51 protein-coding genes (1 of these 51 cut by a window edge) are annotated in these 56,178 nt (G+C 63.2%); 15 read left to right on the top strand and 36 right to left on the bottom strand.

What is annotated here, in order from left to right; genetic code table 11:
• Positions 1-327 precede the first annotated feature (327 nt).
• The 10 genes from OZ911_RS09305 to OZ911_RS09260 all read right to left on the bottom strand — a co-directional run bounded on the left by OZ911_RS09305 (position 328) and on the right by OZ911_RS09260 (position 14,212).
• Positions 328-522, bottom strand: coding sequence for a hypothetical protein (locus OZ911_RS09305; RefSeq protein WP_016485823.1), 195 nt, complete (start codon positions 520-522; stop codon positions 328-330).
• Between the two features lie 178 nt (positions 523-700).
• On the bottom strand, positions 701-1,105 hold the full coding sequence (locus tag OZ911_RS09300) for a TraR/DksA family transcriptional regulator (protein ID WP_016485822.1): 405 nt from the start codon (positions 1,103-1,105) through the stop codon (positions 701-703).
• Positions 1,106-1,940: 835 nt separating this feature from the next.
• Complete coding sequence (locus tag OZ911_RS09295; protein WP_003250095.1) at positions 1,941-2,714, bottom strand: enoyl-CoA hydratase; 774 nt, start codon at positions 2,712-2,714, stop codon at positions 1,941-1,943.
• A gap of 13 nt (positions 2,715-2,727) precedes the next feature.
• Positions 2,728-3,855, bottom strand: a complete 1,128-nt coding sequence (locus OZ911_RS09290; RefSeq protein ID WP_016485821.1) for an acyl-CoA dehydrogenase — start codon at positions 3,853-3,855, stop codon at positions 2,728-2,730.
• An 8-nt stretch (positions 3,856-3,863) separates the two neighbouring features.
• Complete coding sequence (locus OZ911_RS09285; RefSeq protein ID WP_016485820.1) at positions 3,864-5,057, bottom strand: acetyl-CoA C-acyltransferase; 1,194 nt, start codon at positions 5,055-5,057, stop codon at positions 3,864-3,866.
• An 11-nt stretch (positions 5,058-5,068) separates the two neighbouring features.
• A complete protein-coding gene (locus OZ911_RS09280; protein WP_023048913.1) occupies positions 5,069-5,836 on the bottom strand; it encodes an SDR family NAD(P)-dependent oxidoreductase in 768 nt (255 codons plus the stop codon).
• 13 nt (positions 5,837-5,849) lie between these two features.
• Positions 5,850-7,496, bottom strand: a complete 1,647-nt coding sequence (locus tag OZ911_RS09275; protein ID WP_023048912.1) for an acyl-CoA synthetase — start codon at positions 7,494-7,496, stop codon at positions 5,850-5,852.
• 123 nt (positions 7,497-7,619) lie between these two features.
• Positions 7,620-12,113 carry an NEL-type E3 ubiquitin ligase domain-containing protein gene (locus OZ911_RS09270; protein WP_070086433.1) on the bottom strand — a complete coding sequence of 1,498 codons (4,494 nt, stop codon included), beginning with the start codon at positions 12,111-12,113 and terminating at the stop codon, positions 7,620-7,622.
• Between the two features lie 142 nt (positions 12,114-12,255).
• The gene (locus OZ911_RS09265) at positions 12,256-13,311 is read right to left on the bottom strand and encodes an AraC family transcriptional regulator (RefSeq protein WP_023048909.1); all 1,056 of its coding nucleotides are present in this window, start codon (positions 13,309-13,311) and stop codon (positions 12,256-12,258) included.
• A gap of 37 nt (positions 13,312-13,348) precedes the next feature.
• A complete protein-coding gene (locus OZ911_RS09260) occupies positions 13,349-14,212 on the bottom strand; it encodes a LysR substrate-binding domain-containing protein (RefSeq protein ID WP_016485815.1) in 864 nt (287 codons plus the stop codon).
• 112 nt (positions 14,213-14,324) lie between these two features.
• On the opposite strand from OZ911_RS09260, the gene OZ911_RS09255 reads away from it, so the two are divergent.
• The 3 genes from OZ911_RS09255 (at position 14,325) to panB (ending at position 17,369) form a co-directional block, all read left to right on the top strand.
• Entirely contained in the window at positions 14,325-15,431 is a 1,107-nt protein-coding gene (locus OZ911_RS09255; RefSeq protein WP_023048908.1) for a 2-aminoethylphosphonate--pyruvate transaminase, read from the top strand.
• A gap of 34 nt (positions 15,432-15,465) precedes the next feature.
• Positions 15,466-16,293 carry a phosphonoacetaldehyde hydrolase gene (gene phnX, locus OZ911_RS09250; RefSeq protein WP_016485813.1) on the top strand — a complete coding sequence of 276 codons (828 nt, stop codon included), beginning with the start codon at positions 15,466-15,468 and terminating at the stop codon, positions 16,291-16,293.
• A gap of 260 nt (positions 16,294-16,553) precedes the next feature.
• Positions 16,554-17,369 (top strand): 3-methyl-2-oxobutanoate hydroxymethyltransferase, encoded by an 816-nt coding sequence (gene panB, locus OZ911_RS09245; RefSeq protein ID WP_070086434.1) that lies wholly within the window; start codon positions 16,554-16,556, stop codon positions 17,367-17,369.
• Here panB and OZ911_RS09240 read toward each other — a convergent pair.
• Both OZ911_RS09240 and OZ911_RS09235 read right to left on the bottom strand, forming a co-directional pair.
• Positions 17,357-18,709, bottom strand: coding sequence for an aminotransferase-like domain-containing protein (locus OZ911_RS09240; RefSeq protein WP_219735841.1), 1,353 nt, complete (start codon positions 18,707-18,709; stop codon positions 17,357-17,359). The genes panB and OZ911_RS09240 overlap by 13 nt on opposite strands.
• 107 nt (positions 18,710-18,816) lie before the next feature.
• Positions 18,817-19,881 (bottom strand): AI-2E family transporter, encoded by a 1,065-nt coding sequence (locus OZ911_RS09235; RefSeq protein WP_016485810.1) that lies wholly within the window; start codon positions 19,879-19,881, stop codon positions 18,817-18,819.
• A gap of 133 nt (positions 19,882-20,014) precedes the next feature.
• On the opposite strand from OZ911_RS09235, the gene trhP reads away from it, so the two are divergent.
• The 6 genes from trhP to OZ911_RS09205 all read left to right on the top strand — a co-directional run bounded on the left by trhP (position 20,015) and on the right by OZ911_RS09205 (position 25,938).
• Positions 20,015-21,349: a prephenate-dependent tRNA uridine(34) hydroxylase TrhP gene (gene trhP / locus OZ911_RS09230; protein WP_070086435.1), complete on the top strand. Its 1,335-nt coding sequence runs from the start codon at positions 20,015-20,017 to the stop codon at positions 21,347-21,349.
• Positions 21,350-21,427: 78 nt separating this feature from the next.
• On the top strand, positions 21,428-23,128 hold the full coding sequence (locus tag OZ911_RS09225; RefSeq protein ID WP_023047131.1) for a copper resistance system multicopper oxidase: 1,701 nt from the start codon (positions 21,428-21,430) through the stop codon (positions 23,126-23,128).
• A complete protein-coding gene (locus tag OZ911_RS09220) occupies positions 23,121-23,984 on the top strand; it encodes a copper resistance protein B (RefSeq protein ID WP_023047132.1) in 864 nt (287 codons plus the stop codon). The genes OZ911_RS09225 and OZ911_RS09220 overlap by 8 nt, the downstream gene beginning before the upstream one ends.
• Before the next feature lie 14 nt (positions 23,985-23,998).
• Positions 23,999-24,427, top strand: coding sequence for a DUF411 domain-containing protein (locus OZ911_RS09215; RefSeq protein WP_023047133.1), 429 nt, complete (start codon positions 23,999-24,001; stop codon positions 24,425-24,427).
• On the top strand, positions 24,427-24,864 hold the full coding sequence (locus OZ911_RS09210) for a YqaA family protein (protein ID WP_016485805.1): 438 nt from the start codon (positions 24,427-24,429) through the stop codon (positions 24,862-24,864). Before OZ911_RS09215 ends, OZ911_RS09210 begins: the two co-directional genes overlap by 1 nt.
• 75 nt (positions 24,865-24,939) lie before the next feature.
• A complete protein-coding gene (locus OZ911_RS09205; protein ID WP_023047134.1) occupies positions 24,940-25,938 on the top strand; it encodes an alpha/beta fold hydrolase in 999 nt (332 codons plus the stop codon).
• 134 nt (positions 25,939-26,072) lie between these two features.
• On the opposite strand, the gene zapE is transcribed toward OZ911_RS09205, so the two are convergent.
• The 5 genes from zapE to OZ911_RS09180 all read right to left on the bottom strand — a co-directional run bounded on the left by zapE (position 26,073) and on the right by OZ911_RS09180 (position 31,115).
• Positions 26,073-27,179 (bottom strand): cell division protein ZapE, encoded by a 1,107-nt coding sequence (gene zapE / locus OZ911_RS09200; RefSeq protein WP_023047135.1) that lies wholly within the window; start codon positions 27,177-27,179, stop codon positions 26,073-26,075.
• Positions 27,180-27,325: 146 nt separating this feature from the next.
• Entirely contained in the window at positions 27,326-28,471 is a 1,146-nt protein-coding gene (locus tag OZ911_RS09195) for a PQQ-dependent sugar dehydrogenase (protein WP_016485802.1), read from the bottom strand.
• 22 nt (positions 28,472-28,493) lie between these two features.
• Positions 28,494-28,811: a hypothetical protein gene (locus tag OZ911_RS09190; protein WP_023047136.1), complete on the bottom strand. Its 318-nt coding sequence runs from the start codon at positions 28,809-28,811 to the stop codon at positions 28,494-28,496.
• 233 nt (positions 28,812-29,044) lie between these two features.
• Positions 29,045-30,010 (bottom strand): agmatinase, encoded by a 966-nt coding sequence (speB, locus tag OZ911_RS09185; RefSeq protein ID WP_023047137.1) that lies wholly within the window; start codon positions 30,008-30,010, stop codon positions 29,045-29,047.
• A gap of 25 nt (positions 30,011-30,035) precedes the next feature.
• Positions 30,036-31,115, bottom strand: a complete 1,080-nt coding sequence (locus OZ911_RS09180) for a polyamine ABC transporter substrate-binding protein (protein WP_016485799.1) — start codon at positions 31,113-31,115, stop codon at positions 30,036-30,038.
• Positions 31,116-31,217: 102 nt separating this feature from the next.
• Between OZ911_RS09180 and OZ911_RS09175 the strand changes: the two genes are divergently transcribed.
• Positions 31,218-32,108 carry a LysR family transcriptional regulator gene (locus OZ911_RS09175; RefSeq protein WP_023047139.1) on the top strand — a complete coding sequence of 297 codons (891 nt, stop codon included), beginning with the start codon at positions 31,218-31,220 and terminating at the stop codon, positions 32,106-32,108.
• Positions 32,109-32,271: 163 nt separating this feature from the next.
• On the opposite strand, the gene OZ911_RS09170 is transcribed toward OZ911_RS09175, so the two are convergent.
• Positions 32,272-34,698 (bottom strand): TonB-dependent receptor, encoded by a 2,427-nt coding sequence (locus tag OZ911_RS09170; protein WP_016485797.1) that lies wholly within the window; start codon positions 34,696-34,698, stop codon positions 32,272-32,274.
• Between the two features lie 147 nt (positions 34,699-34,845).
• Complete coding sequence (locus OZ911_RS09165; protein ID WP_070086437.1) at positions 34,846-35,970, bottom strand: sigma-70 family RNA polymerase sigma factor; 1,125 nt, start codon at positions 35,968-35,970, stop codon at positions 34,846-34,848.
• A 135-nt stretch (positions 35,971-36,105) separates the two neighbouring features.
• Between OZ911_RS09165 and OZ911_RS09160 the strand changes: the two genes are divergently transcribed.
• Positions 36,106-36,588: an LEA/WHy family protein gene (locus OZ911_RS09160; RefSeq protein ID WP_016485795.1), complete on the top strand. Its 483-nt coding sequence runs from the start codon at positions 36,106-36,108 to the stop codon at positions 36,586-36,588.
• Between the two features lie 18 nt (positions 36,589-36,606).
• Here the strand turns inward: OZ911_RS09160 and OZ911_RS09155 are convergent, their stop codons facing one another.
• Positions 36,607-36,870: a hypothetical protein gene (locus OZ911_RS09155; protein ID WP_023047141.1), complete on the bottom strand. Its 264-nt coding sequence runs from the start codon at positions 36,868-36,870 to the stop codon at positions 36,607-36,609.
• Positions 36,871-36,998: 128 nt separating this feature from the next.
• Between OZ911_RS09155 and OZ911_RS09150 the strand changes: the two genes are divergently transcribed.
• A complete protein-coding gene (locus OZ911_RS09150; RefSeq protein ID WP_016485793.1) occupies positions 36,999-37,319 on the top strand; it encodes an ElaB/YgaM/YqjD family protein in 321 nt (106 codons plus the stop codon).
• A 22-nt stretch (positions 37,320-37,341) separates the two neighbouring features.
• Here OZ911_RS09150 and OZ911_RS09145 read toward each other — a convergent pair whose 3' ends face one another.
• Positions 37,342-37,959, bottom strand: a complete 618-nt coding sequence (locus OZ911_RS09145; protein ID WP_016485792.1) for a MiaE family protein — start codon at positions 37,957-37,959, stop codon at positions 37,342-37,344.
• Between the two features lie 157 nt (positions 37,960-38,116).
• Between OZ911_RS09145 and OZ911_RS09140 the strand changes: the two genes are divergently transcribed.
• On the top strand, positions 38,117-38,980 hold the full coding sequence (locus OZ911_RS09140) for a universal stress protein (protein ID WP_016485791.1): 864 nt from the start codon (positions 38,117-38,119) through the stop codon (positions 38,978-38,980).
• 83 nt (positions 38,981-39,063) lie between these two features.
• Here the strand turns inward: OZ911_RS09140 and OZ911_RS09135 are convergent, their stop codons facing one another.
• From OZ911_RS09135 to OZ911_RS09095, 9 genes are all read right to left on the bottom strand, one after another.
• Positions 39,064-39,267, bottom strand: coding sequence for a formate dehydrogenase subunit delta (locus tag OZ911_RS09135; protein ID WP_016485790.1), 204 nt, complete (start codon positions 39,265-39,267; stop codon positions 39,064-39,066).
• A complete protein-coding gene (gene fdhF, locus OZ911_RS09130) occupies positions 39,264-42,146 on the bottom strand; it encodes a formate dehydrogenase subunit alpha (protein ID WP_070086438.1) in 2,883 nt (960 codons plus the stop codon). The genes OZ911_RS09135 and fdhF overlap by 4 nt, the downstream gene beginning before the upstream one ends.
• The gene (locus OZ911_RS09125) at positions 42,143-43,702 is read right to left on the bottom strand and encodes a formate dehydrogenase beta subunit (protein ID WP_060518338.1); all 1,560 of its coding nucleotides are present in this window, start codon (positions 43,700-43,702) and stop codon (positions 42,143-42,145) included. The genes fdhF and OZ911_RS09125 overlap by 4 nt, the downstream gene beginning before the upstream one ends.
• Positions 43,696-44,178 (bottom strand): formate dehydrogenase subunit gamma, encoded by a 483-nt coding sequence (locus OZ911_RS09120; RefSeq protein ID WP_016485787.1) that lies wholly within the window; start codon positions 44,176-44,178, stop codon positions 43,696-43,698. Before OZ911_RS09120 ends, OZ911_RS09125 begins: the two co-directional genes overlap by 7 nt.
• 378 nt (positions 44,179-44,556) lie before the next feature.
• Entirely contained in the window at positions 44,557-45,651 is a 1,095-nt protein-coding gene (gene sfnG, locus OZ911_RS09115) for a dimethylsulfone monooxygenase SfnG (RefSeq protein ID WP_016485786.1), read from the bottom strand.
• 176 nt (positions 45,652-45,827) lie between these two features.
• Positions 45,828-46,115, bottom strand: coding sequence for a DUF3077 domain-containing protein (locus tag OZ911_RS09110; RefSeq protein ID WP_024717324.1), 288 nt, complete (start codon positions 46,113-46,115; stop codon positions 45,828-45,830).
• A gap of 125 nt (positions 46,116-46,240) precedes the next feature.
• Positions 46,241-46,498, bottom strand: a complete 258-nt coding sequence (locus OZ911_RS09105; protein WP_016485784.1) for a hypothetical protein — start codon at positions 46,496-46,498, stop codon at positions 46,241-46,243.
• A 423-nt stretch (positions 46,499-46,921) separates the two neighbouring features.
• Positions 46,922-47,554: a hypothetical protein gene (locus OZ911_RS09100; RefSeq protein ID WP_024717325.1), complete on the bottom strand. Its 633-nt coding sequence runs from the start codon at positions 47,552-47,554 to the stop codon at positions 46,922-46,924.
• Between the two features lie 11 nt (positions 47,555-47,565).
• Complete coding sequence (locus OZ911_RS09095; protein ID WP_016485782.1) at positions 47,566-47,856, bottom strand: hypothetical protein; 291 nt, start codon at positions 47,854-47,856, stop codon at positions 47,566-47,568.
• Between the two features lie 414 nt (positions 47,857-48,270).
• On the opposite strand from OZ911_RS09095, the gene OZ911_RS09090 reads away from it, so the two are divergent.
• On the top strand, positions 48,271-50,331 hold the full coding sequence (locus tag OZ911_RS09090; RefSeq protein WP_268968687.1) for a TonB-dependent siderophore receptor: 2,061 nt from the start codon (positions 48,271-48,273) through the stop codon (positions 50,329-50,331).
• Between the two features lie 105 nt (positions 50,332-50,436).
• The gene (locus OZ911_RS09085; RefSeq protein ID WP_016485779.1) at positions 50,437-50,997 is read left to right on the top strand and encodes a nucleotidyltransferase family protein; all 561 of its coding nucleotides are present in this window, start codon (positions 50,437-50,439) and stop codon (positions 50,995-50,997) included.
• A gap of 14 nt (positions 50,998-51,011) precedes the next feature.
• Here OZ911_RS09085 and OZ911_RS09080 read toward each other — a convergent pair whose 3' ends face one another.
• The 6 genes from OZ911_RS09080 to OZ911_RS09055 all read right to left on the bottom strand — a co-directional run.
• Positions 51,012-51,569 carry a GNAT family N-acetyltransferase gene (locus OZ911_RS09080; RefSeq protein ID WP_023047143.1) on the bottom strand — a complete coding sequence of 186 codons (558 nt, stop codon included), beginning with the start codon at positions 51,567-51,569 and terminating at the stop codon, positions 51,012-51,014.
• A 108-nt stretch (positions 51,570-51,677) separates the two neighbouring features.
• The gene (locus tag OZ911_RS09075; protein ID WP_016485777.1) at positions 51,678-52,232 is read right to left on the bottom strand and encodes a helix-turn-helix domain-containing protein; all 555 of its coding nucleotides are present in this window, start codon (positions 52,230-52,232) and stop codon (positions 51,678-51,680) included.
• A gap of 178 nt (positions 52,233-52,410) precedes the next feature.
• A complete protein-coding gene (locus OZ911_RS09070; RefSeq protein WP_016485776.1) occupies positions 52,411-53,769 on the bottom strand; it encodes an aspartate aminotransferase family protein in 1,359 nt (452 codons plus the stop codon).
• Between the two features lie 69 nt (positions 53,770-53,838).
• On the bottom strand, positions 53,839-54,612 hold the full coding sequence (locus OZ911_RS09065) for a gamma-glutamyl-gamma-aminobutyrate hydrolase family protein (RefSeq protein WP_016485775.1): 774 nt from the start codon (positions 54,610-54,612) through the stop codon (positions 53,839-53,841).
• Positions 54,613-54,687: 75 nt separating this feature from the next.
• On the bottom strand, positions 54,688-56,034 hold the full coding sequence (locus tag OZ911_RS09060) for a glutamine synthetase family protein (protein ID WP_016485774.1): 1,347 nt from the start codon (positions 56,032-56,034) through the stop codon (positions 54,688-54,690).
• A gap of 27 nt (positions 56,035-56,061) precedes the next feature.
• Positions 56,062-56,178, bottom strand: partial view of a helix-turn-helix domain-containing protein gene (locus OZ911_RS09055; protein WP_016485773.1) — the 3' end only. 438 nt of this gene lie beyond the right edge of the window; the window shows 117 of its 555 coding nt (coding positions 439-555); its start codon lies beyond the right edge, outside the window; the stop codon is at positions 56,062-56,064.

The raw sequence follows: 56,178 nt of genomic DNA, 5'->3' as shown, positions 1-56,178 counted from the left end.
GTTACAACCCGCCCTCCCCCAAGCTCGGGGAGGCACGGCCATTTCTTATCGATAGGCGAAAAGAGTAATAAAGCGATATGCGAAATGTCTGTGCACGCTGACGATGCAGCGTGCAGGAATCTTTACTCTGGTTTGCCAGATTCGCCCTCAACCGAAGGCGTTTGGCTCATTCCCGGTTTGGGAAGCGTGATGCCTGAGACCACTCACCAGAAAACGCAACCATGGGGGTGAGCCTGCAAGAAGACAAGCCCTGGCATCCATGTGCGCATTACTGTGGGACAAATATGCCCGAAAACACCGAAACCCGTCGAGAGGCAATAAACAATTTCAGGCAGCCAGGCCTTTCTCAAGTTGCTGCTGCCAGGCAGCCTGACACTCTATTGCCTCTTCACGCGTAGCGAAAGCGGTGCCCCGGCGCTCGCCATTGACCAGCACCACCCAGCAGATGCGTTTGCCCAGCGCCTGCAAGGTGGCTGGCACACCCGAACCTATCATCACGGCTACATCGACCCGGCTATTCATCCTGCCCTCCGGCATTTAGTTAGCACCCTAACGATAAAGCCATGATACGCCTGCCCGCCTGGAGAAAACAGCGCTTCGCGGTACAGCAGTGTTACGCGCTGGGCAACAAAACCGGTACCTGCAAGAAACGCGAAAAGCCCCAGGGATCGCTCCGTGGGGCCTGGCACCGCGCGCGGGGTTATACCTGGCGCTGGTGACGGTCGAGCTGCTCGTGGCGCTCCTGGGCTTCGATGCAGTACTTGGTGGTCGGGCTGATCAGCAGGCGCTTCAGGCCAATGGGCTCACCGCTGTCATCGCACCAGCCGAAGCTCTCGTCGGAGATACGATCCAGGGCCATTTCCAGCTGGGGCAACAAGCGCTGGTCGCGGTCGATGGCATTGACCAGCCAGCTACGCTCTTCTTCGACCGAAGCCACATCGGCGGGGTCCGAAGGAGTGTCCAGGCCTTCGATGGTGGCACGGCTGAGCTCGATGCGTTCATGGGTTTCGACTTTCATCGACTGCAGCAGGCCAGTGAAGAAAGCCAGCTGGTCAGCGTTCATGTAGTCATCGGCCGACATGGCCAGCAACTGTTCCTTGGTCATCGATTTCTCTATGAAAAAATGTGCATTGGGGCGATTCGGGTGCCGTCGACGCCTTGGCATCGGCAGCGGAAATTTTCAAGCGCCAACCGGCACTCTTTTACAGGGGGCGGCAGTCTAAGGCGCCACGTCGCGTGGAGCAACTGCAATCGGGTGCAAATTTGCTTCCAGTGCTTACAATCCGCCGGTCGGCACCCCAGGTCTGCTGCATAGCCAGTAGTAAACAGTATTTCTGGCTGCGGCCGTGTCGCCGGCTTTCGATCTTGCTCTTGATCTTGCTCTTCGCGACTTCAGGAGGCCGGAGTGAGGGAACCCCGGAGCGCAGCGCAGGGGCCGGATGATGGGAGCGCAGCGTTTTTTTACTTTTTGTCGCGTCTGACAAAAAGTGACTCGCCGTAAGGGCGAAAAGGTGAGTCAGCGTCACCATCGCAAACGGACTGTTCGATGCACCAAAACAGCCATATCCGCTTTTTAGCTTCTTGCGATGCGGGCCTTAACACAGTGCAGACATTCGTTCGCGCAGGTGGCGCTGAGTCACCTTTCCGCCCTTCCGGCGGGTTACTTTGGTCTTGGCCAAAGTAACCAAAGCCGTCCGCTCCCATCATCCGGCCCCTGCGCTTCGCTCCGGGGTCCCCTCGCTCCGGGCTTGCTCCCGGGAGGACCGCGCTGCAGGCCCCATCCTGGGGCCCAGCGCTTGACGGGCATCCATGCCCGTCACCTCCCTACGCAAGCCCTGCGCTCGGCCTCCTGAAGTCGCAATCTGCGTCGCCTGAACTACCGCGCGCTTAGAAGCAAAAACAACGGCAACGGCAACGGCAACGGCACGAACCGAGTCTAATCAACGATCCTTGAACTGCGCCTCGCGCTTGGCGATGAATGCGGCCATGCCTTCTTTCTGGTCTTCGGTAGAGAAGGCCGCATGGAACACCCGACGCTCAAAGCGCACACCCTCGCTGAGGGTAACTTCGAACGCGCGATTGACGCTCTCCTTGACCATCATGCTCACCGGAATCGACTTGCTGGCAATGGTCGCCGCCACTTTCAGCGCCTCTTCGACCAACTCCGCCTGCGGCACAATGCGCGCCACCAGGCCAGCACGCTCGGCCTCCTCAGCCCCCATCAGGCGCCCGGTCAGGCACAGTTCCATGGCCTTGGCCTTGCCCACCGCACGGGTGAGCCGCTGGGTCCCGCCCATGCCGGGCAGCACCCCTAGGTTGATTTCCGGTTGACCAAATTTGGCGTTGTCCGCCGCGAGGATAAAGTCACACATCATGGCCAACTCGCAGCCGCCGCCCAGGGCAAAGCCGGACACTGCTGCAATGATCGGCTTGCGTCGGTTGGCAATGCGGTCGGCATCGCTGAATAGGTCATCGACGTAGATCTGCGGGTATTGCAGTTCAGCCATTTCCTTGATGTCGGCGCCAGCGGCAAAGGCCTTGGCCGAGCCTGTCAGCACCACGCAACCGATGTTCGGGTCACGCTCAAGCTGGTCCAGAGCCTGGTTGATCTCACCAACAATCTGCGCGTTCAGCGCGTTCAGCGCCTGCGGGCGGTTGAGGGTAATCAGGCCGACCTTGCCGTGAATGTCCAACAGGATGGTTTCGAATGCCATGCAGTCTGCTCCTTCAAAGATTGCGCGCAATGACCATGCGCTGAATGTCGCTGGTGCCTTCGTAGATCTGGCAAACCCGAACGTCGCGGTAGATCCGCTCCAGCGGGAAGTCACTCAGATAGCCATAACCGCCCAGGGTCTGCAAGGCATCCGAACAGACCTTTTCGGCCATTTCCGAGGCAAACAGCTTGGCCATCGACGCTTCCACCAGCGCCGGGCGCCCGGCGTCACGCAGGGCGGCGGCGTGCAGCACCATCTGCCGGGCCACGGCAATTTTCGTCGCCATGTCGGCCAGGCGGAAGGCCACGGCCTGGTGCTCGATCAGCGCCTTGCCAAAGCTTTGCCGCTCCTTGGCGTAGTCACGCGCCACTTCGAACGCGGCACGGGCCATGCCCACGGCCTGCGAGGCAATACCGATGCGCCCGCCTTCAAGGTTGGCCAGGGCAATCTTGTAGCCCTCGCCTTCTGCGCCCAGGCGGTTGGCCACCGGCACCTGCACGTTGTCGAAGACAATCTGGCAGGTGTCGGACGCGTGCTGGCCGAGCTTGTCCTCGACCCGTGCTACCTGGTAGCCCGGTGAATCGGTGGGCACGATGAATGCGCTGATCCCACGCTTGCCAGCCTCCGGATCCGTCACGGCAAACACGATCACAACCCCGGCGTTCTGCCCGGAGGTGATGAACTGCTTGCTGCCATTGAGCACATAGTGGTCACCGTCCAGACGCGCACGGGCCTTCAGGCTGCTGGCATCGGAGCCAGCCTGCGGTTCGGTGAGGGCAAAGGCACCCAGCATCGCGCCAGTTGCCAGGGGGGTGAGGAACTGCGCCTTCTGCTGCTCGCTGCCAAACCGCAGGATGGGTACACAGCCCACCGAATTGTGCACGCTCATGATGGTCGAGCAGGCACCATCGCCAGCGGCGATTTCTTCCAGGGCCATGGCGTAGGCCACGTAACCGGTGTCACTGCCGCCCCACTGCTCCGGGACCAGCATGCCGAAAAGGCCCAGCTCCGCCATCTCTTCGATGGCCTCCTTGGGGAAGCGGTGTTCCTTGTCCCACTGCTCGGCAAAAGGTTTCAGCCGTTCCTGGGCAAAGGCGCGTACCGCGTCGGCGATCTGTTGTTGCTCGTCAGTTACCAGCATGGTTCACCTCAGTACAGGCATTCGACAGCCATGGCCGTGGCCTCGCCGCCGCCAATGCAAATGGCCGCCACGCCGCGGCGCAGGTTGTTCTGGCGAAGGGCCGACAGCAAGGTCACCAGGATGCGTGCGCCGGAGGCGCCGATGGGGTGGCCAAGGGCGCAGGCGCCGCCATGGATGTTGACCTTGTCATGGGGCAGGTCAAGGTGTTTCATGGCCGCCAAGGTGACCACGGCGAAGGCCTCGTTAATCTCGAACAGGTCGACGTCGGCCAGGTTCCAGCCGGTGCGTTTCATCAGTTTGTCGATAGCCCCGATCGGCGCGGTCGGGAACAGCGCCGGGGTGTCGGCGAAGGCCGCGTGGCCATGGATCACTGCCAATGGCTTGAGGCCGCGCTTGTCAGCTTCGGAGCGCCGCATCAGCACCAGCGCCGCGGCACCGTCGGAAATCGAACTGGCGTTGGCTGCGGTCACCGTACCCCCTTCACGGAAGGCAGGCTTGAGCTGCGGGATCTTGTCCAGGCGCGCCTTGGGCGGCTGCTCGTCGTCCTTGATGACGCGCTTTTCCTTGCCCTCGGTGACTTCCACCGGCACGATTTCGGCGGCAAAGCGGCCACTGCTGATCGCGTCCTGGGCACGGGTAAGCGAGGCGATGGCGAACTGGTCCTGGGCTTCGCGGCTGAAGCCGTTGGCCTGGGCGCAATCTTCGGCGAAGGTGCCCATCAGGCGGCCTTTGTCATAAGCGTCTTCCAGGCCGTCCATGAACATGTGGTCGATGACCCTGCCATGGCCCATGCGGTAGCCGCCACGGGCTTTGTCCAGCAGGTACGGGGCGTTGGTCATGCTTTCCATGCCACCTGCCACCACCACGTCTGCGGTGCCGGCCAGCAGCAGGTCATGGGCCATGATCGCGGCCTGCATGCCCGAACCGCACATCTTGTTCAGGGTGGTACAGGTGGTGTGCTTGTCCAGCCCGGCACCCAGTGCAGCCTGGCGTGCCGGCGCCTGGCCAAGGCCAGCCGGCAGCACGCAGCCGAACAGCACTTGCTCGACACTGGCAGCATCGATGCCGGCACGTTCCACGGCACCACGAATGGCCGCACTGCCCAGTTGTGGCGCAGTCAGGCTTTTCAGGTCGCCCTGCAGGCCGCCCATGGGCGTGCGCACGGCGCTGACGATAACAATCGGATCATTGGCGAGGGTCATGTTCGCTCTCCTTACTTGGCAGCCATGCGCAGTGCACCGTCGAGGCGGATCACCTCGCCGTTGAGCATGCTGTTCTCGATGATGTGACGGGCCAGCGCAGCGTATTCCTGAGGGCGCCCCAAGCGTGGCGGGAACGGCACGCCGGCAGCCAGCGAAGCACGCACTTCCTCGGTCATGCCAGCCATCATCGGCGTTTCGAAGATGCCCGGAGCGATGGTCATCACGCGGATGCCGAAACGTGCCAGTTCGCGCGCAGTCGGCAAGGTAAGGCTGGCAATGGCACCCTTGGAGGCAGCGTAGGCCGCCTGACCGATCTGGCCGTCATAGGCAGCGATGGAGGCGGTATTGATGATCACGCCACGCTCGCCGGCCTCATCGGCAGCCCCTTCAGCCATGGCTGCAGCAGCCAGGCGCAGCAAATTGAAGCTGCCGATCAGGTTGACGTTGATGACCTTGGCGAAGCTGGCCAGGCCATGTGGCCCCTGTTTGCCCAGCACCTTCTCGGCACCGACGATGCCGGCACAATTGACAAGGCCATGCAAGCTGCCGAAGGCACTGACGGCTGCGTCGACGGCCGCCTGCGCAGCCTGCTCGTCGCTGATGTCGGCCACGGCGAAGCGGGCGTTGTCACCCAGCTCACGGGCCTTGGCCTCGACGGCCTGGGCATTGAGGTCGACCAGCATGACCTTGGCGCCGGCCTCGACCAGCATCTGCGCAGTGGCAGCACCCAACCCGGAGGCGGCGCCGCTGACAATGAAGTGTTTATTGGCTATCTGCATGATCGGTTTCCTTTCAGGCGCTGGCAGGGGTGGCCTGTTGCGCTTGTTGTTTGGCGACTTCCTGGTTGCGCAGGATGAAGCGTTGCAGCTTGCCGCTCGGGGTCTTGGGCAGCTCGCTGACGAATTCGATTTCGCGGGGGTAAGCATGGGCATACAGGCGCTGGCGTACATGCTGACGCAGCGCTTCTTCCAGCTCGGCACAACCGCCGACGCCTTCAGTCAGCACCACGAAAGCCTTGATCAGCTCGGTACGTTCCGGGTCCGGCTTGCCGATGACGGCGGCCTCCACCACCGCGGGGTGCTCGATCAACGCGCTTTCGACGTCGAACGGCCCGACGCGGTAACCGGAAGTGGTAATCACATCATCGCTGCGGCCAACGAAACTGATGCTGCCATCCGCGTTGAGCTCTACAGTGTCGCCACTGAGGTAGTACTTGCCGATGAACGCCTTGGTCGGCAAACCGTGGTAGCCACCGAACCAGCAAAGTGGCGATTGCTCGCGGTCGACGGCAAGGATGCCCGGTTGACCGGCCGGCAGTTCGTTAGCTTGCTCGTCCAGCACCACAATGCGATGGCCGGGGATAGCGAAGCCTGCAGACCCCAGGTGCACAGGGTGTGACAGACCGTGATGGTTGCACAGCACCATACCCAGTTCGGTCTGGCCATAATGGTCGTGGATGGTCACGCCCAGCTCATTGGCGAACCAGCGGATCACCTCTGGATTGAGCGGCTCACCTGCACTGCTGACCACGCGCAGGCGGCCCTTGACCGGCGCCGAGAAAGCACTGCCGGCTGCAATCAACATGCGGTAGGCGGTGGGCGAGCCTGCCAGGTTGGTGATACCCAGCTTGTCGATCACCCGCGCGCAGCTTTCGACGCTGAACGGGCCATCGTAGAACGTGGTTGCATGGCCCAGCGACAATGGGCCTGTGACCGCGTAATAAAGGCCGTAGGCCCAGCCCGGGTCTGCCAGGTTCCAGAAGTTGTCTTCGCTGCGCAGGCCGATGGCGTCGCGCATGTAACCCTTAAACGCTACGATGGCCCGCAGCGGCACCTCCAACGGTTTCGCCGGGCCGGTGGTGCCTGACGTGAACATCAGCAAGAACGGGTCGCTACCCGCGCGCATTACCGGATCACAGTCGTTCGCGGCACGCTCCAGACACTGCTGGAAGTCCAGCTCGCCGACGCGGGCATTGACTGTGATGATGGTCGGGCAGGCATGCACATCGTCCAGCTTGCTACGGTTGAGGCTGTCGGTAACGACTACGCGGGCATGCGACTGCTCAAGGCGGTGCTCGATAGCCTTGGGGCCGAAGGCAGTGAACAAAGGCTGGTACACCGCGCCCAGGCGCCAGGTGGCGAGGATGGTGACAAGAAGCTCGGGAGTGCGCGGCATCAAACCAGCCACCCGGTCACCTGGACCCACGCCTTGGGTTTTGAGCACATTGGCAAATCGGGCAGACTGCGCCTTGAGCTGGTCAAAACTGTACCGTGCTGTGTTGCCAGTGCGGTCTTCGTAGATTAGCGCCAGCTTGCCGTCACCGGCATGGCGATCACAGCATTCAACACAGGCATTGAGGGCTTCGAGGTCGCCATGCAGCGCCGCACTGGCAGCCTGAGCGTGGTCGAACGCACGAGCAGCCTCGGTGTAATCGCGCATCGTCGGACTCCTGGTTTCTTGTTTTTGGTGTTAACCATCGGTCCGACGATGTTCGCGCCGCTCAAGCCCCGCGGCAATGGCCAAAGCTGTCAATCTGGATGACTGGTTTGGCCGCCTTGCAGGTCAGCTGGCACCCCGGCCCAGGCTGTGCAGGTAAGACTCGGTCAGCCCTGTCAGCAATCGCTGTGTATCGCGCAGTTCCTGCTCATCCAGATCAGCAAGCTGAGAACGCAGTTGTTCGGCCGCAATGGGTGGCTGCACAATGCGCAAGTCCGCCCTGCGCTGCAGATAGTCGGCTCTGAGTGCCTCGAACAGCGCCCGGTGCTGCTCACGAAGGCAGGTTTGCCAGAACAGGCGACTCGCCAGGCTTTGAGTCAGCGCCTCGAAGTCTTCACTGGCGAGGACAGCTGCGGCAACACTATTGACGTGCTGGTCGCTCAACCCGGCAGAGTCCGGGTAGCGCATCGCCCGCGGCTGACCGGGCAAACCCAGACGTTCGCGCAGGCGTACACGGTATGCCAGTGACAAGGCCGAGCGCCCCACCTGTTCACCCGCGCCGCCCTGGCGCAATATCGCTCGGCTGGCCTCCTGCCAAACCTGATCAAGCCGAAACAGCTGCCGGCCGAATGCCATCAACTGTCCCCGTTTCGTCAGGTCTAGCGCATCGGTTTCAGCCTGGGCCAGCAAGACCCGAATATTCACGTGACTGAAACGATCGATGACCATGTCCGAGCAGGAAACAGGCTGATTGCACTCTTCAAAAACCCGTATCCGCAACCCCGGACTGCCCTCCATGGCCCGCAGCGCGGCCCATACTTCACGCGCAAGTGCTTCCCGGCCGCCTCCGGTGGCTGCCGGGTCATAATCAGCCGTATGCTCCAGCCACGCTAAAATACGGAAAAAGCCTACGCTGTCCGGGTCGGCCAACAGGCCGTCCCACAGCGCTGCGCACGCCATTCGGTCGTTATCGGCGACATGCTGCAGCCACAAGGCGCGTGCATGAAGCAAGTCGACACGGGCCATCGACTCTGGCAAATGTCCGTGTTCCTCGATGGGATCCAGCGCGAACAACCGTTGCAACTGGACCCCTGTCAGGGGGTTACGGTCGACGACAAGCGCCCGGCGCCAGGCATGAGGCATGGCCAACACCGCCTCCGGTAGTTCCCGTAGCTGATTGTCGCTCAGGTCACAGCGCACCAAAAGGCCGCACAGCTCGATGTGGTCGGGCCAGGTCGCCAGCCGGCAGTGCCGCAGGTTCAAGTGAGTCATTGCCGAAAAATGGTTGAGGTTCAGGTAGAGGTGTTCCAGCCGGTTGTAGCTCAAGTCAAGATGGGACAAGCCAGGCAGTGCCTGCAAGACCTCGACCGCCTGCGCGTCGAGACGGATCTGGTTATGCGCCAGGCGCAAGCGCTGGAGTTGCGGCAGGTGAGCGATCCCGAGCGGAATGTTGCGCAGCCGGTTGAAACTCATGTCCAACTCGCTCAGCGTGGTAAACGGGCGCAAGAAGTTCACTGGCACCACATCGACCGCCGACTCGTACAACCGCAGGCTGGTTACACGGTGGAAGTCAATGACAGGCGGCAGCTCCGGCAAACTGCTGAGCTGCAGGCCACTCAGCGACAGGCGCTGACCTGTCGGTGTGCCCGCATCGTTGTATATCCAGTGTCCCTGCAAGCGCCAAGCCCGCAGAATGGCGCCGACGACCTGCCGGCGAAGTATCTGGCGCCCCTCGTTCAGTTCTGCGCTGCACCAGCGGTTGAGGTGGCGAATCAACTGGTCATGGTCATCTTCCAGCTCTACGAGGCGCTCATAGACCGGCCGCGGCCCATTGGCAAGAAGCGCCTGCTCCTGGTCCAGCTGCACCTCATCCAACCCTGGATAAAGCTGGCGCAAACGCTCCCGAACCCGCGCAGCAAATGAACGGCTGTCGGCCCCGGTGCGGCCATTGAGCAGATAGCCAACCCGGCCATCTGGCAAGCGTCGTCCAGGGTTCAACCATTGCACCTGTGTCGGCCATTGCAAGAGTTCGGCAACCCCCTGGTGCGTAGCAGGAAGCCGGGCAAGCAGACGCTGGCGTAGCTGTGACCCAACATCGCCGTGAGCCATGCCAAGCGCCGCGCAATGCTCAGGCGCCAACACCGCTGCAAGCGTTTCGTAAAGGCTTGCCGGGTCACCTGCGCCGAACGGCAGCCCACGCCCCAGGCCATCATAAAGATGGAAGCATCCGTCTTTATGCACCACTATCCTGCGCACAAGGGGGTCGACAGCGGTGCCTATGGCCTTTAGCAAACGCCCGTCCGGTGCACTGTCGCGCAGCTCCAGGCTGAGCGTTTCGGGAGGCACACCTGCGCGGCTTGCCAGCTCGCCCTGAAGCAGGGCGAAAGCCAGTTGACCGGTTTCGTTGCAGTAGCTGCCGGGCAGGTAAAGCCCCTCCAGCGTACGGTTCAGTCTGGCCAGGCGAAGCAGGGAGCGGGCCTTTTCCGCGAGGCCCAGCGTCACACGCCCGCTTGACGTCGTCAGCAACCGGTCGCCTTCACTGGCCTGCGCGACCAGCGCCTGTGCGTAGGCTTCCGGCAAACCGGCGAAATCACGTTTTACCAAGGTCAGCAGCCTGTCGTCGGCAGCGGGTGGCGTGCTCAGGTGCTCCAGAAGAGGCCCCTGCAGGGCAGCTCGCTGACGCAGCAGGGTATCGCTGTCGGTACTGGCAGACTGGGCCTGACACCACTCCAGCAACGCACTGTCCTGTGTGGCCAGCGAGTAGCTGGCCAGACGAGTAAAGAACGACTCGATACGCGCATGGGCTTCGAAGCGCCGCAAAGTCTCACGCAGGTTTACTGGCGCCGGCCGGTTTTCTACCAGCACGCCCCGCAACTCCTCGGTATCCACACCGGCAACCCGCAGCACTTGCGCCGCCTGCTGTGCATCAATGGCGGGATGCTGCGGCCACAGGCTATCGAGCATGCTGCGCACGTCGTTCCAGCGTTGCGGTTGATCGCGCAGCAGGCGCCAGCCGCGTTCGCCGTTGTGCAAAACCAGCGGCCCGTAACCGTTGCTTGCACCAGGGTGACGCAGGCGGTACGGGGCTTCAGGCTCACTGCGCTGAACTTCATAATAACGCTGACCCCGGCGCATCCAGCGCCTGCTCTCGTCACCATAAAGCCCATCATCACGCAGGGCGATGGTGCCTGGGTTGGACTCATAGGCTGTGATGTCATCGGAGCACAGCAGGCCGCGCCGCCCCCCCACGTTCACAGGCTGCAAGCCATCGACAAAGGTACTTCGCAGAAAACTCACACTGGCTGCGGTCAACGCCGTCGCAGCCACCGTTTCGGCAACCCCCAGCATATGCTCGAGGGCTTCGTGCTGGTGCCCACGGGTCCAGTCCTTGACGCCCTCGAATACCTCGCCAAGTGTCTGCGCCACCAGTTGGCCAAGCAGTAGCGCGCCTACCACAGGGATGAAAAGCCCCGCCAGGTTGAGCAAATCGAGCCCTGCGCCATGCCAGGCCGCATGACGAGCGCGGGCGGCAGCCGCGTCAGCGTCCGCAGTAGGGACCAGTAACAGCCGGGCGTCGTCCTTGACCCTTTGCAACTGTTGCGCGGCCAGCGCAGCGAACAAGTCCCCAGACTCAGTCGCGCCCTCCAACGCCAGATCGGGCTGGGCATCCTCCAGGCGTGCATGCAGCCTGCCTGCGATGCTCGCGCGATGTCGCAGGCTGATCAGCTGCATGAAGTAATCCCGGTAGGCCTTCTCTTGCAATGCTGCAACCATCGCAGTGTTCATGGCCTGTGTGGAGTCGAAGCGGCGCAGCGCCTGCACGGGATCGCTGGGCAGGTAGAGGACCACACCTCGGTCCTGGCCCACACTGTCTCGCAAACGAATGAACAGCCCGTCAGCAACACGCTGGCCCAACACCTCCAGCAAGCCGGGGTAGGCATGCAGGCCCGTGTCGGCATGGGCACCCCCACCCTCAACCATCTTGGTCAAGGCCTGCTGCACCTGCTCGTCGATATCGCCCTTGAGCGTCGCAACCTGCGCAGCCAGTGCCAGACCCGAACGTTTGTCCTGCGCAAGGATGCCTTCGGTGGTCGCGTTGAACGTGCGCTGCAGCTCGGCCTGGTAAAGCTGGCCCACATCCAGCGCCCGGCATGTCGCAACCAGTTGCTCGGGCGTGCCGGTCAACACGGCGTCCCGGCCAGGAGATACCAGCCCGGTGCCCTGGTAAAACGATTCGTCAGGGCCGAAGTTGCCCATCAGCCTCAGCAAGCCATCCTGGCGGGTCGCCGAGTAGTGGTACGTCTGCTGAAGAGTGCCGGGCATCGTGCCGAAACGCGGTGATACCTGCAGCCATTCCAGTGCTGCGAGGGTCATGCCTGTGGGCAGTGGCTTGACCAGCACGCCCAGCAGGTGCTTTTCAGCGAACACCTGCAGAGGCTCAAGGGTCAGCGTAAGCCCGCGCAGACGGGCCTGGCTGGCGTGATGGGCGTTGAGGCTGGCGCGCAGGGCGCCGATCTGAGCCTGGCTGGCCCGCTTTAGCCAGTCGGGAAGCCTGGCTGCGATGAAATCATCAGTTGCTTGTTCATGGCTGATGATGGCGTTCGAAGTGCTGGAAGTCATGGATGTGCCGGGAGCGAAGGGTTGGGGCTGGCATGCTCGCCAACTCGCACTGCCCAAGGCACGAGGAAATACGACCGTGCCCACGACCCGCCACCGCTTGCATCATCAATGCCCTTGATGGGCAACGATCGACTCCCTGCCTTCACCCACCGCCAGTGGCAGCGGGAGCCTCAATACAGCCTACCGCTCCCCGGGCCTGGATCAGCGCACGGTAATGCCCAGGGTTGCAGCCGAACCACTTGCGAAATGCCTTGTAGAACGAACTGCTGTCGGCAAACCCCAGACGCTCGACAATCTCACCCATGGCCACCTCTTCCCGGCTCAACCAGGCAATGGCAAGTTCGCGCCGGACACTGTCCTTGAGTACCTGGTAGCTCTGCCCTTCCTCCGCCAACCGACGACGCAAGGTTGACGGAGACAGGCACAAATGTCGTGCCAGGGCGTCGGCATCCGGCCAACGGGACGGGTCCAGTTGCAGCAAGTCGGCGCGGATACGCCGCGCGAGGCTGGCCGGATCACGGTACTTGACCAGGATGTTGCCGGGCGCCTCGGCCAGAAAACGCTGCAGGTCCTCGGGGCTACGACGCAGTGGCACGTCAAGGCAATCGGCACTGATGATCATGCGGGTGCGCGGCCGCTCGAACTGCAGGTTCTGCGAAAACATCACCCGGTAATCGTCACAGTACGGCGGCTCGGCACAGCGCAGCTCAATGGCCAGGATGGCGATGCGTCGCCCGGCCAGCCAGCAGGCCACGCCATGCACGATCATCCAGAAGGTGAAGTAGGTGAACGGGCGCCGTGGCAGGTCACGCGGCTCATTGATGACAATCTCGGCCAGGCCCTGCTGACGCACCAGGCTCGGCTGCAGGTCCTCGAGCATCAGCGAAAGAAACGCCAGCGCGGTTTCCAGGCCCTCGCCCAAGGTTGGCTGGGCCATGCTCGCCCGGCACAGAAACGCCAGGCTGCCGCTGCGCAGGCCACGCGGGTCCATGGCAAAGAACTCGTCGTTGCAACGCCGTGCCAGCAACCGCCAGAGCCGGGCATAGGCCTCGGCGCTGACCCGTGCATCCGGGGCCTGCAACTGCCCGGCGTCGATACCGGCACGGGCCAGCAACGCGGCATCCGGCTCACCCGCCGGGCAGGTCTGCAACAAGGCCTCACGCACCAGTTGCATGGAAATGGTGTCTTTCTCGCTCATCTGCAGTCCATCAGTCATACCGCCATCTCGGCCCGGCTCAAAGGCTGGCCGCCAGGCCCAGGAATGCCTGGATCAAGCGTAACTCACGGCGCCGCTCCAGGCAGCCAACCATGTGCTGGTTGACCAGACCCTGCCCGCCTAGCGGTCGCGCCACCACCCGGGGGTCGTTCGCCACTTCCGTAGACGACACCACCCCGATGCCCAGCTGCGATGCCACTGCCTCGGTGACCGCCTCACGGCTGTCCAGCTCCAGCTGCACCCTCGGCTGCACGCCGGCTGTAGCGCAGGCCTTGTCGAAGGTGCGCCGGGTAGTGGAGCTGGGTTCGCGCAGCACCATGATCTGCTGGTGCAGCCCGGTCAGGGCCAGGTCACCTTCGCCGCCCGCCCAGGCGTGCCCTGCCGGCAACAGCGCGCACAAACGGGATTCGCACAGGTTCTGAAGATACAGGCCCTTGCGTGGCTCGATCTCAGTCAGTACCGCCACGTCGGCATGCTCGGACAACAGGGCCGCCAGCGTCTCTTGAGCGTTACCCAGCCGCAAATTGACCGTGATACCGGGGTAGCGCTGACGTAACTGCGCCAGCATGGGCATGACCCGGTGCGGGCCATCGGCGGCCACCTCCAGGCGCCCGGTCAGCAACTGCCGGTTGGCTTCCAGCATGGCCTGCGCCTCTTCCGCCAAGCCGAACATGGCCCGGGTGATGGCCGCCAGTCGCGTACCCTCTTCGGTCAACTCAACGCGCCGCGCGGTGCGCCTCAGCAAGGTGATCTGGTAGTGCTCCTCCAGCGCCTTGACGTGCCCGGTCACTGCCGGCTGGCTGATGAACAGGCGCTCGGCGGCTCGCGTAAAGCTGCCCTCACGGGCCACTGCATCGAACGCACGTAGCTGAAACAGGTTCATATTTATCGGTCTGACTTATAGCTGGGATAACAACAAACAATTTGATTGATGGCAGCGCGAATTGCAACCTAGGCCTCGTAGTTTCAGCCCACCGCTTGCGAGGAATAACGGAATGAGCAACGCCCCGATTCTGCTGACCCCAGGTCCCTTGACCACATCAATCCGCACCCGCCAAGCCATGCTGGTGGACTGGGGCTCCTGGGACCGCGACTTCAACCAGCTGACTGCCAGCGTCTGCGAGCAACTGCTGGCGATCATCGACGGCAGCGCCAGCCACCACTGCGTGCCCCTGCAAGGCAGCGGCACCTTCGCCGTGGAAGCGGCCATCGGCACCCTGGTGCCACGCGATGGCAAGGTCCTGGTGCTGATCAATGGCGCTTATGGCCAGCGCCTGGCGAAGATCTGCAAAGTGCTGGGCCGCAGCTACAGCACCTTCGAAACCGCCGAAGACCAGCCGACCACGGCTGCCGATGTCGACCGCCTGCTGGCTGCCGACCCCGCCGTCACCCACGTGGCATTGATCCACTGCGAAACCAGTACCGGTATCCTCAACCCGCTGCCCGAGATCGCCCAGGTGATCAAACGCCACGGCAAGCGCCTGATCATCGATGCCATGAGTTCATTCGGCGCGCTGCCGATCGATGCCCGCGAAATCCCCTTCGAAGCGCTGATCGCCGCCTCCGGCAAGTGCCTGGAAGGCGTACCTGGCATGGGCTTCGTCTTCGCCGAAAAAGCCGCCCTGGCCGCCGCCGAAGGCAATGCCCACTCGCTGGCCATGGACCTTTACGACCAGCACGCCTACATGGCCAAGACCGGCCAGTGGCGCTTCACCCCGCCCACGCACGTGGTCGCGGCCCTGCACGAGGCGCTGCAGCAATACAACGAAGAAGGCGGCCTGCCTGCGCGCCACCAACGCTATGCCGACAACTGCAAGACCCTGCTCGACGGCATGGCCGCCATTGGCCTGCGCAGCTTCCTGCCGGCCGATATCCAGGCGCCGATCATCGTCACTTTCCACGCACCGAACGACGCCCGCTACCAGTTCAAGGACTTTTACGAACGGGTCAAGGCCAAGGGCTTCATTCTCTACCCGGGCAAGCTGACCCAGGTCGAAACCTTCCGCGTCGGCTGCATCGGCGTGGTCGGTGCCGATGGCATGCAGGCCGCCGTAAATGCCGTGGCCGAAGTGCTGCGGGAAATGGAAGTACTGGACATCTGACCCTTTGCCCACCTGAATTCAGGAATTTGCGCACATGAACTACAGCAACCCTACACAACTGCAAGCTGCCATCCTCGACTGGGCTGGCACCGTGGTCGATTTCGGCTCGTTCGCCCCTACCCAGATTTTTGTCGAGGCCTTTGCCGAATTCGACGTGCAGGTGTCCATCGAAGAGGCCCGAGGGCCGATGGGCATGGGCAAGTGGGACCACATCCGCACCCTGTGCGACGTGCCGGAAATTGCCGAGCGCTACCGCAAGGTGTTCGGCCGCACGCCGACCGACGATGACGTGACCGCCATCTACAACCGCTTCATGCCGCTGCAGATCGAGAAGATCGCCGTGCACTCGGCGCTAATCCCCGGTGCGCTGGACACCCTCACCGGGCTGCGCCAGGACGGCCTGAAGATCGGCTCGTGCTCGGGCTATCCGAAGGTAGTGATGGACAAGGTGGTGGAACTGGCGGCGCAGAACGGCTACGTGGCCGACCACGTGGTGGCCACCGACGAGACGCCTAACGGCCGACCTTGGCCGGCCCAGGCCCTGGCCAACGTGATTGCACTGGGCATCGACGATGTGGCGGCCTGCGTGAAAGTCGACGATACCGTGCCAGGCATTCTCGAAGGCCGCCGTGCCGGCATGTGGACCGTGGCACTGGTGTGCTCGGGCAACGCGCTGGGGCTGACCTGGGAAGGCTTCCAGGCACTGAGTGCCGAGCAGCTGGAAAGCGAGCGCCAGCGTATCCATGCGCTGTTTGCCGGCTCGCGCCCGCACTACCTCATCGACACCATCAACGACCTGCCCGAAGTGATCGCCGACATCAACCGGCGCCTGGCCAAAGGCGAGATGCCACAGGCCTTCTGAGGCCGTGCGAAAGGCCTGCAGGAGCGGCCTTGTGTCGCGACCGGGCTGCGCAGCAGCCCCAGCAATCCAGGCCTTTTTGCTGAATCCGAGGGGCCGCGCTGCGGCCCGATCGCGACACAGTGCCGCTCCCACAAAATACTGCAAAGCCGGCCGAATCAAGCAGGTAATCTGGGTCGCTTTTCAGCCTGGATCTGTACATTGAGTTGCCGCTGCAAGCTCCCGACAATGGGCCATCCCTGTCCTGAGATGCCCAGCCCCCAATGAGCACACACACCCGCACCAGCCGCCTTACCGTCCCGCAACTGGTCGCCATGAAAGGCCGGCAGAAGATCGTTTCGCTCACCGCCTACTCAAGCGCCATCGCCCAGGTGATCGACCCGCTGGTCGACTTCATACTGGTCGGCGATTCCACGGCCATGGTCGGCTACGGCCGCCCGTCCACCCTGGGCATGCGCCTGGACGAAACCATCGCCCATACTCGCGCCGTGGTCGACAGCACCCGCCTGGCCTGCGTAATCGCCGACATGCCGTTTGGCAGCTATCAGGAATCCCACGAGCAAGCTTTTCGCAACTGCGCCCAGGTATTGGCCAGCACTGGCTGCGACGCGCTCAAGCTGGAGGCCAACCAGGCGTTGGCGAGCACCGTCGAATTCCTGGTCGCCCGGGGTATCCCGATCATGGCGCACATCGGCCTGATGCCGCAGTTCGTCAATGCCATGGGCGGCTACAAGGCCCAAGGGCTTAGCCCTGACAGCGCTGCAGCGCTGCGGGCCGATGCGCAGGCCAACCTGCACGCCGGTGCTTTCAGCCTGCTGCTCGAAGGCGTGGCCGAGCCCGTGGCGCGCGCCATCACCCAGGCCAGCCACAAACCGACCATTGGCATTGGCGCCTCACCCGCCTGCGATGGGCAGGTGCTGGTCACCGAGGACCTGCTGGGGCTAGGGGGTGACCACGTGCCACGCTTCGTCAAGCAGTATGCCGACGTCGGCCAGGTGATCCGCGAGGCCTGCGCACGCTATGCAGACGAAGTGCGCGATGGGGCGTTCCCGGCCTTGCACCACTGCTACGGGGCTTGAGCTTCGTCCTGAATAGCCCTGACCAGGCATTGCAGTGCCAGGGCAATGTCCTTGCTCCAGTCCACTGTGCAGCACAACCGCAGGTGGCTGCGCCATAGGCCGCACTGGCTGAAGAGCTCCCCGGGGGCGATGACGATGCGTTGTGCCAGCAGCCGCTCGAAGACCCGGCGCATATCCACCGGCCGGGCCGCCTGAAACCACAGGCAGGCCCCGCCTTGAGGCTCGGTGATGCGCAGGCAGCCCTGGCCGTACACGTCCAGCAGCGCCTTCATCTGCTGCAGGCGTTCACGCAGCAAGGGCCGCAAGCGCTGTACGTGCCGCTCGACCCGGCGCGAGACGAACAGCCTGGCGATGGCCTTTTGGCGAATCGGCGACAAACGAAAGGCGCGTTCAAGGCACAACTGCTGCAAACGCTCATTATGCTGCCGGCAAAGCAGGTAGCCAAAGGGCGCCTCCGCGCCGATCAGCTTGTCGAAGGTCGAAAACACCAGCACCCGGTCAGGGTCGGCGAAGTCCCGGTAGCGCGGCGCTGAAGCGTCGAAACACAAATCGCCGTAGCCATCGTTTTCGAACAACCACACAGCGTGCTCAGCCAGCCAGCGGCAAATCTGCTGCTTGTCCGACGCGGGCATCACGCCACCTTGCGGCACATTGGCCGCTGACGACAGCACTGCCAGGCGCACCGGCTGATCGCATAGCAGCCGGTGCAACTGCTGTAAATTGAAACGCCCATCCTCACCCAATGGCACTTCGATGATGGTCATGCGCGCAGCCTGCAACTGCCTCAGCACCGCCCAGTTGCAGGGTGACTCCACCAGCGCAACCTGGCCTTCCAGGTCGAGGGCGCGTAACGCCAATTCAAGAATGCTGCGCAGGTCCGCGCCAATGAACACCTGATCGGCGCTCCAGTAATGCTGCGCCGAGCGGGTGTAGCGGTCGGCCAGCACGCTGCGCAACTCGGGCTCACCGAACGGCTGGAACAGCGGTACCAACGCGTGCGGGTATTGGCGCGCCAGTTCGCGCTCAATCATCAGTAGCGGCTGCTGCAGCGACAGCAACATGGCCGGCGCATCGCTGCCCAGGGCCAGCATGCCCGGCTGACGGGCGCTGGCGAACACCGTGTCGAGCAGGCTCGGTGAATGCTGCCCGCGCATGGCGGGGGCGCGGGGCCGGCTGAAGTAGCCCAGCTTGGGGCGCGCATACACCCGCCCTTCGTCCTCCAGCAGTGCATAGGCGTACTTGGTACTGGATACCGAAACGCCCAAGCGCTGGGCCAGCTCGCGCAGTGACGGCAAGCGCTGCTCCACATCGCAGGGCGCTGCTTCGATCCTGTCGAGCAAGTAGCGGTAGACTGCCTGGTAGGTGTAGCTGGGCTTGTCGATCTGGCTGTTTCCATCGCGGCGGGTGTGACGGCATTGAACCCAACCTTGGGTGCTGCGGTAAACCCCTACTGTGGCAATTGCACCTGCGGCTTGGTTGCGGCAAAAATCGCCCAGCTGGACACGAACAGCGCCGCGATCAAGGGCCCGATCACGAAGCCGTTGAGCCCGAAGACTGCCAGCCCACCCAGCGTCGATACCAGAATCAGGTAGTCCGGCATGCGCGTGTCCTTGCCCACCAGGATCGGCCGCAGCACGTTATCCACCAGCCCAATCACCAGCACTCCGAACGCGGTCAGGATAATTCCCGGCAGTATCGCTCCGGTCAGCAGGAAATACGCGGCCACCGGTGCCCAGACGATGCCCGCACCCACCGCCGGCAGCAGCGACAGAAACGCCATCAGCACCGCCCACACCAGTGCACTGGGGATATCCAGCACCCAGAAAATGAACCCGCCCAGCGCCCCTTGGGTAATGGCCACCAATACGTTGCCTTTCACCGTCGCCCGCACCACACGGTTGAACTTCAGTTGCAAACGACGCTTCTGGTGCTCGGGCAGAGGCACGGCCAGCCGCACCCGGCGAGCCACATCTGCGCCTTCGCGCAGGAAAAAGAACAGCAGGTACAGCATGATGCCGAAGCTGACCACGAACTCGAACGTGCCCTGACCAAAGCTGAACGCCTGAGTGGCCAGCACCTGGCTGCCTTGGGTGGCCCACTTGGTGATCTTGTCACGCAGCGCGTCGAGGTTGCCCATGCCCACGCTGTCCAGGCCATGCTGGGCCCAGGCCGGCAGCATGTTCTTGCCATGCTCGACAAAGCCGGCAATGTCCAGTTGCCCGCTCTCTATGCGCTGGTACAGCGACGCCCCCTCCTGCACCAGCAGCGCGCTGGTGATGATCACTGGCAGAACAGCCACCAGCAGGCACACCAGCAAGGTCGTGGCGGCCGCCAGGTTGCGTCGGCGCCCGAAGCGGATCAGCAGGTGGCGCTGCAAAGGGGCGAACAGGATGCCGAGGATCACCGCCCAGAAGATTGCGCCGTAGTACGGCAGCAGGATCCAGAAGAAGGCAATGGTCACCAACGCCAGGAGTACTGCCAGGGCTTTGTTCTGTAGCGCGGTTTCGTTCATTGCAGTTCCTCTCATGGCTTGTGAGTGATTAGTGCACGGCACCCAGGCAAAAGTGCCGCGCTCACTTGACGCAAATCAATACGCACCGTGTTCATCGCTCCTAGCATCCCGGCCTTTTTACCCCGGTACGCACATGAACCCTACCGCCAAGCCCGAACTGCTGGCCCCTGCCGGCACCCTCAAGACCATGCGCTATGCCTTTGCCTACGGCGCCGACGCGGTCTACGCCGGCCAGCCGCGCTACAGCTTGCGGGTGCGCAACAACGAATTCGACCACGCCAACCTGGCGCTGGGCATCCAGGAGGCGCATGCCCTGGGCAAGCGCTTCTACGTGGTGGTCAACATTGCCCCGCACAACGCCAAGCTCAAGACCTTCCTCAAGGACCTGGCACCGGTCATCGACATGGCGCCGGATGCACTGATCATGTCTGATCCAGGCCTGATCATGCTGGTGCGCCAGCACTTCCCGCAGATGCCGGTGCATTTGTCGGTGCAGGCCAACACCGTCAACTGGGCCAGCGTGCTGTTCTGGCAGCAGCTGGGCCTGAGCCGGGTGATCCTGTCGCGCGAGCTGTCCCTGGAAGAGATCGAGGAAATTCGTCAGCGGGTGCCGGGCATGGAGCTGGAGGTGTTCGTCCACGGCGCGCTGTGCATGGCCTATTCCGGCCGTTGCCTGCTCTCGGGCTACCTCAACAAGCGTGACGCCAATCAGGGCACCTGCACCAACGCCTGCCGCTGGAAGTACGACGCCACCCCGGCCACCGAGAATGCCACCGGCGATATCGTGCGCGAAGTGCAGCCTACCCTCGGCCTGGGCGCCCCTACCGAACAGGTTTTCCTGCTGCAGGAAAGCAACCGCCCCGGCACCGAAATGCCGGCCTTCGAAGATGAGCACGGTACCTACATCATGAATGCCAAGGACCTGCGCGCCATCCAGCACGTCGAGCGCCTGGCCGCCATGGGCGTGCATTCGCTGAAGATTGAAGGCCGCACCAAGTCGCACTTCTACTGTGCCCGTGCAGTACAGTCGTACCGCCAGGCGATCGACGACGCCGTGGCCGGGCGGCCATTCGACCGTGCCTTGATGGGCAACCTCGAATCCCTCGCGCAACGCGGCTACACCGAAGGCTTTCTGCGCCGCCACGTGCACGACGAATACCAGAACTACCAGCGCGGCAACTCGGTCTCGGAGCGCCAGCAGTTCGTCGGCGAACTGACCGGCGTACGTGTCGATGGCTTGGCCGAGGTCAAGGTGAAGAACCGCTTTGCCGTGGGTGACCATTTGGAACTGATGACGCCGCGTGGCAACTATCACTTCGACCTGCACCGCCTGCGCAACCGCCAGCAGCAGGCCATCGACGTCGCGCCAGGCGACGGCCATGTGGTGTACTTGCCCATCCCGGAGCAGGTCGCCCTTGACTACGGCCTGCTGATGCGCGACCTGCGCGCTGACGAGGCGGCAAGCTGACAACGCTGTAATGTGCGCCTCAGCTACCTGACAGGCGCCTGCAGCGAACATCGTGGCTCCCCCGCATGAGGCCACGCCATGTTGCGCACCCCCACCCGCCGTACCTTCGTCAAAGGCCTGGGCGCCGCCACCACGCTGGCGGGCCTGGGGCTTTGGCGCCCGTTGGCTCAGGCGGCCGAAGGCCAAGACCTGGCCGGCCAGCACTTCGAGCTGTTCATCGGCCAGACCCCGGTCAATATCACCGGCCGCCCGCGCACTGCGCTCACCCTCAACAACAGCCTGCCCGGCCCGTTACTGCGCTGGCGCGAAGGCGACACCGTGACCCTGCGCGTGCGCAACCGCCTGGCGCAGGACACCTCGATCCACTGGCACGGCATCATCCTGCCCGCCAACATGGACGGCGTACCAGGCCTGAGCTTCGCCGGCATCGAACCCGGCGGCGACTACTTGTACCAGTTCACCCTGCGCCAGAGCGGTACCTACTGGTACCACAGCCACTCCGGACTGCAGGAACAGGCCGGGGTGTACGGGGCCATCGTGATCGAGCCACGCGAACCCGAACCGCACCGCTACCAGCGCGACCATGTGCTGCTGTTCAGCGACTGGTCGGACCAGGCGCCGGAACAGCTGATGGCCACCCTGAAGAAACAGTCCGACGCGTACAATTATCACAAGCGCACGGTCGGCGATTTCATCGATGACGTCGCCGACAACGGCTGGGGCCCAACCGTTGCCGAGCGCACGGCCTGGGCGCGCATGCGCATGAGCCCTACCGACCTCGCCGATATCAGCGCCGCCACCTACACCTACCTGCTCAACGGCCAGCCGCCGGAGGGTAACTTCACCTGCCTGTTCCAGCCGGGCGACACCGTGCGCCTGCGGCTGATCAACGCCTCGGCCATGACCTATTTCGACTTCCGCATCCCCGGGCTTGCGCTGACGGTGATCGCCGCCGACGGCTTGCCGGTAACGCCAGTGAGCGTGGATGAACTGCGCATTGCCGTGGCAGAGACCTACGACGTACTGGTGACCGTGGGCGACCAACCTGCCTACACCCTGTTCGCCCAGAGCATGGACCGTACCGGCTTCGCCCGCGGCACCCTGGCCCGCGCCGCCGGGCTGCAGGCACCGGTGCTTGCACCCGATCCGCGCCCGGTGCTGAGCATGGACGACATGGGCCACGGCGGTATGGCCGACATGGCGGGTATGGACCACAGCAACCTGCCTGGTATGAACCACGCTGCCATGTCGGCGATGCAGCAACACTCGGCCAGCGAAACCGGTAACCCGTTGGTGGACATGCAAACCATGGCACCGCGCGCCAACCTGGCAGACCCCGGCATAGGCTTGCGCAACAACGGCCGGCGCGTGCTGACCTACGCCGACCTGCGCAGCCCCTACCCCGACCCGGACGGCCGCGCGCCATCGCGCGACATCGAGCTGCACCTGACCGGCCACATGGAGCGTTTCGCCTGGGCGTTCGACGGCGTCAAGTTCAGCGATGCCGAGCCGTTGCGCCTGACCTACGGCGAGCGGGTGCGCATCACCCTGGTCAACGACACCATGATGACCCACCCCATCCACCTGCATGGCATGTGGAGCGACCTGGAAGACGAGCACGGCCAGTTTCTGGTGCGCAAGCACACCGTCGACATCCCGCCCGGCAGCCGACGCTCCTACCGGGTGACTGCCGACGCCCTTGGCCGCTGGGCCTACCACTGCCACCTGCTCTATCACATGGAGACCGGCATGTTCCGCGAGGTACGCGTCGATGAATGACACCCGCAACCGCAGCATTGTGGCCGGCGTGACCCTGCTGACCCTGCTCGCCAGTGAACGCGCGCTGGCCGCCGGCATGGAGCACATGAACCATGGCCAAATGAACCATGCAAGCATGGGCCATGGCCCGGCTACGCCCAGCCCGCCGCGCACGCCCTTGGCTGCAATCACCGACGCCGACCGCCGGGCTGCCTTCCCGCCACTGCCCGGGCACCAAGTGCACGACCGGGCGCTGAACTGGGCCGTGATCGTCGACAAGCTCGAATATCAGAACTTCGAGAGCAGCAACGCCCTGAACTGGAACGCTACGGCCTGGGTCGGCGGCGATATCGACCGGCTGTGGCTTCGCACGGAAGGCGAGCGCGAGCAGGGCAAGACGCACAAGGCCGAACTGCAAGCGCTGTGGGGCCATGCCGTGAGCCCGTGGTGGGAGCTGGTGGCTGGCGTACGCCAGGACTTCAAGCCCGCCAGCGGCCAGGCCTGGGCCGCTTTCGGCATCCAGGGCACGCCGTTGTATGGCCTGGAGCTGCAAGCCACCGCCTACGCCGGCGAGCGGCAACAGACGGCGCTGCGCCTGGAGGCCGCTTACGCTATGCTGCTGACCAACCTCTGGATACTGGAACCGACCCTGGAAGCCAACCTCTACGGCCGCGACGATGCCGGGCGCGAGCAAGGCGCAGGGTTGGCCGACAGCGAGGTCGGCCTACGCCTGCGCTACGAGATCACCCGTGGCCTCGCCCCCTATGTCGGAGTCAGTTTCAATCGCCTGCACGGCACCCGTGCCGACCAGGCCCGCGAAGACGGCGAAGACCTGGGCCAGACCCGCCTGGTTGCCGGTATCCGCCTGCGTTTTTAAAGGAGTGCTTCACCATGCTGCGCAAACACTTGCTGACCCTGGGCCTGCTGGCCATCACCGGCCTGGCCCAGGCCGCCGAGACCATCGACGTCTACCGCGACCCCAACTGCGGCTGCTGCAAGGCCTGGATCAGCCACCTGCGTGACAACGGTTTCAGCGTCAACGACCATGTCGAGCCCAACATGAGCGCGGTCAAGCAGCGCCTGGGCGTGGCGCCGCGCCTGGCCTCATGCCACACCGGGGTGATCGACGGCAAGTTCGTCGAAGGCCATGTGCCGGCCGAACAGGTGCGCCTGCTGGCCAAGCGCAGCGACCTCAAGGGCCTGGCCGTGCCGGGCATGCCCATGGGCTCGCCCGGTATGGAAATGGGTGACCACAAGGATGCCTACCAGGTCATCGGGGTCACCCAGGATGGCCAGGACACCGTCGTCGCCAGTTACTGATGCTCAGCCTGTGGGCGCTGTTCCTCAGCGCCTTCGGCGCCGCCACCCTGCTGCCGTTGCAATCGGAGGCCGTGCTGGTCGGCCTGTTGCTGCGCCAGCCCGAGGCTTGGGCAATCCTGCTGCTGGTGGCCACCCTGGGCAATGTGCTGGGTTCGGTCGTGAACTGGCTACTGGGCCGCGCCGTCGAGCACCTGCGCGACAAGCGCTGGTTCCCCTTCAACGCTGCCCAACTGGCGCGCGCGCAGCAGCGGTACCAGCGCTGGGGGCAATGGTCGTTGCTGCTCAGCTGGATGCCGGTGATCGGTGACCCGCTGACATTGATCGCCGGCATCATGCGAGAGCCGTTCTGGCGCTTCCTGCTGCTGGTGACCCTGGCCAAGGCTGGCCGCTATGCGGTGCTGACGATGATTACCCTGGGCTGGTTTCACGCCTGGTAACACCTTTCACGTTCCCGTCGCACGCCTGGCTGCTAAAGTCGCCTATTCCTACATGGCCCTACACGGAGTGCCCCCATGCTGCGCGCAACCGCCCTGGCCCTGGCCTGCCTTGTCGGCAGCCCGGCCATCGCCGCCGAGCCGCCTACCTATGGCGCCCAGCTCGAAGGTTTCAGCTACCCGCACCCACTCAAGCATTTTGACTTCAAATCCCAGGGCCAGCCCCTGCAGATGGGCTACATGGACGTCCCCGCACAAGGCCAGGCCAACGGCCACAGCGTGGTGCTGATGCACGGCAAGAACTTCTGCGCCGCCACCTGGGAAACCACCATCGACGCACTGAGCAAGGCCGGTTACCGGGTCATCGCCCCCGACCAGGTTGGCTTCTGCACGTCCAGCAAACCAGCGCATTACCAGTACAGCTTCCAGCAGCTGGCTGAAAACACCCATGCCTTGCTCGAACAGCTGGGTATCAGGCAATCCATCGTGCTCGGCCATTCCACAGGTGGCATGCTCGCCACCCGCTATGCGCTGATGTACCCGCAGCAGGTCGAGCGCCTGGCCATGGTCAACCCGATTGGCCTGGAAGACTGGAAAGCCCTGGGCGTGCCCTATCGTACGGTGGACCAATGGTATGCCCGTGAGCTCAAGCTGAGTGCCGAAGGGGTGCGCGAGTATGAACGCAAGACCTACTACGCCGGGCGCTGGAAGCCGGAGTATGAGCGCTGGGTACAGATGCTGGTAGGCCTGAACAAGGGGCCGGGGCATGAAGCGGTGGCATGGAACTCGGCGCTGATCTACGACATGATTTTCACCCAGCCGGTGTACCACGAGTTCAAGGGTCTGCAGATGCCGACCTTGCTGCTGATCGGCGACAAGGACACCACAGCCATTGGCAGCGACATCGCACCGCCGGAGGTAAAGGCGAAGCTGGGCAAGTATGACGTGCTGGGGCCACAGGTGGCCAAGCTGATCCCCAAGGGTGAACTCATCACTTTTGAAGGCATGGGGCATGCGCCACAGATCGAAGAACCCGTGCGGTTCAACCGCACGCTGGTCGAGTGGCTGGCCAAGTGAAACGGGGGGCGCTTTACGCCCCTATCGCGGCACAAGGCCGCTCTCACAGGTAATTCGTAGGTTTAAGCGTCGGCGCCGTACCTGTGGGAGCGGCCTTGCGTCGCGATGGGCCGCAAAGCGGCCCCCAGCACACTTCAGCCAAACCGCTGTAGTTGCATCTCCCGCAACCGGCTCAAGGTTCGCTGGTACGGGAATGCCAGATACCCCTGCGTATACAGCTCTTCCAGCGGCACCTCGGCCTCGAGGTACAGTGCCACACGGCGGTCGTAGCACTCATCGACCAGGGCGATGAAACGGCGTACCGCATCGTCCTTGGGCGACAGCGCCGGCAGTTCGCGGTCGCCTGCCACCACCCGCGCCGCGCCGTCTTCAGTGCCACGGGCAATGCGACCAGCCTGCTGTTTACCGCCCAGCGCCGGAATACCCGACATCAGGATGGCCGGAAAACGGTCGCAAAGCGCCATGAATTCCATGGCCGCCAGCGGTTGCTCGCACAGGTCGGTGAAGCGGCACCAGATAGCCTGCTCGCTGCGCCGCACAACCTGCACCTGCCTGGAGCCGATAACCAAGGGTTGATCAGTACCCGTGTGATCCGGGCTGAGCTGGCAGAACACCTCGCCCAGCGGGCTGGCCTGCCCTGTCGCTGCCACCCAGTAGCGCTGCCGCTCTGCACCGGGGTGCAGGCGGTGGTCCTGCTCGCCGGCCACTGGCAGTACCTGCATGTGCCGCTGGATCGCGGCGATGGCCGGCACGAACCGCTCGCGGTTGAAGCCGTCGCGGTAGAGCTGCTCGGGTGGCTGATTGGACGTGGCGACAATCACCACGCCTTGGTCGAACAGCACCTGGAAAAGACGTCCCAGGATAATCGCGTCACCAATGTCGTTGACGAACAGTTCGTCAAAACACAGTACACGGATCTGCCCGGCCAGTTCCCGGGCCAACGCCAGCAACGGGTCGGCGGTTCCATTGAGCTGAAACAGGCGCTGGTGGACCCAGGCCATGAAGTGATGGAAGTGCTGGCGCCGGCTGGGTACCCGCAGGCAGCGGTGAAACTGGTCCATCAGCCATGTCTTGCCGCGCCCGACCGGGCCCCAGAGGTAGATGCCCTGGGTGGGGCGGCCCTGCTCGACAGCCAGGAAACAGGCCTGCAAGGCATCGACGGCGCGGGCCTGGGCAGGGTCGTCAGCGTAGCCCTGAGTGCTCAGGGCTTGCTGGTAAAGGGATTGGGGAGTGATGGCCATGGCCGCATTCTACACAGGTCCCTGTAGAAGCGGCCTTGCGCCGCGATGGGCCGCGCAGCGGCCCCTGGACTTCAGCATTGCAGCATAGATTGTTGGGGCCGCTCTGCGGCCCATCGCGGCGCAAGGCCGCTCCTACAGGGACCGCGTCAGTCGGCCAGGCCCACCTTGAGTAGTGCGCCGTCCTTGTCATCGGTCAGCACATAAATATAGCCATCCGGCCCCAGCCGCACATCGCGGATACGCGCCTTCAAGTCACCGAGCAAACGTTCCTCATGCACGACCTTGTCACCCTTCAGCTGCAAGCGGATCAGCTCCTGTGTCGCCAGCGCACCAATGAACAAGTTATGGTCCCAGGCCTTGAATGTCGGGCTGTCGTAGAACGCCATGCCGCTGATACCTGGCGACTTCTCCCACACATGGTGTGGGTCGACCATGCCTTGCACATGCTTGCCCTTGGCCTCGGGGATCGGCAGCAGCGAATAGTTGATGCCATGGGTCGCAATCGGCCAGCCGTAGTTCTTGCCGGGTTCGGGGATGTTGATTTCGTCGCCACCGCGCGGGCCGTGCTCGTGGGTCCACAGCTTGCCGGTCCAGGGGTTCAGCGCGGCGCCCTGCTGGTTGCGGTGGCCGAACGACCAGATCTCCGGCCGCACGTTGTCCTTGCCAACGAAGGGGTTGTCCTTGGGCACTTCGCCATCCGGCAAAATGCGCACGATCTTGCCTTGCAGCTTGTCCAGGTCCTGGGCAGTGGCGCGCTGGTTGTTCTCACCCAGGGCGATGAACAGATAGCCGTCACGGTCGAAGACCAGGCGCGAGCCGAAGTGGTTGCCCACCGACAGCTTGGGCTGCTGGCGGAAGATCACGCTAAAGTTCTCCAGCCGGGCGCGGTCTTCGGACAGCTGGCCACGGCCGACGGCGGTGCCGGCCTTGCCGTCACTGCCCTCTTCGGCGTAAGACAGGTACACGGTACGGTCCTTGTCGAACGCCGGCGACAGCACGACATCCAGCAGGCCGCCCTGGCCCTCGGCCCAGACCTTGGGCACACCGCTGATCGGCGGGCCGACCTTGCCTTCAGTGTTGACCACCCGCAGGTTGCCGGCGCGTTCGGTGACCAGCATGTCCTTGCCGCCTGGCAGAAACGCCAGAGCCCAGGGGTTGCGCAGGCCGTCGGCCAGGGTGCTGACGGTCAACGTGCCTTCTTCGCTGTGAAACTGTTGCTCTGCGGCCGCCTGAGCCAACAACGGCATGAGTGCAGCAGCAGTCAAGGTGACTAGCCAGGTTGCTTTAGTCATGCAGGATTCCTTTCATATGGGCTCACGGCGCACGGGTGTTGTCGCGGGGTGGCCGGGTCGGTTCCAGGTTCGGGGTTTGTTGCTGACGACGCAGGTTGTCGCCGTTGCCGATGCCGCGGTTGTCCAGGCTGGGCGTGCGCTGGTACGGGTCGGTGGACGGGCCGCGCACAGGGGGCATGGCCGGCATGCTGCCCTGGCGGCTGTTGGGATTGGCACGCTGAATCGGGCTGTTGTAGGGGTTATTGTTGCCAGCGGCAAGCTGCAAAGGCTGTTGCGGGGCAGCGTGCGCAGGCAGGCACAAGGCCAGGCTGAGGGCCAGGATGGGCAGTGTCGGGTTCATGCTTCACCTCCTGTACGAAAATGCCGCGCCTGGTGGGTTTGATAGCCTAAGGCGCGAGGGGTTCGAGACAAAAGTGTGAATTGGGGCGGAGATGATTCCTGATGTTTCAGTATGCGCCCTTTCGAGCATTGATCATTGTGGGAGCGGGCTTGTCCCGCGAAGGCAGCCACGCGGTGCATGGCACCGGCCTTGCCGGTGTTCGCGGGCCTAGCCCGCTCCCACAGCGCCCCTGCTTACTGGCTTTTGTCTACCTTGTGCCGCGCCGCATACAGGCACAGCATCTCCATCGCCAGGGTCGCCCCCGCCAGCGCCGTGATATCGGCATGGTCATAAGCCGGTGCCACCTCCACCAGGTCCATGCCCACAAGGTTGATACCGCGCAGCCCACCCAGAATCTCCAGCGCCTGCACCGTGGTCAACCCACCACACACCGGTGTACCTGTGCCCGGCGCATAGGCCGGGTCGAGGCAGTCGATATCGAAGGTCAGGTACACCGGCCGCTCACCCACGCGCTGGCGAATCGCCGCAATCACCGCCTCGGTGCCCTGCCGGTGCACCTGACGGGCATCGAGGACGGCAAAGCCCTGGCTGTCGTCGTTGGTGGTGCGCAGGCCAATCTGCACCGAGCAGGCCGGGTCTACCAGGCCCTCGCGGGCGGCATGCCAGAACATGGTGCCATGGTCGATACGCTTGCCCTCCTCGTCCGGCCAGGTGTCGCTGTGGGCATCGAAGTGGATCAGCGCCAGCGGGCCATGCCGGCGGGCGTGGGCCTTGAGCAGCGGGTAGCTGATGAAGTGGTCGCCGCCGAGGGTAAGCATGGCGCAGCCCGCGTCCAGAATATGGGCGGCGTGGGCCTCGATGCTATCCGGCACCGACTGCGGCGTGCCACTGTCGAACGCGCAGTCGCCAAAGTCGATCACGGCCAGGTGGTCGAACGGGTCGAACGCCCACGGCCAGTGCCGTACCCACGCCTGCTGCACCGAGGCGGCGCGAATCGCCCGTGGGCCGAAACGCGCCCCTGGGCGGTTGCTGGTGGCGGTATCGAACGGCACTCCGCTGACCACCACATCCACACCGCGCAAGTCGCGGCTGTAGCGGCGGCGGGAGAAACTGGTAATGCCGGCATAGGTACTTTCTGCGGCAGTGCCGTACAGGCTGTCGCGGGTCATCGCCTGGTCGTTGCTTGCGGCTTGCTCCACGGTCGGGCTCCTTGGTTGTTATCAGTTACTGGCGGCTGCGAAAGGCCGTCCACAGGCGGTTACGCTGGCGCAGGTCGGCCAGGGCCATGCTGCGGTCGGCAAACAGCCGCTGGCGCACCTCGGCAGGCGGGTAGATGTCCGGATCGTTGCGCACCGCTTCGTCCACCAACGGCGTGGCTGCCTGGTTGGCGTTGGCGAAGAACAGCGTGTTGGTCAGCGCAGCCACCGACTCGGGCTTGAGCATGAAGGCGATGAACGCCCGCGCGGCTTCGGGGTGCGGGGCGTCCTTGGGGATAACCAGGTTGTCCTGCCACACCAGCGTGCCTTCGCGTGGGATGCGGTAGATCAGCTCGAACGGCTTGCCGGCGCGGCGCGCCTGGTCGGCAGCCATCGCTGCATCGCCGTTATAGGTCAGCGCCAGGCACACGCTACCGTTGGCCAGGTCGCTGATCTGCCGGCCATTGGCGACGTAGCTGATCGAGGGTTGCAACTGGCTAAGCAGCTGCTGCGCGGCGGCCAGATCATCTTTGTCCTGGCTGTAAGGGTCCTTGCCCAGGTAGTTCAGGGCCACGCCGATCACCTCTTGCGGCGAGTCGGGCATGGCGATGCCACAGTCCTTCAGGCGGCTGGCGTATTCGGGTTTGAACAGCAGGTCGAGGCTGTCCAGCGGCACATCGCCCAGGCGCTGTCGCACGGCCTCTACGTTCAGCCCAAGGCCCAGCGTGCCCCAGGTGTACGGCACGGCATGGCGGTTGCCGGGGTCGGCCTCGGCGAGCTTGGCCAGCAAGTCCTTGTCGAGGTTGCTGTAGCCGGGCATGCCCTGGGGGTCGAGCGGTTGCAGGGCATTGGCCTTGAGCGCCCGGGCCAGTACGGTCGACGATGGCACCACCACGTCGTAACCACTGCCACCGGTGAGCAGCTTGGTCTCCAGCACCTCGGTGGTGTCGAAGGTGTCGTAGCGCACTTTGTAGCCGGTTTCCTGCTCGAAGCGCTGAAGGGTTTGCGGGGCGACGTAGTCGGCCCAGCTGTAGAGGTTGACGACCTTTTCTTCGGCCTGCAGCGGCAAGGCCAGGACCAAGGACAACAGGCACAACGATCGACGCATGACGGACACCTCGGCAAATGGGTGGATGCCGCAAGCATGCCAGCCGGGTTACATTGCAGGAATGACAAGTTTGCAAAGCTGACATTCACCAGGAGCAATGTAATGCTCGGACAAGTACACGACCCCGACCTACACCTGCTGCGGCTGTTCGTCACTGTAGTCGAGGCCGGGGGTTTCAGCGCCGCGCAAGGCGTGCTGGGCTTGAGCCAGCCCACCATCAGCCAGCGCATGGCGCAGCTGGAAACGCGCCTTGGCTACCGCCTGTGCAGCCGAGGCAAGGGTGGTTTCCACCTGACGGAGAAAGGCACATTGCTATTGGATGCAGCACGTGGGCTGCTGCTGAACATCGAGCAGTTTCGCCAGCAGGCCAACGGCGTGGGCGAGCGGTTGCTCGGGACGGTGCGCATCGGCATGGCAGAAAACCAGGACAAGGCAGTGAGCCTGAAGCTGGCGCAGGCCATTGCGGCGTTCCGCACACGAAAGGAATCGGTGCAGCTGGAGCTGATCAGTGCACCGCCGGCGGAACTGGAGCGGTTGTTGCTGGAGCAGCGGCTGGATTACGCCATCAGCTACTTCTCTGGCATCCAGGCGGCCTTTGATTACCAACCCTTGTTCCAGGAGCGGCAACGCCTGTATTGCGGCAAGGGGCATGAACTGTTCGGCGAGCCGAGTGTTGGGCTTGAGCGGTTGCTGGAGATGGACCAGGTGCGCCATCCCTACCGGTTTCTCAAAGGCGGTGAGCCGTTCCAGAGCCGGCACAGCATGGCTGTGGCGGAGCAGATCGAGAGCGTGCTGACGTTCATGCTGTCAGGGCGGCATATTGGCTACCTGCCCTGCCATTGCGCGCACGCCTGGGAGGCGGAGGGGTTGTTGTGGGCGCTGAACCCAGGGCTGGATTTTGTAGTGCCGTTTACCCTGGCCAGGCATCGGGCGCAAGTGACGGGTGAAGCGCAGCAGGCGTTTGCCGAGGACTTGCTCGCGGCGTTTGCCTGAACCGGTCTCTGTGGGGGGCTTGTCCCGCGAAGCAGCCTGCGCGGTGGATGGCACGGGCTTCGCCCGTGTTCGCGGGGCAAGCCCGCTCCCACAGTGATCGCGCCAGCTTTGAGGTGTCGTGCAAGACAGTTGCTCGCACAGAGGCCGGCGCAAACAACACCCATCAGTAGGCCATGCTCCAGGTCAGGGTGTAGGTCCGCCCGCGCCCCTGGTAGTCATACAGGTATGCCGGGCCGTAGGTCGGCGAATAGAACAGCGTCGCGCGTTGGCCCCAGACCGTGCTGTACTGCTTGTCCAGCAGGTTCTGGATGCCGGCGCTGAAGGTGCCGAAGCCGGTGTCCTGGCTGGCCAGCAGGTCGAAGGTGGTGTAACCGTCGATCTCGTGGTCGGCATCATCCTTCAGGCTGAAGGCATGGTTGGCCTGCAGCCGCGCACTGCGGCCATCGTCTTTCCACCCGACAAATGCAGTGGCCTTGGACAAGGATGCATAACGGGCATCACGCTTGATCCACCCGCCGTCAGCGGCCTCTTCCTCGGAACGGGTCAGGTGCAAGGTACCGCCCGCTTCCCAACCCGTCTGGAAGTGGCGGGTCAGCGCACCTTCGAAGCCGAAGTCGCGGCTCTTCTGCTCTTGCACGTTGATCGTCAGCGTTTGCGAATCAACGTTGATGATCTTGTCCGACCAGATGTAGTACAGCGCTGCCTGGGCATCCCAGTCCAGGTCGGCATAGCGCCAACCCAGTTCCACCTGGCGGCTCTTGATGCCGGCCAGCGGGTTGTCGGCCACGCTCAGGCCCGGCTTGCCGTAGTACTTGGCAGGGTCGGGCAGGTCGAAACCTTCGCCATAGTTGGTCCATACCTGGTGGCCGTTCTTGAAGTCGTAGATGGCACCCAGGTTGAACAGGTTGACCTGGTAATCGTTGCTGCCGCCCGGCACGCCCTTGAAGTCGCTGACGTCCACGTCCATCTGCTGGCGACGGGCACCGCCGGAGAACGTCAGGTTGTCAGTGGCATGCCAGTCCAGCTGGGCATACACCGAAACACCATCGACCCGGTAGCTGGGATAGCGCGCCGCCTTGCTGTCTTTTTCCATCTCAAGGCCGCCCGATTCGGACGATGTCAGGGCATTGAAGGTGGTCTGTTCGGCATTGAAGCGCTCGCGGTCAAGGTCAACGCCGTAGGTCAGCTTCAACGTGTCCCACTGCTTGGCGAACAGGCCCTTGAGGCTGGTGACCTCGAAATTCTGCTGCGAGGCAGCAAAGTAAACCCCACGCGAACCGGTGGGCGTGGCGCGGTTGTAGTACGGGAAGGGGTAAAAGTTGTCGTCTTCCTTGCGGTACGAGGCCTGCAGGTAGAAGTCCTGGCCCAGCACGTCGCTGTGGTGGTAATTGGCGTTCAGCAACAGGCGCCGGGTACGCGGCTCCAGGTCCGACGAGTAACCGCTGCGCAGTTCGGCGTCTTCGAGGTCTGACGGCGCGTTGTAGTTGAGGTTGGGGAAGTAGATGCCCGTGCTGCCGTGGTTGCCAGAATCGTAGTACTGGGCCAACAGGTCGAGACGCTGCTGGTCATTCAACTGCAAGCCCAGAGTGCCGAGCACGTCGATGGTGCGGTTGTACTGCAGGTCGGTCTGGGTGTTGTCGATGAAAATCTGGTCGCCGGCGCCGTCGTAGAAGGCTTCGTTCTGCTCACCGGAAATCCCCAGCCGGGCATTGAAGCGTTCGTTGCCGCCACTGATCGACTGGGCAAAGCGAGTGGCCAGGTCATCGCTGTTGTTGAAACCGCTGCTGGCACCAAGCTGGGTTTCGAAGCGCGCAGGGCCGGGCTCGCCCTTCTTGGTCACGATGTTGATGATGCCGCCCGTGGCGCCGCCGCCGTAGATGGCGCTGGCGCCAGACAGCACTTCGACCCGCTCGACGTTGAACGGCGAAATGCTGTCGAACTGGCGCGACAGGCCGCGCGAGCTGTTCTGGCTGACCCCGTCGATCATCACCAGCACATTGCGCCCGCGCATGTTCTGGCCATAGTTGGTGCGCCCTTCTGGCGCCAGGTCGAGGCCGGGCACAAGCTTGCCGATGGCTTCTTTAAGGCTGACGCCGCTGTCGATCTGCTCACGCAACTGCTGCTGGTCGACCACCCAGACGGTGCCGGGGATTTCGCTGATCGAGGTGCTGGTGCGCGAGGCCACGCTGACTTCGATCGGCTTGAGGGTGACGGCCTGCGGCGCGGCCTCGGCCTTGCGCAGGGTCACGGTGCGCGCGTCGCTGAAGTGCCAGTTCATGCCGCTGCCGGCCAGCAACTGCTGCAGGGCCTGCTCGACGCTGTAGCTGCCGTGGAGGGACGGGCTGGCAACGCCTGCAACATCGCCTGTGGTGTACAGCAAGTGCAGGCCGGCCTGGTCGGCGAAGGTGGTCAAGGCCTGGTCCAGCGGCTGGGCTGGCAGGTTTAGCTGAACCTGGCGAACCTGCATCCGGGGCTGTTCGGCAGCCGTCGCGGCCCAGGCATGCGGGTGTCCGAACAGCATGGCCAGTGCGCTGCAGGACATCAGGGTGTGGTGAAAAGCACTGCGACGGCGGTGCAAAGGCTTGAGCATCAGAGGCACGAATGAGCTTCCTGACAAGTCGTAAATGAGAATGGGTTGCTGATCAGTCCCACTACGACGATCTGGCTTGCAGGAACTTGCAGTGCCAAACGGAAAATATTTTTATTGCTGTGCTGCGAAGAGGCCGGTACAGGCCAGTCAGTGAACCACAGCCAACCACGGCAGATAGGTAACCTTCAGCCCATAGCGCTGCTCCAACGTGCGCAGCAGGGCTTCTGGCTCATCAAGGTCAAACACCCCGCTCACCTCCATCGCCGCCAGCTTGCTATCGGACAGCACGATGCGCCCACGCCGGTAACGCTCAAGCTCGGTCAGCACCTGCCCCAGCGGTTTGCCGTTGAAGATCAGCTTGCCGCGCTGCCAGGCCATCTGCGCACCGGCATCGGCCGTCACTGCCAGTTCAGTTTCGCCAACCTTGGCTTCACCGCGTGCCAACACCACGCGACCATCGCGACGCACGCTAAAGGTGGCGGCACCACCCTGCACCTGCTCACCTGCCGTATCGACCACAAACGGCCGCGGATCATCGGTGGTCTCGAACAGGGCCTCACCGGCATCCAGCACCACCCGGCGTTCGTGCTCACTGAACACCACACTCAACGCACTGGCGCTGTTCAAGGTTACCCGCGTGCCGTCAGCCAGGATCACGACCTGCCGCTCACCCACTGCAGTGTGGTAGTCCGCCAGCAGTATCGGCGCCTGCTGCCAACCCGCCACAGCGGCGACCAGCAATGCCACAGAGGCAGCCACACCCGCCTGCTTGAGCCAGTCGCGGCAATGGCGCAGGGCTTGGCCGATATATTTGGCCACCATGCTCTCGGAAACCCCCAGCCGCTGTGCGATCTGCGCCTGTGTCAGGCCATCGACACGGTTCAGCAACAATGCCTGGCGGGCGTTATCGGGCAGTTTCAGCAGCGCATCGTCAAGAATTTGCAGGCGCTCCCGGGCCAGCAACAACGCCTCAGGCGCTGGCGCCGGGCAGGCCAGCTCACCGGCTCCGTCACAGTCGTCATGGCTGGCAGCGAGGCGCTGCTCGCGGCGCAAGGCATCGATTGCCAGGTTACCGGCCACGCGGAAGATGAAGCTGCGGGCGTGCAGCACCGGCACCGCTAGTTCATCGACTTTCATCAGTTTCAAATAGGTTTCCTGCGCCACGTCCGCGGCGCGCTGGCGATCGCTCATGCGCCGGGTCAGAAACAGCAACAGGTCGTCGTAGTGCTCCTGGAAAGTCGCCAGCAGGCCCGACACGGGTGACATCAGCATGGGTTTGGTAACAGCCAGCAGGAAAAGTTATCGAGCGTTAATGAGAAACAGTATCGTTCATCTTCAAGGACACTTTCAACGCCGACGCGCATTTGCCACACTGAGGGTTCGCCCACTCTGGCAAGGTCGCCCGCAATGACTCCCCGCCCGTACCGCTGTATCCGCCTGTTTCTCGTCCTGCTGATGGTTTATGGGCTGGGCGCTTGCGCTCTGTTTCAACCACGCGACCCGGTCAACATCAGCGTGATCGGTATCGAGCCGCTGGCCGGGCAGGAACTGGAACTGCGCATGGCGGTGAAAATGCGGGTGCAAAACCCCAACGAGTCGCCGATCGACTACAACGGGATCGCCCTGAACCTGGAAGTGAACGGCCAGCCGCTGGCCGCCGGGGTCAGCGACCAGCAAGGGCACATTGGCCGCTACGACGAGGCGGTGATCGTGGTACCGGTGAGCATCACGGCGTTTTCCTTCCTGCGCCAGGCCTATGGGCTGGGCACGGTGGATTCGCTGAAGGGTTTGCCCTACAAGCTGCGCGGCAAGCTGGCGGGCGGGTTGCTGGGGACCGTGCGCTTTACCGACGAGGGCAAGCTGGACCTGCCCAAAGGCGCCTACTGGTAAGCGCCCGTCGACGGGTGTTCAGCGGTTGGCGCTGGCGGCGGCCATCAACTTGTTGACTTCGCTGCGCACCATGCTGGCGTATTCGGGCGGCGACATGCCCTCCAGTTCGGCGCGTACCCACTCGGCCCATTTACCTTTGCGCCGCGGTTTCTCGGCGATCAGCCGGGCTGCATCACCCTTGGCCTTGCCCAGGTTGCTCTGCCACAGCTCGAACAGCCGCGCCTTCTCTGCCTCGATCTGCGCCCGTTCCTCGAAGCTCATGTTGGCCAGATTGAAACTCATGAAGGTACCTGCAGGTTTGAAAATGGCCGCTATCTTACACCCAGGCAACGCAACATCGGAAAGCCACCGCAACTTTCCCGACGCAGCGGCATCCATTGTTCACACTACCCATCAACGAGGACGAGTTCATGGCCCGTAAAAACGCCACGCTGCCCGACAGCGATCAGATCAAGGACCAGGTATTCAGCGAACTGCAGTCGCTGATCGAGGAATCGGAAAAACTGCTGAACGACAGTGCCGCCCTGGTGGGCGAAGAAGCAGAAACCCTGCGAGCGCAGGTCAGCCTCAAACTGAAACAGGCGCGCCAGGCCGCTGGCAACATACGGGACAAGGCGCAGCCGGTGGTGGACGCCACCCAGGACTATATCGGCGGCCATCCCTGGCAGACCGTAGCCATTTCCGCCGGCCTGGGGGTGGTGGTGGGCCTGCTGCTGGGGCGGCGCAACTGACGCCTGGGCCGCCTGGTGCGAATCAGGCGGCCAGCGCTTGCGGGATACCGCTGTGGAAGCGCAGTTCCACATCTGGGGACTGGATCAGCTCCATTTCTGCAGCGCGCACCAGTTCAACCCGGCGGGCGATGTCTGCCTCATCGCCATAGTTGTGCGCCAGTTTCAGGTAACCCTGGTAGTGGCGCGCTTCGCTTTTCAGCAGGCCGTGGTAGAAGCGGCCCAGCTCTTCGTCCAGGTGCGGCACCAGCGCGGCAAAACGCTCGCAACTGCGCGCCTCGATGAACGCCCCCACCACCAGCGTGTCCACCAGCTTGACCGGCTCGTGAGCGCGCACCAGGCGGCGCAGCCCTGAGGCATAGCGCCCCGCCGACACCGGTCGTAGTGGCACGCCACGGCGCTTCATCAAGCGCAGTACTTGTTCGTGATGCACCAGTTCCTCACGTGCCAGGCGCGACATCATGTTGATCAGGTCGAGGTGAGTGTTGTACTTGGCCATCAGGCTCAAGGCCGTGCTCGCGGCCTTGAATTCGCAGTTCTTGTGGTCGATCAGCAGGGTTTCCTGGTCGGCGAGCGCCGCTTCGATCCAGGCGTCTGGCGTCGGGCAGCCAAGAAAGGCATCGATTTCGGGGATCAGGGACATAAGCGTGCAACCACACAGAACAGGCAGGGCCGGCGATTATACCGGCGGCGGCGGGCGGCGCCAGTGACTAAGCTTGTTGATGTACATCAAACGCCAGCAGGGGGCGCGCCGTCTATAGTCAGGCATTGGTCGCCACCTTTGAAGGGAGCTTACGCCCATGCAAGCCGTCCGCAGCATCCTCGTCGTCCTCGACCCCGAGCACGCCCACAGCCGGGCGCTGACCCGGGCCAAGCTGATCGCCGGCGTCACCGGCGCTCGGCTGCACCTGCTGATGTGCGACAAACGGCATGATCACAGTGCGCTACTGAGCCTGCTCAGCAGCCAGTTGCATGATGACGGCTACGACAACATCACCCATGAGGAGGCTTGGCGCGACAACCTGCACGACACCATCATCTATGTACAGCAGGCCGAAGGTTGCGACCTGGTGATCAAGGACCACCGCCCGGACAGTTCGCTGAGAAAGGCCCTGCTCACCCCCAGCGACTGGAAACTGCTGCGCCAATGCCCATGTGCCGTGCTGATGGTCAAGAGTGAACGGCCGTGGACCGGGGGCAAGATTCTGGCGGCGGTCGACGTGGGCAATCAGGACGAAGACCATCGCCGCCTGCATGCCAGCATCATCGACCATGGCTTCGAGATTGCCAAACTGGCCAAGGGCGAACTGCATGTCATCAGTGCCCATCCGTCGCCGATGCTGTCGGCCTCTGACCCGACCTACCAGCTGAGCGAGACCATCGAGCAGCGCTACCGGGATGCGTGCAAGGCGTTCCAGGCTGAGTACGGCATCAGCGAGGAATGCCTGCATGTAGCTGAAGGGCCGGCAGATGTGTTGATTCCGCACACCGAGAAACTGCTGAACGCGGTGGTGACGGTGATTGGCACGGTGTGCCGCACGGGGATTTCCGGGGCGTTGATTGGCAATACTTCGGAGGTGGTACTGGATGCGCTCGAGGGGGATGTGCTGGTGCTCAAGAGCGAGGAAGCCATCGCTCACCTGGCCGAATTAGCCCGCGGCTGATGCAATTGGCACGATGGGTGCGCCCCTTGTAGGAGCGGCCTTGCGTCGCGAAAGGCCGCGCCTACAGGGACCGCGCAGACCCGCTACGGCATCGCCTCCAGCACCTTCGGGTCCAGCCCTTCCCCTGCATTGGCCTCGATCCATTGCGCCAGCTGTCGGCGCATGGCCGGCGTCCAGAAGCTTTGCATATGCTGGCGCACCCCCTGTACCGCCAGCGCCCGGTCTGGTTCGCTGTCGAAGTAATGGGCAATCTGGTTGGCCATCTTGACCAGGTTGTCGCTGCTCATCGGCGCACCTCGGCTTGCTCCGCTGTGCGGCGCTCTTGCAGCAGGCGCCGCTGTTCGTCACTGAAGTCCTGATAGCGCTTTTGCCACTGCGATGGCTGGAACACCTTCACCACTTCCACTGCCGTTACCTTGTACTCGGGACAGTTGGTGGCCCAGTCGGAGTTGTCGGTGGTAATCACGTTGGCCCCCGACTCGGGGAAGTGGAACGTGGTGTACACCACCCCCGGCGCTACCCGCGCACTGACCTTGGCGCGCAGCACAGTCTGCCCCGCGCGGCTGCCAATGCCGACCCAGTCACCGTCCTGGATACCGCGGCTTTCTGCATCGGTGGGGTGAATCTCCAGGCGGTCGGCATCATGCCAGGCGACGTTGGCAGTACGCCGGGTCTGCGCGCCGACGTTGTACTGGCTGAGGATGCGCCCGGTAGTCAGCAACAACGGGTAGCGGTTGTTGACCTTTTCGTCGGTAGGCACATAACCGGTGAGCATGAAGCGGCCCTTGCCACGCACGAACTGGTCGATGTGCATGGTTGGCGTGCCGTCTGGCGCGGTGTCGTTGCATGGCCACTGCAGGCTGCCATGGCGGTCGATGTCGGCATAGCTGACACGGCGGAAGGTCGGCGTCAGGCGGGCGATCTCGTCCATGATCTCGGACGGGTGACGGTAGTTCATCGGGTAGCCCAGAGCGTTGGCCAAGGCGATGGTCGCTTCCCAGTCGGCCTTGCCGGCCAGCGGCTCCATGACCTTGCGCACCCGCGAAATGCGCCGCTCGGCATTGGTGAAGGTGCCATCCTTTTCCAGGAACGAGCTGCCCGGCAGGAACACATGGGCGAACTTGGCAGTTTCGTTGAGGAAGATGTCCTGCACCACCACGCACTCCATGGCGAGCAAGGCCGCGGTGACATGCTGGGTGTTAGGGTCGCTCTGGGCGATGTCCTCGCCCTGGCAGTACAAGGCCTTGAAGCTGCCGTCCAGCGCTGCCTCGAACATGTTGGGGATGCGCAGGCCCGGGTCGGGCTGCAGGGTCACACCCCAGGCGCGTTCGAACTCGGCGCGCACGTGCTCGTTGGAGATATGCCGGTAGCCAGGCAGCTCGTGCGGGAACGAGCCCATGTCGCACGAACCCTGCACGTTGTTCTGCCCACGCAGCGGGTTCACCCCTACCCCTTCACGGCCGATATTGCCGGTGGCCATGGCCAGGTTGGCGATGCCCATCACCGCAGTGCTGCCCTGGCTGTGCTCGGTCACGCCCAGGCCGTAGTAGATGGCCGCGTTGCCACCGGTGGCATACAGCCGCGCAGCCGCGCGGATCTGCTCGGCCGGCACGCCACAGACCGGGCCGAGTACTTCAGGGGCGTTTTCTGCCAGGCTGACGAAGTCGCGCCAGCGGGCAAAGTCTTCGGTTTCGCAGCGGGCATCGATAAAGCGCTGGGCCAGCAGGCCCTCGCTGACGATCACGTGGGCCAGGGCGTTGAGCATGGCCACGTTGGTGCCCGGGCGCAGTTGCAGGTGCAACTCGGCGCGGGCGTGCGGCGAGTCGACCAGGTCGATGCGCCGTGGGTCGATCACGATCAGCCGCGCGCCCTGGCGCAGGCGGCGCTTGAGCTGCGAGCCGAACACCGGGTGGGCGTCGGTGGGGTTGGCGCCGATCACCAGCACCACGTCAGCCTGCATCACCGAATCAAAGCTTTGCGTGCCAGCCGACTCACCCAGGGTCTGCTTGAGCCCATAGCCGGTGGGCGAGTGGCACACCCGCGCGCAGGTATCGACGTTGTTGTTGCCAAACGCCGTGCGCACCAGTTTTTGCACCAGATAGGCTTCTTCGTTGGTGCAGCGGCTGGAGGTAATGCCACCGATGGAATCGCGCCCGTACTTGAGCTGGATGCGGCGGAACTCGCTGGCAGCGTAGGTCACCGCCTCGTCCCAGCTCACTTCCTGCCACGGGTCTTCCAGGCGCTTGCGGATCATCGGTTTGGTTATGCGGTCCGGGTGGGTGGCGTAGCCCCAGGCGAAGCGCCCCTTCACGCAGGCGTGGCCGTGGTTGGCCCCGCCGTTCTTGTCCGGGACCATGCGCACCAGCTGATCGCCTTTCATTTCGGCGCGGAACGAGCACCCGACGCCGCAATAGGCGCAGGTGGTGATCACCGAACGTTCGGGCTGGCCAAGCTGCACCAGGCTCTTTTCTGTCAGCGTCGCGGTCGGGCAGGCCTGTACGCAGGCGCCGCACGACACGCACTCGGAGGCAAGGAAGTTGTCGCCGCCCGCCGCCGCGACCCGCGACTCGAAACCGCGGCCGGTGATGGTCAGGGCGAATGTGCCCTGGATGTCTTCGCAGGCGCGCACGCAGCGGCTGCAAACGATGCACTTGCTGGGCTCGTAGTCAAAATACGGGTTGGAAACGTCCTTCTTTTCGGCCAAATGGTTGGCGCCGTCGTAACCGTAGCGCACCTCGCGCAGGCCCACCTGGCCGGCCACGGTCTGTAGCTCGCAGTTGCCGTTGGCCGAGCAGGTCAGGCAGTCCAGTGGGTGGTCGGAAATGTACAACTCCATCACGTTGCGGCGCAGGCCGGCCAGGCGTGGCGTTTCGGTACGCACCACCATGCCTTCGCTGACCGGCGTGGTACAGGACGCCGGGTAGCCGCGCATGCCTTCGATTTCCACCATGCACATGCGGCATGAGCCGAAGGCTTCGAGGCTGTCGGTGGCACACAGTTTGGGGATGCTGGTGCCCAGCATGGCCGCGGCGCGCATCACCGAGGTGCCGGCGGGCACGCTGACAGCACGCCCGTCGATGCTCAGGCTGATCTGCACGTCGCTGTCACGGGCCGGGGTGCCGAGGTCGCTGCTTTTATCAGACGCGGGGTCGAAGACATTGATCATTGCGCGGCCTCCGTGGTGGTCAGCCCAAAATCAGCGGGGAAGTACTTGAGGGCACTGGCCACCGGGTAGGCAGTCATGCCGCCCATGGCGCATAGCGAGCCGTACTGCATGGTGTCGCAGAGATCGCGCAGCAACAGGGCCTGGTCGTGGCGTTCGGTGAAATCAGTCGATGCGATCAACCGGTCGACCACTTCCATGCCCCGGGTGGAGCCGATGCGGCACGGGGTGCATTTGCCGCAGGATTCTTCGGCGCAGAACTGCAGGGCGAAGCGCGCCATGCTGGCCATGTTCAGGGTGTCGTCGGCCACCACCACACCGCCGTGGCCGAGCATTGCGCCCATGGCGGCGAAGGCTTCATAGTCCAGCGGGGTGTCGAAGTGGCTGGGGGGTACCCAGGCGCCAAGCGGGCCGCCCACCTGCGCAGCCTTCAGCGGCCGGCCACTGGCCGTACCGCCGCCGTAACCCTCCACCAGCTCGCGCAGGGTCAGGCCGAACGCACGCTCCACCAGGCCGCCCTGGCGGATATTGCCGGCCAGCTGGAACGGCATGGTGCCCAGCGAGCGGCCCATGCCGAAATCGCGATAGAACGCTGCCCCCTTGGCGAGAATGATGGGCACTGAAGCCAGGGTGAGCACGTTGTGCACCAGCGTGGGCAGGCCGAACAGGCCTTGCAGCGCAGGCAGTGGTGGCTTGGCACGGACGATGCCGCGCTTGCCTTCGATGGACTCGAGCAGCGCGGTTTCTTCGCCGCAGATATAGGCGCCGGCCCCCACCCGCACTTCCAGGTCGAAAGCCTGGCCGCTGCCGGCAACGTCAGTGCCGAGGTAGCCGGCTTCACGCGCGATGGCAAAGGCCTGGTTCAGCACGCGAATGGCATCCGGGTATTCCGAGCGCACATAGATGTAGCCCTTGTCGGCCCCCACGGCCAGGCCGGCAATGATCATGCCCTCGATCAGGAGGAAAGGGTCGCCTTCCATCAGCATACGGTCGGCGAAGGTGCCAGAGTCGCCCTCGTCGGCGTTGCATACCACGTACTTCTGCCCAGCCCCGGCGTCGCGCACGGTGCGCCACTTGATGCCGGCAGGAAACGCCGCACCGCCACGGCCACGCAAGCCGGAGTCAAGCACGGCGGCGACCACCTCGGCAGCGTTCAGGGCCACGGCCGCTTCAAGGCCGGCGAAACCGCCATGGGCGCGATAGTCATCCAGCGACAATGGGCGGGTGATGCCGGCGCGGGCGAACAGCAGGCGTTGCTGGGTCTTCAGGTAAGGCATTTGTTCGACCAGCCCCAACGCCAGCGAGTGGCCACCGGGCTCACCGGCCAGGGCATCGAGCAACGCCGGCACGTCTTGTGGGGTCACCGGGCCGAAGCCCTGGCGCCCTTGCCCGCTGTCGCATTCGATCAGCGGCTCCAGCCAGTACAGCCCGCGTGAGCTGGTGCGCTGGATGTCCAGCGGCAGCTGGCGGCGCTCGGCCTCGCGCTGCAAGGCATCGGCAACCTGGTCGGCCCCCACGGCACGGGCCACCGAGTCGCAGGGAATGTAGAGCTTCAGCATGCTGCGTCCTCCCGGCAAGCGTTTACCAATGCACGCAGGCGCTCAGGGGTAAGCCGCGCATGCACCTGGCCGTCCAGCTCCAGCGCCGGCGAGCAGGCGCAGGCACCCAGGCAGTACACCGGGCGCAGGCTGATGGTACCGTCGGCGCTGGTGCCATGGTCATCCAGTGCCAGCTGATCACGCAGTTGCGCGGCCAGGGCCTCGGCGCCACGGCTTTGGCACGATTCGGCGCGGCACAGGCGCAGGGTGTGGCGCGCCGGCGGCGCAGTACGGAAGTCGTGGTAAAAGCTGATCACTCCACGCACCTCGGCCAGGCTGAGGTTCAGGGCATGGGCAATTTCAGGGACAGCGGCATCGGGGATGAAACCGATGTCGTGCTGGATGGCATGCAGGATCGGCAACAGGGCACCGGGGGTTGCCTTGTCACGGGCCAGAATACGGTGGATCACGGGCAGGTGGAGCAGTTCATCAGGCATACAGCGGACCTCGGCATCACGGACCCCGCCTGAATTATTGTGAGGGCAGGTATCCAGCGTGTTCTGCTGCGGCGCGTCGGCCGCGTCACGGTTGCGCGGCGCCGACGGCCTCCTTGCCCACGGCCGCGCATCTGCGCACGCTGGTCCGAAGGCATCCTGCAAGCATGGCACTTGTGGCGCCAGGGGGTTGCGTGCGAACGACCAGGCGCATCCTGAAACCGACGCCAAGCGTTACGGCCCCTGCACGGTATGCGGGGTTTCACAGCAGTACAGGTGCGTCGATGACTACCCCAGGCTAATGCCCGGCGCGAGCAGCCTTGCCTTGGCGCCCCCGGCCGCAAAGGCGCGCAAAGCGCCCCCGGCAATTCGGCACAGGCCTCAGGCCACTGCCTTGTCTACGCTGCGACCGGCTTCCAGCTCACGCACCAGCGGCAACACGTGCTCACCAAAGTACGCCACTTCCTCCTGAAAATGCAGAAAGCCGGACAGGATCAAATCCACCCCCACTGCCTTCAGCGCAACGATGCGCTCGGCAATTTGCTGCGGCGTGCCGATCAGGTTGGTCTTGAAGCCATCGTTGTACTGCACCAGGTCCTCGAAGCTGGACTTGGCCCAGTTGCCCTCGCCTTCCGGGCTGGCTGCCCCGGCGTGCTTCACCTCGTTGCCGAACGCCCGCACCGCCTCGGGGTTGGCCTTGTCGATGATCTCCTGCAACACCGCACGCGCCTGTTCCTCGGTGTCGCGGGCAATGATGAAGGCATTCACCCCAACCTTGACCGAGTGGCCGTTGGCTGCGGCCTTGGCGCGGATATCATCGACCTGGGCCTTGATCCCTTCCACGCTGTTGCCGTTGGTGAAGTACCAGTCCGACACCCGCGCGGCCATATCCCGCGCCGCACGCGAACTGCCGCCCTGGAAGATCTCGGGGTGCGGTTGCTGCAGTGGCTTGGGTTTGAGGTTGTAGTCACGGAAGCGATAGAAGTCGCCGTTGAAGGTGAAGTTGTCCTGCGTCCAGATGCCCTTGAGCGCGCGGATGAACTCCTCGGAACGGCGATAGCGCTCGTCGTGGTCCAGCCACGGCTCACCGATGGCGTGGAACTCGCCCTTGAACCAGCCCGACACCACGTTGATGGCGATGCGGCCATGGGTGAACTGGTCGATACTGGCCAACTGCTTGGCCGCCAGCGCCGGGTTCCACGGCCCTGGCAGGATGGCGGCGATGACCTTGAGCTTTTCCGTGGCCGCCAGCAGCGCATGGCTGATGGTGACCGACTCATGCTGGTTGTCGGCGCCGTAGCCGGCGGTGAAGCGGATTTGCGACAGGGCGTAGTCGAAGCCCGCTTTTTCAGCGATTTGCGCAAGCTTGCGGTTGTAGTCGATGTCCCAGCTGGTGCGCTGCTCGATGGTGCTGACCACCAGGCCACCGCTGACGTTGGGGACCCAGTAGGCGAACTTGAGTGGGGCGTGGCTCATGAGGAAGCTCCTTGAGAATGCTTGGGGTTCAAGGAGGCAGGAGCAGCAAGCGTGCCAACGGCTGGATTGCTTTACTTTCAACGGGTTAATGGAACTAGTCGGCGATGTTGACTGCATGTGGTCAAACACGCTGTCGGATCACTGTTGCCTGCGCAACATCGCCACTTGCTGCTGGCTCACCGGTTCTTGCGCATGCCCATGTGAGCGTCATCCATCAAGGCTTTGGCCATGTCGCACAGAAAGTGCGAGGCCCAGACCAGCACCGGCTCGTTGTCCATTACCCCGATAAACGATGCCCGCCGAGAGCAGTCCATCAACACAGAGGCCTGCTCGACAGCATGGTCACAGCAGTTGCCGGGCTCGACACGGAACAGCTTCTTGCCGTCGATGATACCGTCCAGGCAAGTGGCCGAGCCTACGGTCAGCCCCAGGGTGCCGGTGTCGTCATCCAATTCTTTATCCATCTTGAACCTCTTCTGAATCTGCCAGCCAGTGGTACTGCCCTCCACTCTCCTGTGGGAGCGGGTTCACCCGCGAACACGGGCGCAGCCGGTGCCATCCACCGCTGGCAAAACTTGATTTCAGCCCATCAATGCAAGGTATGCATTTGCGGCTTGCCTTTGAACTGCACCTGCGCAATCGCCGACTCCAGTAACGAGCGCACGGCCTCCACTTCATGCATCACCGCCAAGGTCATGACGGTGGCGGGAGACTTGGGCAGCGTGGAGAGGGCGTGATGGCCTACGGACAAGGCGCAGAGGACGTATTCGGTGGCCTGGATCAGGGTGTCTTCCAGGTGGTGCGAAGGGTCAGCGGAGAAAGGTGGATCGGGAACAATTTTGAGCATGGCGAATCTCTCTAGTTGCACTACCAAGATCGCCACCTGCTCACTTGCAGATGATTGGGTGGCGGCTACGTAAGGGCCTGCAAGACCGAGGCAACTAGAAAGCCCGGTTGGTCCGAAGACCACCCGTACGCAGCCACCATAAAACGCAGCTGAGCGCAAAGCGCCGTTAGCTGATGGTGAGCTCTTCTAGTTGACTCGCAGGCTTGCAGACCCGGTCGTTGAATTTGCAACGACAGGTCGAGACTAGGGAGATCAGGTTTCCATCGCAATGGTGAAACGGCTTGAAAAGGATGATTCAGAAACGGACTACATGGAAGGGGAAAAATCTGGCTCTATCGTGTAGGAACGACAAGGAATGTGGCGGGCCAACGAAGAGCCCTGTGCGTGGTTGCCCCACGCACAAGCGACAATGTTCAGTGCTGACTATACCGCCAACCGCGCCAGCCGCTGCAGCGCCACAATCACTTCCTCGTCCCGCTCTTCGAGCACATCCGCCTGGATCAGGGCGATCACGGCCTTCAGCAACTCGGTCTGGTTCATCTCGGTTTGTTGTTGCAGCGCAAGCAGGTCCTCTGCCATGTGCGGATTAACCTTCATCGACAACCGCCGGGTAGCGTTGGACCTTGCAAGCCCGCGCTGCTCCCGCTGTGCATCCAGCGCCTGGATGAACGCCAGATGCGCAGCCTGCAATCGGCCCCCCTGCTGAACCTGCGCCAACCGCTGAACATAGTGGGCCAGAAACAACTTGCGTAAATGGGCCCCGGCGTCGCTGCTGACTGCATGCATGGCCGCATCCAGCACGTCCACATAGACGGCCGGCAAGCGCGCCTCGATCGACTTGAGCTGCTGCTTGCGCGCCTCGTGAATGGCTGGTGTGGATTGCGGTGGAAGTGCGACCACGCCATCGCAACGGGTACACACGCCCACCAATATGTCCCTGGCCACACCCTTGCCATCGCTGAACGGTACATCCCGGCGGGCATAACGAGTGGGCACCACTGCCTGGCAGTGCTCGCACAGTGCTTTTCCGCTATCCCCTTCAAACAGAATCTTCATGATCTGGGTACTCACTGGTGAACGCTTATGAACCAGGTATCTGGTTCGATAAAAAAGAACTTGATGTACCAGCCATCCCGTTTGAGTACATGCACCTCTACGGCAGCGACAGCGTGGTGAGGGCTGCTTGCGTGGTGAATGCCCCGGCAGGAGCGCACGACTTCGACAACCTCTCGGGCTGACACCTCCCCTGTAGCCAACAGGTTCTTTATATCGATATCCCCGCGCGAAACGTGTTGGTACTCCCCTGATTCAAGCGCCGCTATTACTGCGCGCTGGGCCTCCCTGAAACCGGTTTTCATAGCTCATCCCTGCCATTACGAAAATCATCGTACAAAATCCGGATCAAATCTAGCGCTTGCGAAGCCAAAGCGACCAGCGGTTCCCCCCCGATTCGAGCGATGACCCGGAACACGCATGAACTATGGCCCTGCCAGCCTCAAGACGGCGCAGGGCAATGTAACCAACGCTTTCAAGGCTGCTCGCGGCAGCCGCTTGAAACCTCCGTGAGCACCGGCTAGCTGCTGCCATCCACCTAGGCCGTGTTTCGCGAGAGGTGAAGAAGCATGAAACATTATTTATCAATATATCTTCTCATTTGACGTAGATTCTCATTCGCACGAAATCTGTAACCCTTTTACCAGCCCCCGCCTCAGGAATTCCCCGTGAAACGTCATCTCCCTGCCCGCCTCTTGCTGGTCGGCGCATGCAGCGCCATGCCTGTCGTTCATGCCGCCGACAACCTCACCCTGCCCGCGACCCAGATCGACAGCACGAGCGAAGTGATGGATGCCGTGAGCCAGGGCTACGAAGGCAGGGCCTCATCCAGCACCACCAAACTGGGCCTGACCGACAAGCAGACCCCGCAGGGCGTGACAACCATCACCCGCCAGGCGCTGGACGATTTCAAGATCACCGGTATCAAGGACGCACTGCGCGCAGCACCGTCGGTAACCGTCGAGCAAACTGAAACCGACCGTACCGAATTCACTTCGCGCGGTTTCGACATCGACACCTTCGAGTACGACGGCATGGGCATGCCCTTCGTAAGCAGCACGCTGGTAGGGGACCAGGTCCTGGCCGAGTACGAGCAGATCGACGTGTTGCACGGCGCCAATGGCTTGATGAGTGGTGCCGGCAACCCGTCGGCCACGGTCAACTTCGTGCGTAAACGCCCGACAGATACCTTCCAGGCGCAGGTCGACACCAGCGTCGGCTCGTGGGACAGCCGCCGTATCGACGTCGATGTTGCCGGCCCGCTGACCGACAGCGGCAATGTGCGCGGGCGTTTCATCTACTCCCACGACAAGGGCAACTCATGGATGGACCGCTACAGCCACGAGCGCAACGTTGCTGCCGGCCTGCTGGCGTTCGATGTGTCCGACGCCGACACCGTGACCGTGGGCTTCTCCCAGCACAACAGTGACTCCAACGGCAGCACCTGGGGCAACCTGCCACTGGTGGACAATGACGGCAATGCCATCCACTACAGCGGGCGCAGCAACAGCATCGGCCAGCCGTGGACCTACTGGAACCTGCACACCCAGCGGGCCTTCGTCGAGCTGAAGCATGATTTCGGCAATGACTGGAACGCCACGCTCACGGCCACCGGGCAGCAGGAAAAGCAGAACACCAACATGCTTTATGTAGGTGGCGTCTCTGGTGATGTAGCCGACGCGTATGCCAACCACACCCGCAGCGAGGCTCACCAGCTGCTGGGCGAGGCCAAGGTGCAAGGCCCGTTCAGCCTGTTCGGTCGCGAGCACCAGTTGACCTTCGGGGCCGCGTACGGGCGCACGCACCAAAAAGGCCAGGAGTACGATGAAGACCTGGAGCATGGCAGTTTCTTCAACACTTCGTTCTCGGGCATCCTCGCGGGCAATACGCCTATGCCCTCGTTTGGCGTCACCAGTGACGACCTGGCGCAGAACTTCCAGGACACGCAAAAAAGCGTATTCGCCGGTGCGCGATTCAGCCTGGCCGATAACCTGCACTGGATAGCCGGTGCACGCATGCTCAGCGCCGACGGCAAGGGTGAGAGCTACGGTTCAGAACACTCCACGCGCGCCCATGGCAAGGTCACGCCCTACACCGGCCTGGTCTACGACCTGAACGAGGCATGGAGCATTTACGGCAGCTGGACCAAAATCTACAACCCGCAGTACAACGTGGTCGGTACCGACGGCAAGCTGCTCGACCCACTGGAAGGCAAGAGCATGGAAGTGGGGGTAAAAGGCAGCGTGATGGACGAGCGCCTGCACCTGACCGCTGCGCTGTTCAAGACCGAGCAGCGCAACGTGGCCGTGGATGCCGGGTTCGACGGGGTTCAAGAGGTTTACACACCGGGCGACTTCAAGAGCCACGGCGTAGAGTTGCAGGCATCCGGCGAAGTGGCGCCAGGCCTCGACCTGCTCGCCGGCTACACCTATGTACGTATTGACGATGACAACGGCGAGCGTGCGCGCAAATATGTGCCGGCCCACAGCTTGCGCGGCATGGTCACTTACCGCTTGCCGACCCTGCCACAGATGAAGGTTGGCGCCCGTGTTAGCTGGCAGACCGGCGTCGAGAACGACACCAACAGCGCCATCCACCAGAACGCCTACGGCCTGGTTGACCTGATGACCAGCTACGACATTGACAGCAACTGGAGCACGTCGCTGAACCTGAACAATGTCACCGACCGCAAATACCTGCTGTCGCTGTACAACAACGCGACAACCGCCAGCTACGGTGCACCGCGCAACCTGACGGCTTCGGTGACCTGGAAGTACTGACCCCGCCCGTCCTGTGTAGCGGCGCACTGAACGGCATCCAGTGATGGCTTTGGCGCCATTCAGGTAAGCTCAGCCCTTGCAATGCGACTATCAAGGACGGTATCCATGCATTCACTGACTGACGAGCAGTTACTGGCGATCATCCGCGAGAACCCGGTAAACCGGGCACTCCTGGCGGTGCTGGCAACGCTGGATATCCCCCACTGCATGCTGGTGGCAGGCGCCCTGTTCCAGACCTTCTGGAACCACCGCGCAGGGCTGCCTGCCGGCTGGGGCATCAAGGACTATGACATCGCCTACTTTGACGCCGATGTGTCCTGGGAGGCAGAGGACCGGGTAATCACCAGGGTGCAGCAGGCCTGCGCGCACTTGGGCGTCAACGTGGAAGTGCGCAACCAGGCCCGCGTCCACCTCTGGTACCAGGGGAAATTCGGCGGTGCTTATTCGCCATTGCTCAAGGTCACGGATGGCATCGACCGCTACCTGATCCGCTCGACCTGCCTTGGGGTTGATGTGTGCACGGGCACGTTGTACAGCACCCATGGCCTGGATGACCTGCAGCACGATCTGCTGAACATGAACGAGCTGAACCCACGGCCAGGCTTGTTCAGGGAAAAAGCCGCCAGCTACCGGGAGCGTTGGCCATGGCTTGTCTTGGTCGAGTGATCAGAATGCTCAAGCTAGTGTCCGGTTTTCGACGCGCTGAACCAGTCACTGCGTGTCAGCTCCCATACCTCGACCTGCATTGGCCCAGAAACAAAATATCCATCGCGGGTACTCACCCTGCGCATTCCCTCATGCTCTGAAACCTTGCGCGAGGCATGGTTGGCAACGGCTTTGGGAACCTGCATGAGCGGGCGTGACAACGCCTCGAACCAATAGGCGTTGATGACCCTGCAGGCTTCGCGCATGTAGCCCATGCCCCACCACTGCGGCGCAAGCCAGAAGCCTCTGTTGTTTCCAGGCTGCTCATACAAACTGATGCTGCCAATGGTGCAGTCAGCCTCGTTGCGCAGGCGGATCATCCAGTGCCATTCACGGCCCGCAGCCATGGCAGGCAGGGCGATATCCCGTACATAGACCAGCGCACCGTCTTCCGGATATGGCCAAGGGACGCGACGATCGAGGTAGCGGACAACTTCCCATTGCGGGAACAGTTTCTGGATTGCAGGTGCATCCTCCAGTCGCAGGGGCGTGAGTACAAGGCGATCGGTATGCAGCGTCGGCAGGCAATCCATGGCATTCGTTCCTGGGCATCCTTGTGGAAGCTTCAGATGGTCTGCGATGGGTCGTTTCTTGTCGAGCGGGACTACAGCTTACCTATGTGACCTGCACCCAAACGCCTCTCAGCTGAACACCCAGAGCACGCGGGTGGGCTTGTCGGTGAGGTTGGCATAGCGAAAACTGGCGTGGGGTTGCAGCTGAAAACTGTCACTGGCCCGCAGCGTGACCGGCTCGCCACCACCCAGCCACACCGTCAGCTCGCCTTCGAGCACGAAGCAGCCCTGCTCCGAGCTGTCGTCCAGGTACTCCTCGCCACTGCTGGCCCCTGGCTCCAGGTGGCTATCGAGCATGGAGAACGCGCCCGTTATCGTGGGGGATGCCAGCACATCGGTGATGCCACCCGCCAGGTGAAGGGTACGCCGCTCGTGAGGGCGGGTGACCCAGTCGAGCTCGCGGGGCTTGTCCAGCTTGTAAAAGTAGGCGGTCGAGACGCCGAGCTCTTCACTGATGGCTGTGAGGTCGGCCACGGTCGGGCGCGACACGCCCCGTTCGACCTGGGACAGAAAGCCCACCGAACGGCCTATACGCTGAGCCAGCTCGCCCAGCGTCAGGCCTTTGAACTTGCGCAGGTCGCGAATCAGTACTGCCAGGCCTTCGATTTCTTCGTGCACTTTCATAGTTGAATCGCGACTTTCAGACGGGAAAATAATGCCTTGAAAAGTACAGGATTCATCTCACAAAGCAAATTGCTTTGGGGGCCTGACGTGGGTTTTGCGGTTGGGGCGTAGATCGAGCGCCGCGTGGGCGGCGCTCGATATCACAGGCGCTGAAAATCTACAGGCAAAACCTCTGCCCTTACCGCACAGCCTCGTAGGTCAGGTCCAGGCACTTGCGGGCTTTTTCCACCAGCTCGTCGATCTCCTCGATGCTGATCACCAGCGGCGGCGCGATGATCATGGTGTCGCCCACGGCGCGCATGATCAGGCCGTTGTCGAAACAGTGCTGGCGGCAGATCATGCCGACACCTTTGCCTTCGTAACGGGCGCGGGTGGCCTTGTCTTTCACCAGCTCGATTGCGCCGAGCATGCCCAGGCCGCGCACTTCGCCCACCAACGGGTGGTCGGCCAGTTCGCGCAGGCGTTGTTGCAGGTACGGCGCGGTTTTATCGTGCACCTGCTGGATGATCTGCTCGTCACGCAGGATGCGCAGGTTCTCCAGGCCTACCGCAGCTGCAACCGGGTGGCCGGAATAGGTAAAGCCATGGTTGAAGTCACCGCCTTCGCTGATGACCTTGGCCACTTCGTCACGCACGATTACCCCGCCCATGGGGATGTAACCAGAGGTCAGTCCCTTGGCAATGGTCATCAGGTCGGGCTTGAGGTCGTAGTAGTCGGTACCGAACCATTCACCGGTGCGGCCGAAGCCGCAAATCACTTCATCGGCAACGAACAGGATGTCGTACCTGGCGAGAATTTCCTTCACCTTCGGCCAGTAGGTTTGCGGCGGAATAATCACGCCACCGGCGCCCTGGATCGGTTCGGCGATGAAGGCGGCAACGTTGTCTACGCCAACTTCAAGAATCTTCTTTTCCAACTGCTCGGCCGCCCACACGCCGAAGTCGGCCTCGGTCATGTCGCCGCCTTCGCCGAACCAGTACGGCTGCGGGATGTGCACGATATCCGGGATCACCCCGCCCTGCTGGTGCATGCCGCTCATGCCACCCAAGGCTGCGCCCGCCACGGTAGAACCGTGGTAGCCGTTGATGCGGCCAATGATGACCTGCTTGCTCTTCTTGCCCTTCAGCGCCCAGTAATGGCGCACCATGCGCAGCACGGTGTCGTTGCCTTCAGAGCCGGAGCCGGTGAAGAACACATGGTTCATGCCTTGCGGCGCCACATCGGCGATTGCCTTGGCCAGCTCCAGCGCAGGGGGGTGCGCGGTCTGGAAGAACAGGTTGTAGTAAGGCAGCTGCTTCATCTGCTGGCTGGCAACTTCGGCCAGCTCATCGCGACCGTAGCCGACCGCCACGCACCACAGGCCGGCCATGCCATCGAGAATCTTGTTGCCCTCGCTGTCCCAAAGGTACACGCCCTTGGCCGAGGTGATGATGCGCGGGCCTTTCTCAGCCAGTTGTTTGACATCGCTGAACGGGGCCAGGTGATGGTCGCGGCTCATCGATTGCCAGGCAAGGGTCTGCGAATTCTTTTCACTCATTGACTTCTACTCCATCAAGTTGCGCGGCCAGGCTGCGCGGGTACTTTTATAGTTGGGAACGGTCGGTGTTCAGGCCGACAGCAACAGCCTTTGGCGCAGTACCGAGCGCTGTCGGCAGGCCTTGCCAAAGGCCTGGAAGATGGTCAGGTAATGCGGGTTGTCCATGACCTGGAACTCGGGGTGCCATTGCACGGCCAGGGCAAAACCCTTGCCGTTCTCGACCGAAATCGCTTCCACCAGGCCATCGGGTGCCAGCGCTTCCACCCGTAGCCCCGGGGCCAGTACATCGATGCCCTGGCCATGGATGGAATTGACGTCGAAGATCGCCGGCAAGCCCATGCGATCGAGCATGCCGCCGGGCTTTACATGCAGGGTGTGGCGCGGCCCATATTGCTTGTCCAGGGGCTCGTCCTTGCCTTCGCGGTGGTCCATGAACACGCCGGTCTCGTGGACTTTCTGGTGCAGCGTGCCGCCCAGTGCCACGTTCATTTCCTGGAAGCCCCGGCAAATGCCGAGCACCGGCACGCCGGCGGCGATGGCCGCACGCATCAGCGGCAACGTGGTGGCATCACGCAGCGGGTCGTGCAGCGTGCCCTCTGCACTGGCCGCGCCGTTGTAGTGGAACGGCTCGATGTTGGACGGTGAACCGGTGAAAATCAGCCCGTCCACCACGTCGAGAATATCGGCGCTGTCCATCAGCTCACCTAGGCTGGGAATCACGATGGGCAACCCACACGCTGCCTTGGCCGCCGCACGCGCGTATTTCTCGCTGATGGTCTGGGTTGCATGTAGCTCGATCATGCTGGTGCATGCGGTAATGCCGATAACGGGCACACGGGGCATATCTTCCTCCGGCAAATCCATATTGCGTGTTGTAGTGAAAGGGAGGGTGCAGCGTCGCTGTCTGGACTTCGCCACCTACAGGAACCAGCGGTATTCGCGGGCATCGATGTGGCGCATGAAGTCCAGTTGTTCCTGGTATTTGTTCTCGCAGTACACCATCACGAACTCACTGCCCAAGCCTTCGTTGACCACCGGGTGGTGACGCATGGCGGCCAGGGCACCGAGGGCATCTTTGGGGAAGTCGATACCGCTCTGACGGTTTTCGTTCAGCGGGGCGATGGGCTCGACGCCACGGTCCAGGCCATGCTCCATGCCGGTCAGAATGGCCGCCAACACCAGGTACGGGTTGGCATCGGCACCGGCGATGCGGTGTTCGATGCGCAGGTTGCGCGGGTCGGACTCGGGGATGCGAATGCACGCATCACGGTCTTCGAAGCCCCAGCTGGCCTTGCTCGCCGCGTTCACCATGGCGCCGTAGCGGCGGTAAGCATTGTGGTTGGGGGCGAAGATCGGCATGCAGTGCGGCAGCAGCTCCAGGCACCCCGCCACCGCATGGCGCAGCTTGCGCTGCTGCGCGCCAGCCAGGATGTTGTTGCCGGCAGCGTCATACAGGCTGACGTGCACATGCATGCCGCTGCCCGGCGCGTCCAGGTATGGCTTGCTCATGAAGCTGGCACGGTAGCCGTGCTTCATGGCGATACCGCGGGTACTGCGGCAGAACAGCGCCGACCAGTCCGCCGCGCTCAGCGCATCGTCGCTGTGGGAAAAATTGATCTCGAACTGGCCAGGGCCCAGCTCTGCGGTGATGACGTTCGCCGGCACACCCTGCTCGTTGGCGCCATCGACCATCTCGTGCAGCACCGACGAGAAGCGTGAAAGCCGCTCGATGTGCATGTTCGGCTGGTCGTCCTCGTCCCCGGTCGCGGTGTCCCGTGGGTACTGTGGCAGGCCGTTGTCGAGCTTGCGGTCGAACAAGTAGAACTCCAGCTCGAAAGCCACCACCGGGCGGATGCCGCGTTTGGCCAGGCGCTGAATCACGCGGGCCAGCACTTCACGGGGCTCGAACTCGATAGGCTTGTCGGTGCCGTCGGAGGTGATGAGCATCTGGGCAATCACTTCTTTTTCCCAGCGCACTGGCTTCAGGGTACCCGGCACCAGGCGCCGAGCAGCATCCGGGTCGCCGTCGGCAAAGCAGTAATCGCCAATCGGGTAAAGGCCACCCTGGGTACCCAACAACACGCAGTTCTGCGGCAGCTTCAGAGGTGCACCGGCTGCAACCTTTTCCAGCATGTCCATGGGGTAGCGCTTGCCGTAGAAGTGCCCGGGGATATCCAGCGCAATCAGGTCGACATAACGAATTTCTGGGTGCTCCGCTCGGAACGAGCGCACTTCAGCCAGCAGATCCGGAAAGATGACACTCATCTTCTTATCCTTGTGAGGTGAACGAATTCAATTGAAGACCCAGAGCACGCGGGTGGGTTTTGCCGTGAGGTTGGCGTAGCGGAACTGCGCGTGGGGTTGCACCTGGAAGCAGTCGTTGGCCTGCAGGGTCACGGGCTCGCCGTG

This window comes from Pseudomonas fortuita, assembly GCF_026898135.2.
Lineage (GTDB): Bacteria > Pseudomonadota > Gammaproteobacteria > Pseudomonadales > Pseudomonadaceae > Aquipseudomonas > Aquipseudomonas fortuita.
Note: the sequence above shows the minus strand (reverse complement) of the source record. Positions and strands in the feature narration are given on the sequence as shown.

Coding starts and splice junctions, on each gene's coding strand:
- OZ911_RS09305 (WP_016485823.1), bottom strand. CDS start 522: ATGAATAGCCGGGTCGATGTAGCCGTGATGATAGGTTCGGGTGTGCCA.
- OZ911_RS09300 (WP_016485822.1), bottom strand. CDS start 1,105: ATGACCAAGGAACAGTTGCTGGCCATGTCGGCCGATGACTACATGAAC.
- OZ911_RS09295 (WP_003250095.1), bottom strand. CDS start 2,714: ATGGCATTCGAAACCATCCTGTTGGACATTCACGGCAAGGTCGGCCTG.
- OZ911_RS09290 (WP_016485821.1), bottom strand. CDS start 3,855: ATGCTGGTAACTGACGAGCAACAACAGATCGCCGACGCGGTACGCGCC.
- OZ911_RS09285 (WP_016485820.1), bottom strand. CDS start 5,057: ATGACCCTCGCCAATGATCCGATTGTTATCGTCAGCGCCGTGCGCACG.
- OZ911_RS09280 (WP_023048913.1), bottom strand. CDS start 5,836: ATGCAGATAGCCAATAAACACTTCATTGTCAGCGGCGCCGCCTCCGGG.
- OZ911_RS09275 (WP_023048912.1), bottom strand. CDS start 7,496: ATGCGCGATTACACCGAGGCTGCTCGTGCGTTCGACCACGCTCAGGCT.
- OZ911_RS09270 (WP_070086433.1), bottom strand. CDS start 12,113: ATGACTTCCAGCACTTCGAACGCCATCATCAGCCATGAACAAGCAACT.
- OZ911_RS09265 (WP_023048909.1), bottom strand. CDS start 13,311: ATGAGCGAGAAAGACACCATTTCCATGCAACTGGTGCGTGAGGCCTTG.
- OZ911_RS09260 (WP_016485815.1), bottom strand. CDS start 14,212: ATGAACCTGTTTCAGCTACGTGCGTTCGATGCAGTGGCCCGTGAGGGC.
- OZ911_RS09255 (WP_023048908.1), top strand. CDS start 14,325: ATGAGCAACGCCCCGATTCTGCTGACCCCAGGTCCCTTGACCACATCA.
- phnX (WP_016485813.1), top strand. CDS start 15,466: ATGAACTACAGCAACCCTACACAACTGCAAGCTGCCATCCTCGACTGG.
- panB (WP_070086434.1), top strand. CDS start 16,554: ATGAGCACACACACCCGCACCAGCCGCCTTACCGTCCCGCAACTGGTC.
- OZ911_RS09235 (WP_016485810.1), bottom strand. CDS start 19,881: ATGAACGAAACCGCGCTACAGAACAAAGCCCTGGCAGTACTCCTGGCG.
- trhP (WP_070086435.1), top strand. CDS start 20,015: ATGAACCCTACCGCCAAGCCCGAACTGCTGGCCCCTGCCGGCACCCTC.
- OZ911_RS09225 (WP_023047131.1), top strand. CDS start 21,428: ATGTTGCGCACCCCCACCCGCCGTACCTTCGTCAAAGGCCTGGGCGCC.
- OZ911_RS09220 (WP_023047132.1), top strand. CDS start 23,121: ATGAATGACACCCGCAACCGCAGCATTGTGGCCGGCGTGACCCTGCTG.
- OZ911_RS09215 (WP_023047133.1), top strand. CDS start 23,999: ATGCTGCGCAAACACTTGCTGACCCTGGGCCTGCTGGCCATCACCGGC.
- OZ911_RS09210 (WP_016485805.1), top strand. CDS start 24,427: ATGCTCAGCCTGTGGGCGCTGTTCCTCAGCGCCTTCGGCGCCGCCACC.
- OZ911_RS09205 (WP_023047134.1), top strand. CDS start 24,940: ATGCTGCGCGCAACCGCCCTGGCCCTGGCCTGCCTTGTCGGCAGCCCG.
- zapE (WP_023047135.1), bottom strand. CDS start 27,179: ATGGCCATCACTCCCCAATCCCTTTACCAGCAAGCCCTGAGCACTCAG.
- OZ911_RS09195 (WP_016485802.1), bottom strand. CDS start 28,471: ATGACTAAAGCAACCTGGCTAGTCACCTTGACTGCTGCTGCACTCATG.
- OZ911_RS09190 (WP_023047136.1), bottom strand. CDS start 28,811: ATGAACCCGACACTGCCCATCCTGGCCCTCAGCCTGGCCTTGTGCCTG.
- OZ911_RS09180 (WP_016485799.1), bottom strand. CDS start 31,115: ATGCGTCGATCGTTGTGCCTGTTGTCCTTGGTCCTGGCCTTGCCGCTG.
- OZ911_RS09175 (WP_023047139.1), top strand. CDS start 31,218: ATGCTCGGACAAGTACACGACCCCGACCTACACCTGCTGCGGCTGTTC.
- OZ911_RS09170 (WP_016485797.1), bottom strand. CDS start 34,698: ATGCTCAAGCCTTTGCACCGCCGTCGCAGTGCTTTTCACCACACCCTG.
- OZ911_RS09165 (WP_070086437.1), bottom strand. CDS start 35,970: ATGCTGATGTCACCCGTGTCGGGCCTGCTGGCGACTTTCCAGGAGCAC.
- OZ911_RS09160 (WP_016485795.1), top strand. CDS start 36,106: ATGACTCCCCGCCCGTACCGCTGTATCCGCCTGTTTCTCGTCCTGCTG.
- OZ911_RS09155 (WP_023047141.1), bottom strand. CDS start 36,870: ATGAGTTTCAATCTGGCCAACATGAGCTTCGAGGAACGGGCGCAGATC.
- OZ911_RS09150 (WP_016485793.1), top strand. CDS start 36,999: ATGGCCCGTAAAAACGCCACGCTGCCCGACAGCGATCAGATCAAGGAC.
- OZ911_RS09145 (WP_016485792.1), bottom strand. CDS start 37,959: ATGTCCCTGATCCCCGAAATCGATGCCTTTCTTGGCTGCCCGACGCCA.
- OZ911_RS09140 (WP_016485791.1), top strand. CDS start 38,117: ATGCAAGCCGTCCGCAGCATCCTCGTCGTCCTCGACCCCGAGCACGCC.
- OZ911_RS09135 (WP_016485790.1), bottom strand. CDS start 39,267: ATGAGCAGCGACAACCTGGTCAAGATGGCCAACCAGATTGCCCATTAC.
- fdhF (WP_070086438.1), bottom strand. CDS start 42,146: ATGATCAATGTCTTCGACCCCGCGTCTGATAAAAGCAGCGACCTCGGC.
- OZ911_RS09125 (WP_060518338.1), bottom strand. CDS start 43,702: ATGCTGAAGCTCTACATTCCCTGCGACTCGGTGGCCCGTGCCGTGGGG.
- OZ911_RS09120 (WP_016485787.1), bottom strand. CDS start 44,178: ATGCCTGATGAACTGCTCCACCTGCCCGTGATCCACCGTATTCTGGCC.
- sfnG (WP_016485786.1), bottom strand. CDS start 45,651: ATGAGCCACGCCCCACTCAAGTTCGCCTACTGGGTCCCCAACGTCAGC.
- OZ911_RS09110 (WP_024717324.1), bottom strand. CDS start 46,115: ATGGATAAAGAATTGGATGACGACACCGGCACCCTGGGGCTGACCGTA.
- OZ911_RS09105 (WP_016485784.1), bottom strand. CDS start 46,498: ATGCTCAAAATTGTTCCCGATCCACCTTTCTCCGCTGACCCTTCGCAC.
- OZ911_RS09100 (WP_024717325.1), bottom strand. CDS start 47,554: ATGAAGATTCTGTTTGAAGGGGATAGCGGAAAAGCACTGTGCGAGCAC.
- OZ911_RS09095 (WP_016485782.1), bottom strand. CDS start 47,856: ATGAAAACCGGTTTCAGGGAGGCCCAGCGCGCAGTAATAGCGGCGCTT.
- OZ911_RS09090 (WP_268968687.1), top strand. CDS start 48,271: ATGCCTGTCGTTCATGCCGCCGACAACCTCACCCTGCCCGCGACCCAG.
- OZ911_RS09085 (WP_016485779.1), top strand. CDS start 50,437: ATGCATTCACTGACTGACGAGCAGTTACTGGCGATCATCCGCGAGAAC.
- OZ911_RS09080 (WP_023047143.1), bottom strand. CDS start 51,569: ATGGATTGCCTGCCGACGCTGCATACCGATCGCCTTGTACTCACGCCC.
- OZ911_RS09075 (WP_016485777.1), bottom strand. CDS start 52,232: ATGAAAGTGCACGAAGAAATCGAAGGCCTGGCAGTACTGATTCGCGAC.
- OZ911_RS09070 (WP_016485776.1), bottom strand. CDS start 53,769: ATGAGTGAAAAGAATTCGCAGACCCTTGCCTGGCAATCGATGAGCCGC.
- OZ911_RS09065 (WP_016485775.1), bottom strand. CDS start 54,612: ATGCCCCGTGTGCCCGTTATCGGCATTACCGCATGCACCAGCATGATC.
- OZ911_RS09060 (WP_016485774.1), bottom strand. CDS start 56,034: ATGAGTGTCATCTTTCCGGATCTGCTGGCTGAAGTGCGCTCGTTCCGA.